Raw genomic sequence first — 57,671 nt, 5'->3', positions numbered from 1 at the left:
AAATCCACCCGTAAGTGGTGGGCGTTGGCGTTGATCGCCGCCGCTCAGTTCATGGTCATCATGGACACCTCGATCATCGGTGTCGCTCTCCCCCAGATGCAGAGCGATCTCGGCTTTTCCCAGGAAGGCCTGACCTGGGTCTTCAATGCGTACGTCATCGCATTCGGCGGGCTACTCCTCCTCGGCGGCCGCCTGTCCGACCTGTTCGGCGCCCGCAGAGTGTTCTCCGCTGGTTGGCTGATCCTGCTGATCGGTTCCGTTGTCGCCGGTGCCGCCGGTAACGTTGCCGTCGAACTTGCGGGCCGCGCCGTTCAGGGTGCCGGTGCCGCACTCATCGCACCATCGGCGCTCACCTTGCTGATGATGCTGTTCGGCAGCACGCAGAAAGAGATGACCAAGGCGCTGTCCATCTACGGCGCTGCCGCCCCGGCAGGCGGTACGGCCGGAGTGTTCCTCGGCGGCGTCATCACCGAATACACCAGCTGGCCTTGGGTGTTTTACCTCAACATTCCCATCGCCGTCATCGCGCTGATCGCTACTCCCCTCCTGATGCCGAACGCACCGGCACGTACCGGGTCGATCGACTTCCTCGGCGCACTCGCTGTCACCGCAGGTCTTGCTGTCGGAGTCTTCGGCATCGTCAGAGCACCTGATGTCGGATGGGGATCCGGGCAGACGTGGCTGGCGCTCGCCGTGTCGGCCGCTCTGTTGGGTGCATTCGTATTGATCCAGTCCAAGCGTCGGGAGCCTCTCGTGCGTCTGGGAATCTTCAAGGCGCCCAACCTCGGTGCCGCGAACATCGCTCAGCTCGTGCTCGGCGCCGCCTGGATACCGATGTGGTTCTTCCTGAACCTGTATCTGCAGCAAGTGCTTGGATACAGCGCCTTCCCCGCCGGTGCGGCTCTGCTGCCGATGACGATCTTCGTCATGCTCGGCATGGTCGTCGTGGCACCACGGGCCATGGCGCGCTTCGGCGCAAAAGCGATGATCGTCGCCGGATTGCTGTTCCTGGGAATAGGTTTGGGTTGGATGTCGTTGATCCGGCCCACCGGCAACTTCTGGGTAGACGTGCTGCCGGCCTCGCTGGTAGCTGCGGCCGGTATGACGCTGGCGTTCATTCCTTCACTGGGTACGGCGATTTCGGCCGCACGCCCAGAGGAGGGTGGATTGGCTTCCGGCATCGTCAACGTCAGTTACCAGGTCGGCTCGGCTGTCGGTCTCGCGGTGATGACCGCGATCGCGGCGATGTTCGGCGCCGATCAACTCGGTGACCTGACGGAGTTGACGAACGGGTTCTCCGCAGTGTTCATCGGTGCAGCCGTCATCGCAGTGGTGGGCGCGGGAATCACCGCGGTAGTGATGCGCTCACCCAGAGTCGAAGAGTCTCGAACCGTTAAGTCCACCGTCAATTCTTGACCAACTCCGGTGGTGGGTTCGGCGGGCGATCGTCCACCGAACCCACCACCATCGGAACCACCTAGGACAACTCATGTCACGCCTTGCACCTCTCACACCGGCCACCGCTGTCGGCACATCCAAAGACCTGCTCGCCGAGCTCGTCAACCGTCACGGACAGGTCGGCGACATGGTTGCGGCGATGGCTCATTCACCCGCTGTGCTGGGTGGCTATCTGCAACTCAGCCGGGCAATGAAGCGAGCGAAGTTGAACCGCAAGATCAGCGAACGAATCTCGATCGCTGTGCAGGTCCAGCAAGGTTGCGCTGTTTGCCTCGAAGCCCACGTTGCCGCCGCGCACGCCAACGGCGTCGAGGCGGACGAGATCGAGCGTGCCCGCGCGGGCACGTCGGCCGATCCCGCCATCGCGGCAATGATCGACCTCGGACTGCGCGTCTACCGGGAACCTGCCTCGATTTCCGACGAACACATATCGGACCTTCGAGCGTACGGCTACGGTGATCGCGAGATCGCCGACGTAGTCGGAATCGTCGCTCTCAATGTCCTGACCGGAGCTTTCAATCTTGTCGCGGGAGTGAAACCAGATGAACCGGACCGCTAGGACCGTGCCAGAACGGAACAGCATGCGTCTGTTCTTGATTCGCGACTATCGCCTGCTCTTCAGCGCCCAGATCATCGCGCTGTTCGGCACTGGGTTGGCGACGGTTGCGTTGGGTCTACTCGCATACGAACTCGCCGGACCGAGCGCCGGAGCCGTGCTGGCCACCGCGCTGACTATCAAGATGTCCCTGTACGTCGTGATCGCTCCGCTCGCAGCGGCGTACGTAGATCGGTTGCCGAGACGAGCTTTCCTCGTCGCACTCGACGTCCTTCGCGCAGCGGTAGTGATCGCCTTGCCCTTCGTCAGCGAGATCTGGCACATCTACGTGCTGGTAGGCGTTCTCCAGGCTGCGTCGGCAGCGTTCACTCCCACGTTCCAAGCGGTCATCCCTGACATCGTGACCGACGAGGCCGATTTCACCCGCGCGCTGTCGGCATCGCAGGTCGCTTACACGATGGAAAGTCTGCTCAGCCCTGTTCTTGCCGCAGTCGCGTTGTCCTTCATGACGTTCAACCTGTTGTTCGTCGCCACCTCCGTGGGCTTTGCCGTCTCGGCGCTGCTCGTGCTGGCCACCCGAATCCCCAACGCTCGTCCCAGTACTCACCGCAAGGCGTGGGATCGGATCGCGTCGGGGGTGCGAATCTTCGTGACCACACCGCGACTGCGCGGCATCATGGCCCTCAATCTCGTGGTGGCAGCAGCCGGCTCGATCGTGGTGGTCAATACCGTCAACTACGTTCGCGACGAGCTCGGTGGAACCCAATCCGACGTGGCCTGGATGCTTGCCGCATCGGGCACCGGCACGCTGGTGACCGCTCTGCTTCTTCCACGCATTCTCGACAGAACCGCTGAACGCACCGTGATGACAGCAGGTTCCGTCGTTCTGGTCTTCAGCGCCGGCGCGGCAGCATCCCTCGCCGTGGCCGGCGTATTCACGTGGATACTCACAGCCTCAGTGTGGGCACTCATCGGCGCCGGGATGGCCATGATCGTCACACCGACCGGAAAGGTGCTTCGGCGCTCCGTGGACCCCACAGGTATACCGGAGGTGTTCGCAGCCCAGTTCTCGCTGTCGCACCTCGCCTGGCTTGTCACCTATCCGATCGCCGGATGGGTCGGCACGAGCGCGGGATTTGCGGTCACCTGGAGCATCCTCGCAGCGCTTGCCGCAGCGGGAGCCGTTGCAGGATTTGCACTTTGGCCTCGGGAGACCGGTGCTGAATTGCCCGCACCCCCGTCATACGAAACGACGCAAGGCGAATGCACCTTGGCGGCTACCCAGTGCGCTTGTGCTCGCGCTGTCTGATGATGACGGTCCGCCCGAACACCGACGGCGCTACAACAAAAGTGGTGGTGCAGACATCGCCTGCACCACCACTTTTCGCTCAGCTCACGTCGGCGTACTTCCTGGGATTTGCGTCGAATCGAGGACCACATCCCTTGCAGCAGAACCAGTACCGATTGCCTTCGAAGTCACGGAACAGGCCTTCCGCTTCGGCACGCGCCTTCTCGATCACACTGCCGGGCATGACCCGACATTCGACGAGTTCACCACTCCCAGAGTTGAGTAGGTCTTTCCCGCCGGTCGGCATCGCCGTACCGACAGTGCCTGCAACGCCATTGGCGTCAGTCTTCGGGGTATTGCCACAGCCACAGCTGCTCATTGGGATTCCTGTTCTCTCGGGGGGGGACGGCGGTGAGCCGAGAAGCCAGCCTCACACATCTATAAATATACCCCCTATAGGTATACTGGAGAATGTGCGAAGGCGCGTACGGTCATCACCTCGCCACATAAACCATTGTGGGAAAACGAATTAGCCGTCAAGCAATCCCCGACCACCTGCATCATCATGACACAATAGTCATGATACCTACTGGGGGTATAGGGTAGGTCGAGGCATTGACCATCCACGTCCGCAAGGTCTTTGACGAAGAGGCTCAATGAAGAATCGAAAGGCAATCGGCAGCAGCCGATTCGCCGTGGTTGGAGCTTTGCTGCTGGTCGGCGCACTCTGGGGAAGCTCGTTCCCACTGGTTGCCGTGGCTGCCCCAACCTTCGGCGCCGTCGGCACGACGCATGCCCGCTTCATAGTCGCAGCGCTGGTTCTCGCACTGATAACGGCCTCCAGCAGATCGACCTGGCACGCAGTCGGTCACCGGTTTCCCGCATTCCTACTGTTGGCGGCCCTCAACGTCGCTGGGCCTCTCACGCTTGTCGCAACTGCGATCGTCGGACTCAACTCGTCGACGGCGTCGATCCTGAATGCCACGACTCCGATGTTCACGGTATTCGTCGCCGCCTTCTGGCTTCGGCAAAAGATCACCTGGCGAAAAATCTCGGGTGTTGCGATCGGCATTGCCGGCGTCTCGGTGCTCGTCGGCGGGATTCCGTCAGCGCTCGACAGCCGCGCAATGCTGGCCGTCGGCGCGTCGTTGACTGCGGCGCTGCTGTATGCAGTCGGAGGTGTCTACGCACTAAAGTCATTCCAGGACACTCCACCAATGACACTGGCCCTCGGCCAACAACTTGCCGCGGTTGCCCTCTTGGTGCCCGTGTCCGCCGTCGCTCCCCCACCGGGGCCCATAACCGTCGGTCCACTCATCGCCGTGGCAGCCCTGGGGCTGGGGGCTACCGCCGGTGGCTACCTGGTCTATTTCTGGATCATTCGCCAGGCGGGCCCAGTCGCGGCATCGGCCGTCACTCTTTTGGTGCCGATTTCGGCATCAGCGATCGGAGTGCTGTGGTTGAACGAGCCTGTCACGTTCGCGCTCGTCAGTGGGCTCGCCATCATTCTTGCGGGAGTCGGGCTGCTCCTGGATCTTCCACCGGCACAAGATCCATTGCGCAGGGTTCCGCCGGAACGGGTGGACAGCGCAGATGAGCGGCCGGTCAGCGGCTGATCGGGGCAGTCCAAAGACCCACCAATGCGTCGACGAGGTCGGTCGTGAAGTCCTCCCACGACGTGACTTCATCCGGCCCCTCTTCGGCAAGCGCGCGCTCACGTTCGGCGAACATGTGCACGATCGCATTGCGTCCGATGTCCGCGCGAGCGCGTCGAACACTCATCGGCATGTCAGTGAGACAGGCTGATAGTCCGCGAAGCGTCTCCTGCAGGGTGGGCGAGGCCAGAACCTCGTCGTAGACGATTTTCCGCAGGACTGGATCGGTGAGAATCTGCGCACTGAACCGCGCGTACCAGGTCGGGCCGCCCATTTCAGCGTAGTGATCGGTCGACGCCCGAACCAGACACGTAATCCAATCTCGAACGTCCTTCGACCCTTCAACCTTCCGTAGCAGTTCGCCGCGCTTCTTCTCGATCTGCTGGGAGTGCTTGTTCACGATCGCGCGGACCAGATCGGTCTTGGTGCCGAAGTGATATCCGACGGCCGCATTGTTGCCCTGACCTGCCGCTTCGCTCACCTGACGGTTCGAGACCGCAAAAACTCCGTGTTCGGCGAACAGTTGCTCGGCGACGGCGAGGATGCGGTCTCGGGTTGCAGCAGAACGCGCGGAATTTGCCGCGACGCCGGCTTCGGCCGTCGCATCTTCAGCCCTCGTAGTCATGGTCACCATCATCCTCGACCGTCCGAAGCTGCTCGGCACCGGAGATGTTCGTCACGATCGGAGACACACCCTTCCCTTAAGTCAGTCACTTGATTTAAGTTTAGTTCAAGCAACTGACTTAAACCACTTTCGTACTTCCTCCGATGGAGTTACCGCAATGTCGTCAAACACTTCTCCACCACCGACTTCTCCACCACCAACAACGCCGCCACAAACCTCGAAGTCACCAGCCACCACCGCAGTGGTGGCTGTTCTGGCGTTTTCCGGCATCGTCGTCTCGCTCATGCAGACGCTGGTGATCCCGATCATCCCGCATCTGCCCGAGTACCTGAACGCGCCGGCGTCCGATACCGCGTGGGCGGTGACCGCCACCCTGCTCGCAGCTGCCGTCGCCGTCCCGACCATGGGCCGGTTGGGCGACATGTTCGGCAAACGCCGTCTGCTCCTGATCAGCATGGCGCTGTTGGTGACCGGTTCGGTGGTCGGAGCACTCAGTTCGAGCGTGATCCCCCTCGTTGCCGGCCGAATCCTCCAGGGTCTTGCGGCCGGCGTCATCCCGCTGGGTATCAGCGTGATGCGCGACGTACTTCCGCCCAAGAAACTCGCCGGCGCCGTTGCGATGATGAGCGCTTCGCTGGGAGTCGGTGGCGCGCTGGGTCTTCCGATCGCGGCCCTGATCGCGGAATACGCGGATTGGCACGTCCTGTTCTGGGCGTCAGCCGTGCTCGGCGCTCTTGCGGCTGGACTTGTTGTCGTCCTGGTCCCCGAATCGACGGTTCGCACGGGTGGCACGTTCGACTTCGGCGGGGCAATCTCGCTCTCAGCCGCCCTCATCGCTCTACTACTGGCCATTTCCAAGGGTGGCGACTGGGGTTGGACAAGCACCCTCACGCTTTCCCTGTTCGGCGCCGCGATCCTGATATTCGGATTCTGGGCATGGTGGGAACTACGCACCCCCAAGCCGCTGGTGGATCTACGCGTATCCATCCGCCGCCAGGTGCTCTTCACCAACCTCGCATCCATCGTGTTCGGATTCGCGATGTTCGCCGCCAGCATGGTCTTTCCCCAGGTAGTCCAGTTGCCTGAGGTCACCGGTTACGGTCTCGGCGGTTCGATGCTCACCGCAGGTCTGGTCATGGCTCCCTCCGGCATCATCATGATGCTCATCTCTCCACTGTCCTCACGCATCACCAATTCGCACGGCCCCAAGGTGACGCTCATGCTCGGCGCCGTTGTCGTCGCAATCGGTTACGGCATCGGCATTTTCGCCATGCACTCCATCTGGGAACTGATCGTGATCGCAGTGATCATCGGCGCCGGTACCGGTATGGCCTACGGTGCGATGCCCGCCCTCATCATGGGGGCAGTTCCTCCGTCCGAGACCGGTGCAGCCAACAGCTTCAACACCCTGATGCGCTCCCTCGGTACATCATTCGCCAGCGCTATCGCCGGTGTCGTCATCGCCCAGATGACCATGTCCATCGGTGGGGCAACGCTACCGTCGGAGAACGCTTTCCGCGTAGTCATGGCTCTCGCTGCCGGATCCGCCGTCATCGCACTCGTCCTGGCCGGCTTCCTTCCGCGGTTCAACAGCACCAACTCCCGCAAGAAGATTGGTAGCCCGCACACCGATACGTCCCTTACTTCCTCGAAGGAATCCGTCCCGACACACTGAACCAGCGCCCAATACACACTGCGCAATACACACAGCCCGGCCCCGGCGGAGTCCAACTCCGTCGGGGCCGACGCGTTTCACACGTTTTGCAGTTGATACACCTGCGGACGACAGTTTCGTGACATGCTCCGTTGAGATGGGTGCTCGTTCGATACTCGGGGAAAGGATGCCGCGATCGCCGCTCCTCGTGCTGACGTCGCCCTTGCCGTCGCCGCTGCTGCCGTCCTGGGCATAGGCGTCGGTGTCCTTCTTGCCGATGTCGTCGCCGGTCTGGCTGCAGGTGCGGGTGCCGCAGTGGTATTTCGGTTCGCACTTCGGATGATCAATACCCGAAGGTGAGCCTGGTCTAGATACCGAATATTGATGTCAACACTCGACAATGTTCACCGGCACGTTGACAGCAAGGCCACCCATCGACGTTTCCTTGTACTTCGAGTTCATGTCGACACCTGTCATCCGCATCGTCTCGATTACCTGGTCCAGGCTGACGCGGTGTGTTCCATTTCCGCGCAATGCCATTCGAGCCGCATTGATCGCTCTTCCCGCCGAAATTGCGTTACGTTCGATGCACGGTATCTGCACCAAACCGCCTATCGGGTCACACGTCAGCCCGAGGCTGTGTTCCATCGCGATCTCTGCCGCATTCTCCACATGTTTCGGACTGCCGCCGAGTATTTCGGCCAGACCGGCGGCAGCCATCGACGCAGCGGAACCCACCTCACCTTGGCAACCCACTTCTGCACCGGAAATCGAAGCTCGTTCTTTGTAGAGCGAACCGATGGCGCCGGCCACTAGTAGGAATCGGATAGTCGCATTGTCCCGGTCCGCTTGACCTGCCCGGGTGTAATGCAAGGCGTAATGCAGGACGGCTGGGATGATCCCCGCGGCGCCGTTGGTGGGAGCCGTGACGATTCTTCCTCCGGAAGCGTTCTCCTCGTTTACTGCCAGAGCAACCAGATTGACCCAGTCCTCAGCGAAGGCCAGGTCACGCGCGCGGTCTTCCGCGTGAAGACGTTGGTACCAGTCACGAGCGCGGCGACGCACGCCGAGATCGCCGGGAAGGTAGCCGTCTCGGCCGATTCCGCGGTGCCAGCATTCGACCATGACGTCGCGTATGTGCAAGAGCCGATCTCGAACCTCCATATCCGAGCGCAGTGTTCGTTCGTGCCCGAGCATCACCTCGCTGATCGAGAGTGAATAGCGTTCGGTCAGCTCGAGAAGTTCTTGCGCGGAACCAAACGACAAGGAATGTCCATCACGACGCGTAGACGGCTCCGAATCATTTTCTGCGACAACGAAACCACCACCGACCGAGTAGTAGGTCCGACTATGGACCACTTGGCCGCCTGCGGCGGTTGCCGCGAATGCCAACGCATTGGGATGAACATCCAGAATAGTCAACGGGCGCAACACCATATCGTCTTCCGACAGCGATATGTCTATAGTCCCCCCGAGTCGGATTCTGCCAGTGGAGCGAGCTCGGGTGAGTCGCGCTTCCATCTCCTTGGGCTCAATACTCTCGGGGCGACATCCCTCGAGTCCGAGGAGGATGGCAGACAGCGTTCCGTGCCCGGCGCCCGTAGCCGCAAGCGATCCATACAGATCTACCCGTATTTCAGCGACATCGCCGAGGACGGCGAGTGCGTTCAAATCGTCGACAAACATACTCGCCGCTCGCATAGGTCCGACGGTATGCGAACTCGACGGCCCGATACCGATCGAAAAGAGCTCGAACACACTGATAGTCATTCGCCTGTGAACCTGTCCAAGGCAAAGATATGCCTGGCATTGTCGCTCGTGGTCCGACTTCGATGTCGCCGCGAACTGCGCCCAACCATGGGCTGTGATATTTGGCCGGCACGTGACGTCAGGTCATACATGATGGTTGTCATACGTCCTCATCTCGCGTGTATCGACTCTCGGGTAAAACCCCGTCCGACAGCTGATTTAGAGCCGACTGGTCTTCGAGAGGATTGTCCGACACCCCTCATAGCGTCGGACAATCCTCCATCGGCAATCGGTTCAGGCGGCCAACCGCTCACCACTGCTCGGATGGAACAGGTGCACTTCGGCGTTGTTTCGCACGCCCACCCGCACTGTTTGCCCCAGTTTCGGCGGAGTGCGCCCGTCCACTCGCACGTTCACCCGTTGTGTCCCTGTCGAACCGGAAACGGTGCCGTAGACGTATGCGTCCGCACCCAGTTCCTCAACCAGCTCGACCGTGAGTTCGAACCCCTCGTCGGCAACGCCGACGAGGTGCAGTGTTTCCGGACGAATTCCGAATGTCACTTCGCTGAGCCCCGACGACGCTGAACGGACGATCGGCACGACGAGATCACCCAGCTGAACGCCACCCCCGGCTACGGCCAGGGTCGCGAGATTCATGCCGGGCGAGCCTATGAATGCGGCAACGAAGGCGTTGGACGGACGTTCGTAGAGCTCTCGCGGGCTGGCAACCTGTTGCAGGATACCGTCTTTGAGTACCGCGACCCGATGTCCCATGGTCATTGCCTCGACCTGATCGTGAGTGACGTAGACGGTGGTGGTGCCGAGTCGCTGTTGCAGCGCAGCGATGTTCGCGCGGGTCTCGACGCGAAGTTTCGCATCGAGGTTGGACAGGGGCTCGTCCATCAGAAACACAGAAGGATCTCGAACGATAGCTCGCCCCATGGCAACTCGTTGACGTTGACCACCTGAAAGAGCTTTCGGCTTCCGATCGAGGTACGCGCTCAGGTCGAGCAGGCGCGCAGCTTCGGCAACCTTTTCCTTCACCACGTCCTTGGGCTCGCCGCGCAATTTGAGCGCGAATCCCATGTTGTCAGCGACCGTCATGTGTGGGTACAGCGCGTACGACTGAAACACCATGGCGATATCACGGTCCTTCGGTGCAACCATGGTCACATCACGATCCCCGATGGAAATTCCGCCTTCGTCGATGTCCTCCAGGCCCGCCAACATTCTCAGTGCCGTGGTCTTGCCCGATCCGGACGGGCCTACCAGCACCAGAAATTCGCCGTCCGCAATCTCGAGGTTCAGCTGATCCACTGCGGCGATCTCGGTACCCGGGTATCGACGAGTGGCGCTGTCGTAGCTCACTGTGGCCATGTCATGCCCTTTCTGAAATGACGGCCGGCTCGTCGCCGCGCGCATGGACGATCTGGGTCAGAGTCGAGAGTTCGTCGTAGATACGCCATTCCGTCGTAATCTTGCCGTCGCGGAAGAGGAACTGGGACGATCCCAGTACCTGCACTGGCGAGCCAGTCGGCCGTCCGTACGCAGGCACCCCTGTGTACGTTCCCGTGAGCCACCACACAACCGCAACGCGGAGACCACCATGGTGCTCGGAGTAGTTAGCGGCGATGTCCCGAACGTGAATGCGCGCATCCGGGAACGGAGCGAGCATGTCGATGATCGACGACTGGAAGTTGCCTTGTCTACTGAGTGTGCGGTTGCGGGTGGTGTGGCACAGCACGTCTCGCGGGACGTATTGCCCGATCCGATCGAAGTTGCGCTGATTCCATACCTCCTCGATCATTTCGAGGACGAAATCGCATTCGCCCCGGAACAGATCCGGGCGTGGGCCGGAGTCTCCGCCGGCGAGGACGTCCACTGAGTCGGAAAGCGTCGCCGACCCGGTGAATTCACTGAACGCGAGGCCCCGGGCTACCGCCTCCGGATCGAGACCCAGATCGCTGATTACTGCAAATTCGTCGCGCACCACCCATTCTTCTTCCATCACACCGCGCCGGTACAGACAGTTGGCGATCGTCTTGGCGGAGTACCGTCGGCCTGAGGGCGGACCATAGGTGGACAACGAGGTATCCGTGCCACTGCTGAAGATCCGATGAGAACTCAAAAACGCATCGTCACCACGCGCTTCCCACACGACATCTTCTGCCTGCCCCACCCGATCTGGAAAGCCGCTGATCTTGGTCAGCGTGCTCCGAACGACAGGTTCGACACCGATTCCGGTGCCGTAGGCGCCGTGCACTATCGAATCCGGTGCGTAATTTTCCCGAATCAGCCCAACTCCGCGCTCTACCCAAATCCGGTCCGTCCACTCGACGATGAACTCTTCCGGGTCTGCGTATGGCTGGTAGGCAATTTCGTTCAGCACTGCTTTGGCCTGTTCGGTCTGATCGGCATTCATCAATTCGCTTCCTTGGTAGTGATTTTCGCTGTCCATCAGTCGAGCTTCTTGATCTCGTCTGCCGCAGATTCGAGAGTGCTCTGCACATCCGCACCGTTCGCCATTTCATTGACGGCGACTGCCAGAATGTCCATGATTCGAGGCCAATCCAGATTCATCGGGATCGCGCGAGCAGACTGGAGAACTTCGTACTGGATCTCCGGCAAATCCTTGTTGGCCGCGTTGACTTCCGGATCGAGCATGTTCGAATTGTGAACTGTGATTCCGGTCGTGGTGGCGGGGTTATCTTTATCCAGGGCCACGGCGCGCTCTGTAGATGCACTGGTCATCCACTTGACGTATTCCCAAGCAGCACCCTGATTCTTCGACGTGTTGAGCACTCCAGCCAACCAGGTGTAGGCGTAACTAGACGGAGTCTTGCCAGCGAAAGCCGGCAGCGCCGCTACGCCTACATTGCCGTCGAGTTCCGGTGCAGCCTTGCCCGTGTTCGTGAAGTCATCGAGGTGCCACGACCAAGTCATGACGGTGGCAGCGTTTCCTTTGAGGAACGCCGTTGTCGCATCGGTCTCACCCCAGTTCGTGGACGCCGGTGGCGTGTATCCCTGACGGACCGATTCGATGTACTTCTCAGTGGTGGCCACTGCTTCCGGTGAGGTGAAGGTCGGATTGCCGTCCCCGTCGAACAGTTCGGCCCCGTTGCTCCACAGCATTGTCAGCCACGTGTAGAGATTCTGTCCACTGTTACGGCTGAACTGCCCGGCCAACGGATACTTGTCGGTCTTGCTCTTGATGAGCGCGAGCTGCTGGTAATACTCGTCCCAGGTTTTCGGCGCTTCGAGACCAAGCTGATCGTAGATGTCTTTGCGGTAAAACAAGTTATAGGAGAAACCGCGCAGGGGAAGACCCATCGTCTGCCCGTCGGTTCCTGCAGCGGCGGCCTCCCTGAAGGGACCCGAGAAGTCGTCGAGTGTGATTCCGTCCTTCGCCATTACCTCGTCCAGCGGCTGCACACCTACCTTTAGTGACGGCCCCCAGGCGTCCGGCCAGATCAACATGTCGTACGTGCCCCCGCCGATTGCGCTTTCGGCGACGATCTTCTGCAGGAATGTTGCGTAAGGAACATTCGACGATTCCACCGTGATTCCCGTGCGTTCGGTGAATTCAGCGGTGCGCGCCTTCAGCGAGGCGAATTGGGGGGAAGAAGCACAGCATGTCAGGAATCGAATGGTGGTGCCGTCGTATGGTTTTCCCTCCAACAGTCCGAGCTCATCGACCGAGCCATCTTTCACCTGAGACATGAAATCCTCGGTGGTCGGGCCGGAGCCACAGGATGAGACGACCACCGCAAGTGCCACGGCGATAGCGGCCGGAATCAGCCGTCGACCACGTCGTCTGAACATTGATCTCATTTCACTGCTCCTAGCGTCATACCCTGCGCAAAGTGCTTCCGAACCAAAGTTGCGAGAACAATCATCGGGACCATGACGAGCAAGCCGGCAGCGGCCATCGGGCCCCACTGGATCCCTTCTGGTCGTTCGAGCGAGATCAATGACACCGGCAGAGTGATCGCGTCGGCGCGCGCCAAGAACGTAGGAAAGAGAAATTCGTTCCAGGACAACAGAAAAGCGAAGACGACACCAACGAATATTCCCGGCGCGGCGAGCGGCGTGATCACGCGCCACAAGAGTCTGAGCTGACCGCAACCATCCAAACGTGCTGCCTCTTCCACCTCGATAGGAAGCCCGTCGACGAAACCTTTCAACAACCAGGTGTTGTAAGGAACGACAATGGCGAGGTTGGCGACGATCAAGGCCAGTTTCGTATCGAGCAACCCCAAGTCTCGGAACATGGTGAGAAAGGGAAGTGCGATCGCGACGCCGGGAATGAATTGGGTGATGACAATGGCCAACAGAATCGGCTTGTTACCGGGGAAACGATAGCGAGAGAACCCGTATGCGGCCAACAACGCAAGCGGAACCGAGAGCACCGTCGTCACGACTGCAATGACAATGCTGTTGTACATCGGATGGACGAGATTGTTTGCCCCGAATAGAATCTCGCGGAAACTCGCAAGAGAGGGGCGGAAGATGATCGAGGTGCTGAAGACCTCGCGCTCCGGCTTGAACGCGGTCAACGCCAGCCAGAGGATAGGAAACATCACGAAAAAGAGAATTGCCAACGTCGTCAATGTTCGCAGGACGTCGAATACACGTTGAGTCGTGCTCTTCGGCCGACGACGTCGCTTGGTCGTCGACGATCGAGAGAGCGTGTTCGCGCGTTCGAGAATGTCGGTCATTTCGAATCCTGCCTTCCCATGAGCATCAGGTACACAGCGGCAAGTGCGCCGAGAACTACGACGAGGATCCAGGACACTGCCGATGCGTAGCCGATGTCCAGAAAGGTGAAACCTTGTGAATAGGCGAAGAAATTGAGCGTCTCGGTAGCCCTACCTGGACCGCCGCCCGTGGTGGTCACCACCTGATCGAACATCTTGACCGAGAACACCGCCTTGAGAAACACCACGATCAAAATCAGAGGCCGAAGAAGTGGGAAACTGATCTTCCAGAACTCTTGCCAGGCGTTAGTTCCGTCAACTCGCGCGGCATCGCGAATCTCGGGTGAAATCGAACCCAGTCCGCCGAGGAACATCAGAGCAATCAGCGGCGCCCATCCCCAGATCTCACTGCCGGCGATCACCATCAGCGCCCAGAATGGATCACCCAACCAGTTGATCGAATCTGTGAACGGGGCAACGGCTTTGATCATTTTGTCGTATACGCCATAGTCGGGGTTGAACATAAAGCGCCACGAGTACCCCTTCAAAGCCGGGGCGACAGCGAACGGGAGGATGAGCAATGCCTTGGTCATTCCCGACAGCCACGTCGTGCGGTTGAGCACCAGCGCGATGGCAAGACCCAAACCTACCGAGGCGACCACCGATACGATCGTGAATATCAGCGTCACCCAGACGGAATTGTGAAAATTACTGTCAGACAGTGCCTTCGCGTACTGATCCAGGCCAACGAACTGTTGCGGTTCACGGGTCTCGTTGACCCGCCAGTGCCGAAAACTGTTGATCAGCGCTACCGCAAGGGGATAAAACGTCGTCAGGGCCACTGCAATCAAGGCCGGAGCGAGATGCGCGTACGGGACACCGAGTCGCCGCCACGCCGAGTGGCGATTCACCGGCCTTCCCGTTTTGCGGTCGATCGTCACTGTGCTCATTTCTGCGCTCGAATTCCGAGGGGACAGGATCGGTCACTGTCCCCTGATTCGGAGTGGGCCGGGGGGACTCGGGTGGTCACTCGGAACTCCTTCTTAGAAGGTCTGGGCTGGGGCGAGAGGCGATCACCGAATGTAACGCAGCTCTCAATGAATTCAGAGTGTATGCGTATGTACAGTCCTAGAACAAGAGCCGGCGCGATGAAATTTCGCGCGGTGACATAGCCCTGACCCACTCAGGACAGAACCCACATGGCGTTCTTACTGCAGGTACAGGTAATTCTCCAGCGTTGCGCGGTCGATACTCCAGCCACGGCTAGATGGCGCAAATCAACCGACGAACAGCATTGAAATATACGTATGCAAGATCGTTTCAGAGAGCCGGTGCCCCGAGAGTCGAACGTTCGATCAATTGCGGTTCGAGCACGACCCTCCGCGGCGAGCTGTCGACGCCACCACGAAGCCGCTCAACCAACAACTGAGCGGCGGCAGCAGCCATCTTTTCGAGGTCGTGGCCGATCGTCGTAAGCCGAAATACTTCCCAGGCCGCCATGGGAATGTCATCGAAACCAATCAGGCTCACTTCGTCGGGAATCCGAACGCCCTTGGACAGCGCCGCGTTGACAGCCCCGATGGCCACCACATCATTTCCGCAGAACACGGCCGTGGGCGGCTCCGGCAGAGCCAAGAGTTCTGTCATCGCCTGATAGCCCGTTTTGAATTCGAAAGGGCCATGCCGTGTGAGATCGGGGACAAGCCCGATTCCGGCATCCGCGAGCTCCAACCGGAAGCCCATTTCACGATCACGACCAGTGCTGGTTTCGAGAGGACCGAAGATGCCGGCTATCCGCCGGTGCCCTAGGGCAGTGAGCCTGGCTGCCGCCATGCGCCCGCCCAACTGATTGTCAACCACAGCGGCATCGCCCAACCCCTGGCCACTCTCCCGATTGAGGAACACGAATGGAATCCGACGCCGATTGAGTTCGGTAGGCAGTTCGGAGCCCACATTGCTGGTCAGCAACACCAGTCCGTCCACTGAACCATCCACTAGCTGCTCGATGGAAATCTGACTGTCCGAGCGTTCGGTGAAGACCATCATCCGATAGCCATGCTTCTCGAGGGTGTCATGCAATGGTCCGATCAAATGCGGATAGAACGGATTGGTCAGATCACTGACCACGATCCCCACACGCTTGGTCGTGCGCGTCACGAGACTGCGTCCTGCCTCACTTGGTACGTAGCCGAGCGCCGCGACCGCACTTTCCACCCGCATCCGAGTTTCTGTTGCAACCCGCGGGTCTCCACGAAGAGCTCGGGAGACCGTCGGCTGCGACACCCCGGCCAGTCGTGCAACATCGCGACTGGTGATCGCCATTGCTTCCTCATTCCTCAACCACCCGGCAGAGCCGAGAATCCGCACTATGTATACGGATCATAGGCGGTCGACTGACGCACGCGGACCCGACAGCGAGCTGTATGCGAGTCAATCGAAAAGAAGTTCTCCGAACAGGGACGATGCTGAGAAATCGCCGCCATTTTCCAGAAAAGGGACCCAGGGCATTGACACAACAACCCTCTGTCGGCCTACTATGCATACGTATAAATGCGTAGCTTCCAATCGCGCCGAATCATCAGCACGACGACTGGAAGCCTCCTATGCACGACAGTCCCACGAAGCCAATTGAGAGGTCCCATGTCGTCCGACGTAACTGTCACCATCGAGGAACTGGCCCGGCGCACCATCCGCCAGAATGACTTCGTCTCCTGCAACCAAGCGTTCATCGATTGCCGCACTCCGGGTTCGGACCAGAAGAAGAACTACTCCATGATCGGCCGAGGGGTCACCCAGAGTTCCGGCCAGGTTGTGAATCTCCGTGAACCTCACGGCTTTCAAATCGGTGGCGCGGCCATGCCCAACGGCGTAACCAACAATCTGCACCTGCATTTCACCGCCGAAGTGTTTCTCTGCTTCCGCGGAGAGTACCTACTCCGATGGGGCGCCGACGGCACAGAGGGCGAAACGCTGCTTCGCGAAGGCGAAATTGCATCGATCCCGACCTGGATATTCCGCGGTTTCACCAATGTCGGACCCGATGACGGAATCCTCTTCACGGCCCTCGGCATGGACAACACAGGCGGTATCATCTGGGGCCCAACTGTTCTCGAAGAGGCAAAGGGACACGGACTGTATCTCAGTGCCGAAAATACTTTGATCGACACCATCGCCGGTGACCAGCTCCGTGAGGACACACCACTGATGGAGCCGATCAGCGCCGAGCAGATCGCCGGGCTGCGCAGATTCAGTGTCGAGAAAATGGCTTCTCGGATCGCAACCGCAGAAAACATAGACTGGTCCGATCGAGCACTGTTGGACTCTCGGATCGCCGGTGGCGGTGCGGAACTCGGACTTGTGATCGGCTTCGGGATGACCGAGGATCTTGATCAGGAACCTCGCATCTACAACCCGCACGGCCACAACATCGCTTGGTTGAGAGCACGACCGCAACAAGGTGTTTCACTGCATCGCCACAATGAGAGCCAGGTGCTGATGGTCAAAGACGGTCGATGGGAAGTGACTGTCAATCGTGGCCCGGACTCGCGCACCGTGACCCTCGAATCCTGGGACATACTCTCCATCCCCCGGGGCGCGTTCCGATCCATCCGTAACGTCGGAGAATCGACGGGGTTGATGTTAGTGGTCAACAGCGGCGACGGTCGCGTACGTCTGGAATGGGACGAGGAAGTGGTCAAGGCCGCGGCAGATGCCGGCGACGCCCTGGACCACAACGGCTACGTGGCACCATACGCATTGGTCCCACGTAAACTAGGAACCTGAGTTGAGCACTCTGCCAGTCGTTCTCGTCCCTGGAATGCTCTGTGACGCCGACCTCTGGACAGAGATCAGGTCTGGACTGGACGCGGACACCGTCATCGCGTCGATCGACGCCACGACAATCGGCGCAATGGCTGAGCAGGTCCTCGCCTCAGTCGAAGGACCGTTTGTCCTCGCCGGGTTGAGCCTTGGAGCGATCGTCGGGTTCGAGGTACTTCGAACGGCACCCGAACGGGTGACAGGGTTTTGCGCCTTGTCGACCAATGCCGGAGCACCGACAATCATTCAGCATCGAACCTGGTACCGCATGGCAGCTCAATGCACCAGCGGCGACTTCGAGCAGATCGTGCGAGACATCCTGCCGACGATGTTCGCCGACGAAACTCCCCCACCGAGTTTGGCCAACAGATTCACCGCCATGGCTGCACGGGTCGGCCCGGTCGTTCTGCGGCGGCAACTTGCCGCTCAATGCACGCGTGTTGGCGCAATACCCGAATTGCGAAATGTCACTTGCCCCACTCTGGTTGTCTCGGCAACGCGAGACCAACTGTGTCCCGACTATTTTCACCGAGACATTGCCGACGCTGTCCCCCGGTCTCGCCTCGAACACCTACACGGAGCCGGCCATCTCAGTGTCTGGGAACAGCCGGTAGAAATCGCTCGAATGATCAATGGCTGGCTTCCTGCCATCTCTGAATCCATCACCCAGGAGTAGACATGCCCCAAGTTTTGAAGAACCCCGTTCCCGCCGAGTCCGTACGACGCGATCGAACAGAAGTAGGCGAGCGAGTGTCGTCGATCCTCGACGATATCCGGGCCAATGGCGATGCAGCCGTGCGCAAATGGTCGACAGAGTTCGACAAGTGGAGCCCAGAGTCTTTCCGCCTATCGGCAGCGCGGATCGAGGAGATCATCGCGGGTGTTCCTGACCAGGTAATCGAGGACATCAAGTTCGTTCAGCACCAAGTGCGTACATTTGCACAGCATCAGCGAGACTCATTGACTGATTTCGAGATCGAGACTCTTCCCGGAGTTCATCTCGGCCAGAGGCACATTCCGATCAACCGGATCGGCGCATACGTCCCGGGCGGACGCTACCCATTGACTGCTTCCGCGCATATGACCATTGTGACGGCGAAGGTCGCGGGTGTACCCAGCGTCGCCGCCTGCACACCACCTATCCGCGGCGAGATACCCGCCGCTACTGTCGCAGCGATGCACCTCGCCGGAGCCGACGAAATCTATTTACTCGGCGGCGTCCAGGCGATCGGAGCGCTTGCCTGTGGAACCGAAACCGTCAACCGCGTCGATCTTCTGGCAGGTCCGGGCAATGCATATGTAGCTGAAGCCAAACGTCAACTCTTCGGCGAGGTCGGAATCGACCTCTTTGCAGGGCCAACCGAGATCCTGATCATTGCGGACGAACACGCCGATCCGTTCGTCGTTGCGGTCGATCTGCTCTCACAAGCGGAACACGGCCCGGACTCCCCCGCAGTCTTGATTACCACCTCGGAAGAACTGGGGCGCAAAGTCACGAAGCACATCGACGACATTCTTCCGGACCTGCCTACCAAAGACTTCGCCGAACCTGCATGGCGCAACCACGGTGAAGTCATCGTCGTCGATTCACTCGTCGACGCCTACGCACTCGCGGATTCCTACGCGAGCGAACACGTAGAGGTCCTCACCGAGAATCCTCGCGAAGCCCTGGCGACGATGAGCAATTACGGTGGTCTCTTCCTCGGCGAAGGTACCTGCGTCTCCTACGGCGACAAAGTGATCGGCACGAACCATGTTCTCCCTACGCGTGGTTCAGCGCGATACACAGGTGGCCTCTGGGTTGGAAAGTACCTCAAGACGGTCACGTACTCCGAGGTGACCGACAAGGCGTCCAGCGCACAGTTGGGTGAGGTTTGCGGGCGGGCATCGCGCGTAGAACTGTTCGAGGGTCACGCGCGCTCAGGTGACGTTCGCGCCGCCAAATACGGTACCGCAGAGCTTAACTGGAGCGATCACTACAACGCGAGCGTATCACTGTGAGCGAGTACATCAGAGGTCGTACGGCGTTGGTCACAGGAGGCGGTAGTGGCCTCGGAGCGGCCATTACGGCGGAACTGGTGAAGAACGGTGCACGAGTGGTCGTCGTAGGTCGCAGCCGCCACAAACTCGACTTGGTCGCCGCAGCCAACGGAAAAGCAGTTCGTGCCGAGACATGCGATGTTGCACAGGCGTTTTCTGCCGACGAACTCGCGGAAAAGATCGCCGATGAGGACGTATCGATCCTGATCAACAACGCCGGCGTACCGGGTCCCGTTGCCCCGTTGACGGGAATTGCCACCTACGATTGGGACGACGTATTCGCCGTCAACGTGCGCGGCGTATTTCTCATGTGCCGTGCTTTCCTGCCTGGAATGATCGAAGCCGGGCGGGGGGACATCATCAACATCGCCTCTGTCTCCGGGAAACGTCCACTCACAGGTAGAACTCCATACTGCGCGTCGAAAATGGCAGTAATCGGTTTGACCACCACCCTCGCAACCGAAGTCGGCCCCTTGGGCGTAAATGTCAACTCACTCTCTCCGGGGCCGGTGGACAGTGCGAGGATGCACCGCAACTTCACCCTGGAAGCCGACCGGACAGGCGGAACCTACGAGGAAGCAGAACGCGCGTTCGTATCTCGGTCAGCTCTCGGCCGAATGGTCAGCGAGGAGGAGGTGGCGACGGCCGTCACTGCGATGCTCTCAATGCCGGGCCTATGCGCAGCCGATATAGATCTCTCCGCCGGAATGGTGGCCCGATGAGGGCGAAGTTGCGCTCTGGTGAGCACCTTCTCGGCGTCCTGGTCAGGATGCCCTCGGAGGAACTGGTCGAAATGGCCGGGGTCGCCGGCATGGACTACGTGTTCATCGACTGTGAACACGGCCCCGCAGATCTGATTGCCTTGAGACAGCACATCACTGCGGCAGAACTGCACGGCATGGATGTTCTGGTGCGCGTCGGGCAAAACGAGCCAGCGCTGATCCAGCGGGTTCTCGACCACGGTGCAGCGGGAATTGTCGTGCCGCACGTCGACAGCGCGGAACAGGCTCGCACGGTGGTTCAGCAAGCCCGGTACGCCCCGGTCGGCGACCGAGGCTTCGCCACGTACGGGCGGGCCGGGCGTTTCGGCCAGGTACCAGCTCGCGAACACTTGCAGGCAGATGTCGACCGAACCGTGGTAATCGTGATGATCGAGTCCCACACCGGCTGCGCGAACGCCGAAGAGATAATGGCAGTTCCTGGGATCGACGGCGTTATGGGCGGCCCCGCCGATCTCGCATTGTCGTTCGGTGTCGACGGTCCGCACGACATCCGCGTATTGCAAGCACTATCCACATTGCACAATCAAGCCGCGGCCGCAGACCAGAAGCGAATGGAGATCGTTTCAAGTGCGGAACAGGCACGGCACTCATTCGCAGCGGGGGCACATCTCGTTGTCGTCAACCTGACTCATGTGCTGATGAAGACTCTCGACGGGCTGGTCAGTGTAGGCAGAGGCTCGCCTTAGCTTCGCGCCGATCCGCGAAACTATCGAAAAATTCTCCTTCGACGCACGTGGCGATCCCGTTCGGACAGCGGATATGGGCACCAACTGACGAGATCGGTCGGTGCCCATATATCAGGCCCGATCTACTTCAGGACACGGATCGCCGAGCCCGGAAGGATTCCGCTCGACGGCGGGTAGATCGACGTCGCGCCGTTGAAGAACATGTGTGCGGGAGTCGTCGACACCGGAAGCAGGTCGATGTCGTTGAACAATGCCCGCTCACTTTCCTCCCACACCTTGCAGGACTCATCGCCCGGAAGAAGCGAAGCCTGAGTGGACAATTCGATGTACTTCTTGTTGTCGAGCGAAGCGAAGTTCACTCCTTCGGGCTTCGGCGGACCGGTGAAATACTTGGCAAAGATACTGGGTGTGTCACTGCCCAGCGTCAAACCGATGGAGACGTCCCACGACGAGAGGTCAGTGGTGCTGAACGTGTTGGCAATGACGAAGCTGTAGTCACCGCCGGTCAGTTTGACCTTGGCCCCCAGTCCTTCCCATTGTGTCGCTACGTATTCCGCGGCGGCAGAGTTCGTATCGCGGGCATTGTTGAAAATCACGTTGAGGGTAAGCGGTCGACCGTCCTTTGTCAGGACGCCGTCGGGACCCGCCTTCCAGCCGGCGTCGGACAAGGTCTTCTTGGCTGCGTCGACGTCGAACTCGGGAATCGTTCCTTCGACACTGTTGTAATCGCAGGCGAGGGGTTCCGACACCGCGAGTGCGCGTGCGCGGGTTCCCTTACCTCCGGTGGTGATCTCGGTGTAGTCGTCCAGATCGACGGCTTGCACAAGAGCCTGTCGCACAGCGCGGTCCGCCGTGGGCAGAGACGCGAAATGATTGAAGATGAACTCACCGGACAACGTGGTGTACGTCTTCGAATCAAGACCAGCTGCCAGCACTCGCTCCTCGTCCGAACCGGTCACCGCTGCGGCATTGACCCCGCCGGTGAGAACAAGATTCGCCGTCGTACTCGGATCGGTGACAATCTTGATCGTCACGGTCTTCGGCACCCCGAGAGTGTCAGACGTGGTCTCCCCGTTCGGGCTCCAGGTGTATCCGTCGCGGCGTTCCATCGTGATGTGATCGTTGGGAACAACCTCGGTGACCTTGAACAGACCCGTGCCGTTGCTACTCGAACGGATGCTGGCCGGATCTTCGAGCGTCGCGGCACACGGAAGCCGCAACGCGCCGATTCGAGAGAGCAGGAAGGGCGCGGGTTCGGCGGTGGTTACCGTCAGTTCGTCACCGTCCGCTGAGGCCGAAGTCGACATCGGCACAGTGGATCCGCGTAGCGGTGAAGCATTTTCAGGATCCATGACCCAATTGATGTCATCGGCCGCGGTTTGTGCGGTGAAGGAAGTGCCGTCGGCACAGGTGATGCCCTTCTTGAGCACGAACTTCAGCGTGTTTCCTTCTTCCGTCCAGCTCTCCGCCAGGTACGGACGCACAGTGCGTGTTTGCGCATCGACGTCGATCAACGAATCGTACGAGTACGCGTTGACGATCTGCGTCGACGTGAGATTGGTGATCAGAGGATGCAGATTTCCAGGATCGGCGTTGATGACAGTCGTGAAACTGCCGTCCTTTGCATACTCACCGACCGAGCCTTCGGGGCTGGACGCACCGCCACACCCAGCCAGGGTGAACACGCCAACGCTGATAACTGCTGTCGCGGAGACAGAACGAGCTTTCATACGAGCCGCCATCTACTAGAAGTTGCCATGGCGACAATGGTGCGGGACTGACGTGGTCTGGATCTCGTTGAAGTGACCCATACACTCGGCCGTACTCTGTTCGATTGTCACTATCGACCGGGCAAGCACAGCGACTATGTATCACGCTGCCGTTGACGGTGATTCGCGACGTTGATTCGGTTGCCGCACAACGCCGGCATGCAGTAGCGGCGCCGCCCTCCCCGGCTTGTATCGACAAACACCCCGTTGCACGTCGGCGATGCACATGGGCGGAATCGTTCGTACCCCAATGTGCGCAGAGTCCCCAGTAGCGAGTAACCGATCAACAACATGAGTTCACCCGCGAGATCGATTGTGCTGTCCGGTACTGCATTCCACCGGTAGTCGTTCTGGGAATCCGGCGTGAGTCGAACATGATGTGGGACGGTCTGCAGGAATCGATGAGTGCGATCAACGAGCTCATCAGAAGTCGGAGCATCGAGAATCGAACGAATCCCCTCTCTGAGTTCCTTGACGTCGGCAAGTTCACCGCTGGTAAGCCGATGCCCGTTGCGGAGCGCGTCCGGCGAGAGTCCGTGTTCATCCAGTAGATCGTGAAGCGTCTGGGGGGCAGCCAACGCGTCACCGGCCTCCACCCACACGCGGGGTGAGGTGTTGACCAGGTCCGTCGCAAACGACGCACCGGATACGTAATCGTCTAAAACTACTTGCATCCCTTACCTCCCTGCCTTACCGTAATTGAATAACCTAACTTTACACCTTACGGAGGCGGCGGGATGGAACACTGCGCAGACCACGGACTGCCCGAGATACTGCTCGACACCCACAATCGATTACGCCGCGCCGGCACCGTGGCGTCGGGGACACCCGTCGTTGCCGCCGATCTCTACTGGTCCATCGGCGCGCTCGCCCAGTGTCTGACCGCCATGGACGAGGTCATTTCACAACTGGGAATCAACGCCCGAAAGCAGTTGCGGGCCGGAAAGTTCGATGTCGAGGGCGGACCGTTCGAAGGACAACCCGACGCTGCCCTGCTCACCGCAGTTCTTGCGCTCGCCCGAGCATCGAGCAGTTGTGAACCAGTTCAGACGGCAATCGGCAATGCCCAGATCGCGGTGAGCGATCTCGTCGTCTCAAGGCCCACCAGCACTTGACGCCCGCGCTCGCAGCCTGTCCTAATAGAGACTGTATGGTTGGTTTTCAGGCAGCCACCGAGAGCATCGACCAGCAGGAACCGGGTTATCACTGTGAGTGCAGGAACATCGACAATCTACGAGGACCGAACCGTCCGGATCGACAATCAGGGCGTGACGATCCGCCACTACTACTTCCCGTTTGTCAGCAAGTTCGTCCCGTACTCGCAGATCGAATCCGTCGACCTCGGAGTCATGTCGTGGCTGAGCGGACGCCTACGAATCTGGGGAACAACAGATTTCAGCTCGTGGTACAGCCTGGATCTTTCACGTCCGTGGAAGGAGACTGCGGTGGTACTCACCCTCACCGGCCGTGGAGCACCCTCGTTCAGCCCCAAAGACGCAGACCGAGTCGACGCCGAAATCCGCAGTCGCATCGGATCGCACGCCGCGAACTGACTAGCGGAACTCGGATTCGACGGTAACGATCTCCCTCCAATCGGTTCGATCGAACAATCGCGCCAGCGCTGTGAACAGAACTTCCGGATCGATGACACTCTCCGGTGAGCGCACACCGACCCGATCCGAAATCGTTCCGTCGGCCAGCCGGGATACAACCTGAGCAAGGCCCAGCACCAAAGGGATTCCAGTCGCACGGGCCATGTCCGACAGCAACTCCGATACCGGCGAATCGTCGGCAATACGTGCCACGACGCGCATCTCTCGACCTTCGAGCGCCCCTGTGGCCGAGGCGAAGAACAACGGCAAGGATCCGTGGCCGGCGCGCGTGAGCATTCGAGGCGCAGCACGGATCATCCGTCCGAGCGAAGGCTTGCCCAATTCTTCAGCGGCCGAGTCGAGATCGATTCTCCCCTTGTCGATGTCGGCGCGGAGAACGTCGAGAAACGCCACGGTTTCCGGAGTGATGACCATCAGATTTGCCGAATGCCCCGCAGGCTTGATGGTCCGATGAAACATCACCGGCTCCGGATGCCCGACCACGTAAGCGTTCCCCCGACGTCCGCCGGGCAGTTCGAGTGCGATGGAACGCAATGGTTCTTCGTTGACGATTCGCCCCGCACGAACCACCGGAACCTGGCCGCTGATCTGCTGCATCCAGTGAACGGCGGCTGCACTCAATGTGTCCACCGACTCGTCCTCGCCCTCGACATCAACCGGCCAGGCTGTATACAGATCGTCGACCACGTCCAATCGCGAGACTGCCATCGCGGCCAGGAGGTTACTCATCCCGGGACTTGCGCCCATGCCGACTACCGCACAGATTCCGGCTCCCCTCGCGGCACAGTCCAATTCCAGCATGTCGACGGCCGGCTCCCAGTCGTCGCAGATGTCGAGATAGTGAGTCCCGGTCTCGATCGCTGCCTGGAGAATGCCGACGCCGAAACGGAAGAACGGTCCGACCGTATTGACGACCACGTCTGCGCCGTCAAGCAATTCACGTAGCATGCGACCGTCCGTGACGTCGATGCTGCGCGCCTCGACTTCCGCTGACGCCTGCGCCAGTTCAACTGAAAGACGCTTCGCAGCATCGATATCGCGATCCGCGACTACTACCTTGCCGATTCCCGGCAATGTTGCGGCCAGACGAACTGCTGCCGAGCCCATGGCACCGGCACCGCCCAGAGCGACAACCGTGATTCCGTCAGCCATGAATTCCCTCCAAGAATGCAGTCTGTTCTGCTAGATACCCGGGGGTGAAGATCGAACGGGGAGCAAGGACGGCCACTAGAGCGGACCTCACTTCCGAGTCTTCGAGATCCTTGTCCACGATCGAATGCGTAGCGTCGGGGTACTTCTTGACCACCAATTGCCCTGGAGCGTCGAGCAATTCGCGATACACCCTTTCGGTGTCTGCCACGTCGACGTTGACGTCTTGTCCGCCGACAATCAAGAGCACCGGAACCTTCACGGTTTCGAGATCGGCTCGCGCATCCGAGAGGTAGTTCTTTCGGATGAAGTTCCACCGGTCTTCGGTGAGACCGTCAGCCTCGCCGGAGGCCACGAGATCGCCGAACGATGCATCGCGTGCCAACTGATCCAAGTTCTTCGAACGGTCGACCCGCGCTTTCTCGAACTCTTCGGCCGGCGCATTCCTCTCGGAAAGCTCTGCACGGGTATTGAATTCACCTTGTTGGAGCCAGTTGATCGCCGGGCCCACGGCAATGACGAATGCGACGTCCGGGTCGAGGTTCACCACCTTGGGCATCACCCACCCCGCCTGGCTGGCACCCCACAGACCGATCCGAGAGCGATCGATATCCGAACGCCCCCGCGCCCACGCGATTGCCGCTTCCGTTTCCGCCGCCCGATCGTCCATGCTCTGATCGAGCCAGTTGCCCGGCGCCCCGTTCACCCCCGGCTTGTCCCAGGAGAGTGACGCGTACCCCGCCTTTGCGAATGCCTCCCAGAGCGGCCGATAGAAGGTGTCGTGTGTTGCATCGATCGGTCCGTCTCCGTGGACGAAAACCACGAGCCCGAAGGGGCCGTCACCATGCTCGGGCAATGCAAGGACTCCCTGGAGTGGCATCGATCCCCCAGTGATCGTCACTTTTTCCTCGCGGATGTCGTAGCTGTTCTGGTACAGCGTCCAGCCCACAAGTCCAACGATCAGGACAACGACCACTGCCAGGGAAGTAACCACCCACCTGCGCAAACGAGGGCTACTCTTCCTCTCACTCTTCGATTGCACTGCCATCTTCCCGCCTTAACGTACGAAGTGAAAACGATCGTTTTGACTTCGATAGTACAGTTATGGGCGAAGATGTCGAGACGCGAGGAAAGGGCAGGGCGATGACCGACAGAGACGTCGATGTACCCACGAGGATTTTGATCGAGGGGCTACTGCGCACGGACGGAACTGTCGACGGGCACACCCTCTATGCCACCGCCGACGCCCTCGGCAAAACAGATCAACAGGTTCGGCTGTGCATCAAACGGTTGGTCACCGAGGGAAAGTTCACTCAGGAAGGTCGCGGGCGGCAGTCCACGCTACGAGCAACACCGAAAGCCGTGCGCGAGATGGAACCCGACGTCGATTTCGTTCGGCTGGCCTATCAACAAGATCGCACCACTGCGACACCGTGGGACGGATATTGGCATCTGGTCGGATTCGCAATTCCGGAGTCGTCACGGAAAGCACGAGATGCGCTGCGCACCAGGGTCGTTTACCTCGGCGGCGCGCTCGTCCAGGGCGGTCTGTACGTCTCGCCGCACGCCTGGGAACCGTACGTTCTCGATGCGGCCGCCGAACTCGACGTCGAACAGCACCTGTCTTCTCTCACCACTCGAGATCTGAAAGTGGGCATGCACGAAGACCCGGTGAAGATTGCCGCGCAGTTGTGGCCATTGGGCGAGATCGCTGACGGATATGAACGGCTGCTCGACGTAGCGACCGCACGCCTGCACAAACTGCAGAACACTCCGGGCACCGATGCTGTCACGATGACCATCGAGCTCGCGGCGGAGTTCACGCGAGCCATGGAACCGGATCCGCTACTGCCACCGGAATTACTGCCCACCAACTGGATCGGCAAGCGGGCGCGCTCCGTCACGGCACAGTGCTGGACGCTGCTGGCACAGGTGGACGGCGTCGACAAACTACCGTCGCTGTTCCACCTGTACGCAGATGCAATCGGTGAGGATCAGGACGCGAGAGTGCGCTGACGGGGCGGCAGCCCGAAACGACTGAGCACTTCGTCGACCGCGGTGGACGGTGTGACAAGTCCCCGATCCTGAAGCCACGGAATGGTGCTGTCCACCAGGTGCTCGAGAGTGCGGGGCAATGCGAGAGGCAACAACGTAACGCCGTCGGCGACATCGGCAGCTCGGATATCGGCGATCAAACTGCCGAGACCGGAAGGCGTTCCGACGTAGTGAAGCGAAACGGGAACCCGCGGCGAGGTCAACGCGCTGTCCAACTGTGCAAGCTCTTTCCGGGCGGAGCGAGCCTCCGGCGCGACCAGAATCTCGAGATCGACCAGCACTGCGACGCCGTCGGGATCGCGTCCTTCTTCGGCGACGGCAGCGCGTATCCGTGCACGTTCGAGCTGTGCCTCACGCAGATCCGCAGCGCGAATCCGAACCACATTGGTAGGGAATGAAGCTAAATCGAGAGCCTTTTCGCCCTCGGTGAGGTCCACCCAGTAGTCGCCGCCGATGATGGGCAGGTTGCCGGGTGCGCCCTCAGCGGCCGGATGGTGACCGGATCCGGTCAACTCGACCGCTACGTGCAGAGAATGCGAAGCGAGTGAAGACATGTGAGACCTCCGAAAATCAGAAAAGTGTGGGATGAGCGAGACGAATCGTCAGCTCGAACACATTCCTGACGAGGTGCGGCACAGATCTACATGGCGACGGCACCACTGACCGAGAGTGATGCTCACTCTCGAAGGGGTGGCGGGAAAGTCCGCTGGTGCCATGGCTGCCATGCTAGTTGTCCGTTCGAGTTTTCGGGGACCGAGCTCAGCTCAGACGCACTCGGCTGCGCCGGCATTGTCGTCTGCGGCTCCGAGGAAGGGGCGGGTCTCGGGCACAGGGTTCCACGCACCTGCCGTCTTCGCGTACTTCCAATCACGCTGATTCGAAACCAGGATGTTCACGGCGTCGACCAACCGCGTGACGTCATCCGAGCTGCTACCGAGGCCGAGGCTGGCGCGAACTGCACCGCCGGAGAGGCCGAGGCGTGCGAGAACTGGATGTGCGCAGAAGCGACCGTCGCGAACTCCGATGCCGTGCTCGGCGGAGAGGAATGCGGCGATCTCGCCCGCTTCGAATCCGTCGACGGTGAAGGTGACGATTCCGACGGCGTCAGGAGCGTCGTTCCACAGCCGTACGAGTGAGACGCCTTCGATGGCGGACAAGCCGTCAGTGAGCTGGGCGGTGAGCGCCTTCTCATGCTCGGCGATGACGTCGAAGTCCAGAGCGTGCAGGGTTTCGCAGGCGGTCGCGATAGCTGCCGCACCGAGCACGTTGGGCGAACCGGCCTCGTGGCGTGCGGGCGCGCAAGCCCACTCGGTGGATCCGATGGTCACCTCACGCACGGCGCCGCCGCCGGCGAGGTACGGCTGAGCTTCGTCGAGCCAGTCACGGCGGCCGACGAGAACGCCGGCGCCGAAGGGCGCGTACAGCTTGTGGCCCGAGAACGCTACGTAGTCGACGCCGCATTCCTGCAGGTCGATGCGACGGTGGGGAGCCAACTGAGCAGCGTCGACGAGGATACGTGCGCCGCAACGGTGAGCGATGTCAGCCAAGCGTGCAATCGGCAGGATCTCACCGGTCACGTTGGAGGCGCCGGTGATTGCGAGCAGTGCGGCAGGCTTGGTGCACAGTTCACCGATCAGACGCTCGATGGTCTCTTCGATGGTGTCTGCGGCGGTGACGATACGAGCGTCGTTCCACGGCAACAGGTTTGCGTGATGCTCGACGTCGAGGACAACGGTGCTGCCGGGGACACACTGGGCCAGCAGGTTCAGCGAATCGGTGGTGTTTCGGGTGAAGACGACAACCTGATCGTCGGCACAGTTCACGAAACGAGCAACGGATTCACGAGCGTTCTCGTAGGTGAGGGTGGAGATCCGGGACGCGTAGCCGGCACCGCGGTGGACGCTGGCGTACGTGGGCAACAACTCGGCGATACGGTCGGTGACCTGGGCCAATGCCGGCGCACTCGCGGCGTAGTCGAAGTTGGCGTAGGAGCATTCGCCGCCCTGAACCAGCGGAACCTGCAGGTCAGCACCCGAAACCTTGGCGATCGGAGCGGTGCAGCAGGTGTCGGCACTCAATACAGCAGTCATCGAAGACAATCCTCACGTTCAAGGACTCATTCGTTCGGGTGATGGCCCCGGAAGAGTCCGCGCTTGCCGCATTCGTTTTCGAACGCAGCCGGGTCGTCACCCGGAGCACCCCACCGCGGAGGAGGGTTGCCGACCAGCAAGCCGGGGCTGAACACTGGTACTCGTGACCTGGCAACGAGGATGGCAGGAACTTCCCGTGCTTGTCAAGACGAAGCTGCGAAGCCCGTCGTCACGGCGCGATCGTTCGGCAGGCGAGGTGGAGTGCAAGCCTGGTTTCCGGATCGGCCAGATCCACCGAGAGAAGGCGCTGAATTCGATCGATCCGACTCGATACGGTGTTGCGGTGCAAGCCCATTCGAGTTGCGGTGTGAGCCAGAGACGATTCTTCGTCGAGGTACGTCGAGAGAGTCTCGAGCAACTCTCCACTCGAATCTCGTAGCGGCGCGAGCAGTGCCGCGGCGGCGGGCTGAAACGTGTCGGTTCGCGTCCACGCCAGCAGCAACTGCGCCAGCCCGAGGCGGTCCACGTGCAGGAACCGGCCGGTGTGCGACCGGGAACCGGCGAGACGAGCGGCATCCCCCGCCTCCGACAGAGACGCTCCGATACCGGCAGGGCCATCGTGCGCGCGTCCCACTCCCACCCACGTCTCCATTGTGGGCTCCAACCGCGCTTGAGCTGTGCGAATACGTTCGGCAATCCTGGTGATCGCCTCCGGTCGCGGCTCACCTGGCAGAGTCGTCCACGCTGCCCAGCCGTCAGCCTGTTCCACAACGTTGGCGTCGATTCCCTCCGCTGCGAGGGCGTCTGCAACCTCAGTGCGCCTGGCCACCAGGTCAACCTCGCCGATGGCCAGGACTTTGATGCCGATGTGCCAGCCGTCCAGCGCCCAACCGGCGTCGAGTGCGCGCCTGAGCAGTCCGGGTGTGGCGTCTGCGGACGTGTCGACGAGTTCACCCAGCAACGCGCTACGCCGACGCGCTTCGCGCTCATCGACCATACGCGCAACGGCCAGCCGGTGACCGACAGCCAACGAGGCCACATCGAGAACGACTGAGAGAGAAGCCTCTTCGACGCTCTGACGCACCGGGAGCAGCACCGCCAGCCAGGGCTCTCGGGCTGCGCCGGACATCACCGGGCATGCGATCAGAACCCCGCCGGAGTCCAATTCGACAGTGGTGGGCGCCCCGCGGCCCGACAACGTACCTGCGGCCGCTCGATCGTCGTCCGACAACAGGTCAGCACCGGTCAGCGGACGTCCGGACGAGTCCAGGAGAATGAACGAACGCTGAAAGGTGTTCAGTAACACCGACAGAAGATTCTCGACGCTTCCACCGGCACGCTGGCCCGCGTGTGTCGCCCGCAGTACCGCGTCGGCCATCACCGCCCGCGAATTCGAGAGAAGATCACGAAGATCCACGCTGAACTGCCACGGGTCGGATACTCCGAGCACCACCAGTCCGAGCCGATCGGCGAGCAACGTGAGACTGGCATCCTCTGCCGCAGTGCTGTGCACAGCGACCACCTGGCATCCGGTCGCCGCCGTTCTGCGAAGGAGAGCATCGAATCTCCACTCTCCGATGTCGATTAGATCGAGAATCACCAGAACTGATCCTGAACTCGCCGCACCCGACACGGCCTCGGCCGACTGTGTCGATTCCCCGGTGAGTGCTCCCACTGTCGTGACGACGGGATCACCGTTGCCGGCAAGTCGATACAACCCGACAAAAATCGGGTTGTTCAGCAACGCCGAAACACTCGCGCTCATCGCGCCTCCATCAGCACTGCGTCGTGGTCGATCCCGAATGCACGCGGGCCGACAACTTTCAATCTGCTTACATCTTCAGCCCACCACTGAGGGCAGGGCAGAACCAACACGGCCACGTCCTGCCCCTGGTGCACGGATTCGCACGAGACGAAGGCGCCGGTCCGGACGTCGAGCAACGTCACGATGTCGGGGCACGTCGAGATCATCTCGCCGTCCAGCGCGACGGTCAGGAACTCACTTTCGAATTCGACTCGAATCACCGCAGAACCGTGTTCGAGAATCACGTTGCCCCGACGATCGCCGGCGTCCGGGTGACCACGACGCACCGCACGCACTCGGCCTGTCCCCCGTACCCGTGCTCCGATGGCCTCGGCGATCTCCTGCCAACTGCCGAGGGTCCCGATGTGCTGACCGAGTTCGTGTGCCCGGGAGAGAGTTCCCGGAACGCACGCCTCCTGCACAGTCCGCGCATCGATCGACGCGATGGCCAGAGCGCCCCACCCGCTGGTTCTCCCGATCAACGACCGCACCGCTACCTCGGCGCCCAGCACATCTACTCCGTCGACGACGGTAATGAGGCCGCCGGGCTGGGCGAGGGTGACCGGGCACAATTCCAACCCGGCTGCGGCGAGAGAGAAGTGATCGAGCCGCGGCATCGCTCGACCGAGCAGGTCCGCGTCGACCACTGGAATTCCCAACGCCAACGCCGCCGCAATGCCGGAGAGAGCGTTGAGTCCACCGCCTTCGAAGGTCATCACTGCGCTCGGACTTTTCCCGGTCCACCGCGTCAAAGCTGCTGCGGTGTCCGCAAACTCATGTCCGGAGGGCAGTTGTTCCTCCAAAGCCAGGGCCGATCCGACTATTCCCACCGGCATCACCAACGCCCCGTCCGGTAACTGGTCCGGCGCGATGACCTCCACCGAAGTAGACGCCATCAGTGGACGCAACAGTTCCACGAACAGGCGTGGATCGCCGCCCCCGCCGCAGCCCAAGACCACCGCCCCCGCTGCGATCGCGTCGAGGTCGGCCTCCCGGACCGCGTGCAGCCTGCTCACGGCTCGCTATTCTGCCAGTACAGGTTGCTCGAGTGTCTCCACCGGCAGGAACGGGCGATCGAGTCCGAAACTTGCCGGACCGAACACCGCCAGTGCCTCCGGGGTTCTCATGATGGGTGGGGTCGCGATCCCGATGACCGCAACGCGCTGCCCGTACCGCAGGCCCTCGGTGGTGATGGGTTCGGCGGTATCGGCCTCGACGATGCAGATAAGGTCTGGCACGATCGCCACCATCACTCCGGATTGCACGGCGATCAGATTCTCGTTCTGGAACTGAACTTCCAGCTCTTCGTCTCCGACGCCGGCGATCCGCACCGAACCCCGAGCGAACCCCTCATCGGTTCGCCGGTCGACATCGATCACCTTGCCGTGAAAGAGAACTCGCCCGTATCCGTAGAGCGTGTCGGCGAGACTGTCGACAAGCGCCTGCACCGGGTCCACCCGCTGCTCACGTGAAAGTCTGATGGACCGGCCGATGGTCAAGGCCAACGACAGAGTCCGTGGGATCGCCGTCCGCTTCACATCTGCACCCGTCATCGAATACTGCGCGATGTGCGCCATCCCACCGAACCTCGACGTCACCCCGCGGGCGAGGCCTTCCAATCTGCTGTTGTCACTTCCGGTGTCGAAGATCGCCACCTCGTCGTGCTCGTTCGCCATGGCGAGCGGACTCGCCGAAATCCCGTACACCGAGAAGGTTTCCATCTCGAGCTGAGGAAAGGCTCGTCCCATCCCGTCGGCGTCGACAACCGGCAGGCCGCGCCGTGCGGCGACCAGCAACGGAATCATCGAATTGATCCCGCCGCACTCCATCGGCATCGTGGCATCTGCAGTTCGACCCGTGTGCTTCTCCAACGTGATCAGCGCCAGCTCGGGTTCGGTTCCGCGCGGCATCTTTTCGACCACAACGGTCGGTGCACCCATCTGCGCGACGGGGATCACCCACGCGTCGTCGTCGAGCTCCTCCGGATGGAGAATCGTGATTTCACCGGCTTCCCCGAGCGCCTGCGTGACCAACATCTTGCCGACGAACGGATCTCCCCCGCCGCCGGTGCCCAACAAGGCAGCGCCCCTGGCGAGGTCGTCGAGGTCCGCCGTGCGTAGTGTCCAACTCATCGTGAGCCCTCCTGACCGGTGGAGACCAGACCACTGTGCAGCGCCAAGTCGCCACTGTGCAGTGCCAGATCCCCGACTGCCTTCACTCGAATACGTGTTGCGTTGCCCGGCAGATACGGAATCGGGACCTCGTCAAACTCCACGATCTGCACCGACTCGGGCCGTGCGCCTGCGGCGACTGCCCGGTCGATCGCCTCCTGGCGAGCGTCGTCGGCAAAGACCTGCCGGTGCCCGTCTCGCACCGCTTCGACACGGTCGACTTCACCACTGACCTGCGCGATCGCGGCGCCGATGGCATTGGCAACGTCGAAACGCTCAGGGCGAATCACTGCGCCAAGGCCGGGAAGTTCGCGTTCCAGCAATACCGATCCCCCGCCTACCGCCACCACCGGTAACGGGTCCGACGTGGTCCGCATTTGCTCCACGGCGTCGGCGACTCTCCTCGAGATCCGTTCGAGAGCCGTCGACACCAACCCGCGGTCGAGGTGTGCCACCGCACTGTGGTCGCCGACGTCGGCCAAACCCGCAGCGACCGCGATATCTGTAGCCGTCAACGTGTCTCCTCCGAAGACGAGTGCTCGTGAGCCCAATTCGTACCCCACCGATTCCGGCCCCACCGTGAGCCCGTCCGCATCCACCAACGAACCACCACCGATACCGATCGAGAAGACATCCGGCATGCGGAAGTTGGTCCGTACTCCGGCGACCGTCACCTCGGTGGTTGCTTCCCGCGGAAAGCCATTGGTCAGTACGCCGACGTCCGTGGTGGTACCTCCGATGTCGATCACCGCACAGCTCGCCAGACCGGAAAGCACAGCGGCGCCGCGCATGGAGTTGGTCGGTCCTGACGCGAAAGTTGCCACCGGATAACGTCTTGCGTACTCGATGTCCATCAAGGTGCCGTCGTTCTGACTCAGATAGAGCGGTGCGACGATGCCGTGCTCGACCAACGAACGGGCAAGACCGTCGACGATGTGATCGGCAAGCTCGCGCAGTGCTGCGTTGATGATGGTCGCGTTCTCACGCTGGAGTAGACCCACTCGCCCGATCTCGTGCGAGAGCGAAATTGCGACGTCCGGTCCGAGTTCCTCGCGCACGATCTCCGCGGCAACCGCTTCGCATTCGAGATTGACTGGAGAAAACACCGAAGATATTGCGACCGAACGTGTACCGCTACGAGCCATGTCCGCGGCGTGGCGGCGGATCTCGTCGGGATCCAACGGTGAGATGCGACGACCGTCGAACTCGTGCCCACCGTGAGCGAGGTAGCGCCTTCCCTGCAAGGCGGAGACCAGGTCTCGTGGCCACCCCACCATCGGGGGCAGAGCCGCAGTCGCCGGAAGCCCCAATCGCAGAGCCGCAGTGGGAGCAAGCCCGCGCTGCTCGATGAGAGCATTGAGAAAGTGCGTCGTCCCGATCATCACAGCTTGAACAGCATTGGGAGAGAACGAGTACTGCTGCTGCAGCGCCGTCAGAGCTCCGCCGATTCCGCCGGTGATGTCTTTGCTGGTCGAGTGTTTGACATGCCCGATGACGGTGGTCCCGTCCATCAGGACCGCGTCGGTGTTTGTACCACCGACGTCGATTCCGATTCGCATCGTGAACTCCTGTCTACAGTTTATGGTCTCTAGTGAGTGAGAGCGGACGAGCCCGAAGGTTCCTGCGGCGCTTCGGTTGCGGTGCGTCCGACTCCGCGAATCAGGCCGAGTCGACCCGCGACGACGTAGAGAACGAATGCCGAGGCCACCGCGTTGATCGACGGCAGTCCGAAGGTGCTGTAGTGGCCGATCAGCGCCGAGACGATCCAGATCACCAACGTGGCCGGTACCCAGGTGGGCGCCGAACTCGGAAGGGTACCGGCGGCGCGGCTCTCCTCCAGATCCTTGCGCCAGGTCTTGACGATGAAGTATTCCGCCACCATGATCCCGGCGATCGGCGGGAATCCGACGCCCAACAGGATCAGGAAGTCGGTGAACGAGTTCAGGATTCCGGCAGCGGCAAGGATCGAACCGGTAACGCCCACAACCGCTGTGACAATAGCGCGGTTGATCCGTCGACCGAACACGACGTCGATGAAATTCACGATGCCGAGGCCGGAACTGTAGAGGTTCCAGTCGTTGATCTTGAAGGTGCCGAGAACGATGATGAGAACGCCGACCCAACCGACCGATGAGAGAATGATCGTGGCGATGTCGGAACTGCGAACGGCGTGGGCAAGAAGAACACCGGTCAGCCCGATCACGTATTCACCCAACGTGATTCCGACGAGCGTCTGCTTCACGACATCGCCCGCCGTGCGGTTGAAACGCGTCATGTCGGGTGTGATCACAGCTCCGGCAATGAAACCGCCTGCGACGATGGTGGTTCCGGCGAGGAAGCTGAGTTCCGGCCCGGCTGGAGCAGATGTCATCAAATCGGACAGCGAGTGATTGTGCAGTTCGGAGATGACGGCCCAACCGACCAGGATCAGGAACAGCGGAACGGTGATGTTGGCGATCAGTTGCATGGATCCGAACCCGCGAAGGACTATCGCGGTGATCAGGAGACCGAAGGCCAGAGCCCACGCCCACTGCGGCAGAAACGGCATGATTCCGTGCAAACCTGATGCAGAGACAGCAGATTGAATGCCGAACCAGCCGATCAGGCTGACCCCGATCACCAGGCCGATCACCGCGGAACCTGCGTGCCCGAATCCACACCAGCGTGCGACCACCGATGTGTTGAGCCCTTCACGAACCCCGATGATGCCGATGAAAATACAGACGACCTCGAGAATCACCGCCCCGACTGTCAATGCCCAGAAGGCATTCCAGAACGTCATACCGTAGCCGAGCGTCGCACCGAGCAAAAACTGTGCGAGTGCCGATACCTGACCGAATCGCTGTACTGCCACCGAGAACCACGAATACCGTGCTTCGTCGGGAACGCGGGTGAGCGCGTAGTCGTCACCGTCGGACACCTCGCCGCCTGCGGCGGTTGTTGATGCTTTGTTCATGACGGACTCCTCGAATAGTTGGGAAGTGTTCTCGGAGAAGACGGTACGAATGTGGCCGGGGTCACGCCTATGGGCGAATCGGCGTTTCTTCGTGTTACGACAATGCATTTCGCACAGTCGTCATTTCACACAGTCGCCACATGGCAAGCGTCTAGCGCAACGCGTACCCGCCGTCGGGGTACAGCGTGGAACCCGTTGTGTACGTGTTGGTGAAGAGATAGAACACCGCTTGCGCGATCTCGTCTTCGTTCCCGACGCGCCCGAGCACGTTGTTCTCGGCGCTCCAGGTGAACGCCGCCTCGCGAACCTCTGCCGGGCGCTGAGCCCAGAGATGCCCGTCGATGGTTCCGGGAGCGACGGTGTTGACGCGAATGGGAGACAGTTCAACCGCCAGCCCCCGCCCGAGCCCCTCGATTGCCGCATTGGCCGCAACGTATGCCGCGGCAGCCGCGGGTGGTCGCACACTGGCGGCGCCGGACATGAGGACCACCGATGCGGTGGGTGTCAGCTTGTCGAGCGCAGCGTGCACTACGCGGTACTGTCCCCAGAACTTGGATGTGAACGGCGACGCCGCTTCCTCGACGCTCTGCTCACGGAACGAGCCGACCTGGTAGTCGGCGGCCGTGGTGAAGAGCGCGTCGACGCTGGGGATGTTTGCGAAGAACGCTTTCACCGAGTCGTCGTCGGAGGTGTCGACGGTGAACCAGTGCGCCGATTCACCCAGCTGCGCGACTGCTGCTTCGAGTGTGGATACCGTTCGGCCGCCGAGAACCACCTGCGCGCCTGCGTCGACGGCAAGCTGCGCCACTCGCAGCCCGATGCCAGTGCCGCCGCCGATCAGTACGACGGTCTTGCCTGAGAGAGAAGAAGGTGTCGTTGTCATGCAGCGACTGTAAGGCTCACCGAATTGTCCCGACATGTGCAGAATGCACAGATTTCACTACAACACGGTGCTAAGTATCCAGACATAGTTGGTAGAGGCTGCCGCCAACGAAGATCCCGCTTGACGACGTTTGCTGCTTCGAAACTGCCATCACATCTATTCCTCCTTCGAGTTCGCTTGTAACAAAACAACTCCCGCGACCGAAGATGTCGGTGAACCACAACAGCGAAGGGAAGTAACGACTATGGGATCAGCAGACGTCATGGCCTGGCTCGCCGAGGGTTACCTCGCCGGCGATCCGATTCGCTATCCGCTCTACGTCGGATCGATGTTCCTGGCAATGCCGTTCCAGTTGATCGGCGTAATTCTGGGTCACCCCTTCTGAATCCTGACATCGGGCCAGGGCGGTCGACGTAGAACGGCCAGAGTTGCGATCACCGCGGCAGCCAGCCCGATGAACTCCCCCATCAAAGCCGCCCTGGTGTGATCGACAGCCGGTGACCACGACGGCTCGCCCTCGTGGATCGAGAACACTCCAACTGGCACCGGAATCGGGTCGCCGCGCCACCGCCGATGCAGACGCGAAACCGTGATGATCGTCGATCCGTCGCTGGTCTGGTGAGGTTCACCGAAGATCGTCGAGGTCCCTGATTCCGCTCGTGCTCGCTCCACCGCATCACGAATCTCCATGGTCCCCATCGTCGCATCGAAACAGCAGGGTCGCATCGGAACAGCAGCACTGTGCGAGTATCGATCGATGGCCGAATGGTGGAATCCGAGCAGGCGCGTCGAGCGATGGTGGCAGACGATCGTGCTGGCCTGGCTTCTCGTTTTCTTCGGCCCAAGCACCGTCGACAAGGTCATCACAGAACCCACAGCCTGGAATTGGGCATGGCTCGCAATCTGGCTTTTCGCGACGGTCGGATCTGCTTACTTCGCCGTCGAAGCCTGGCGCACCAGGAACAATCCTCAGCCGGCGCCGGGGGAAGGGACAACTGCACCCTCCGAGATACCCGCCGACGACGTCTGCAGCGCACTCGCGTCGACTAACGGCCGCATCCCGGCAATCAGAGCACTACGCGAACAACATCCGGGCTTGGGCCTGAAGGACGCGATGGATTTGATCGACGCCCAGCGGGGAGAACGGGGCCCGCAGGGCCAATAGTTGCGACCATCACAATCACAGTTAGGTATCGGAAACACACTGCCGCGATCGAGCGAGCACTCCAGGAGTTAACCGCCTGACAGACAGGCTGATTCGCCGAGTTTGACAAAAGTGATCGACCGATGAGAGTCAACCCGACCGATTCAACTCACCGTACCAATCGAATTCGCCTCTCATGAATTCCGAAAGAGCCCAATCTCGCTATCGTTCAACGGTTTACAACCGAAGAAGCGCCTGTAAGCGGTATTTTTCGCGACAGTGCAGCATCTTTCGTCCAGTTGAGTTGACCGAAACTTGACGTTACGTTGAATTTCAAAGCAATAGCCCGGTCTTGACCTGCGATGGTGTGAGCGAAACGCCCACCTACGCGTGACACGTGGCCGCCCGAATGGGCGCTGTGAATGCCTGAACGTTCGAGGAGTGGAATGACTGCGGTCAAAACTGCGTGGCGTGAACTACGGAAACCCGTGTTCATCCCCGCGTCGATAGTGATCTTTGCCCTGATCGCCTTTGCCGTGATCTATGCGGGAACCGCTGCGGATGCATTCGAAACGCTCAACGACGTGATCAGCGACGGCGTCGGCTGGTGGTACATCCTCTCTGCTACCGGTTTCGTGATCTTTGCGCTGTACTGCGGAATCAGCCGCATCGGCAACATCCGATTGGGGCGCGACGACGAGCAACCCGAGTTCGGCATGCTCTCGTGGTTCGCGATGCTCTTCAGTGCCGGGATGGGCATCGGCCTCGTGTTCTACGGAGTGGCAGAACCCCTTTCGCACTATGTGAACCCTCCCGTCGCCGGGCAGATCGCGGGATCCACGGACGCCGCAGCCAATCAAGCGATGGAACTGACTCTGTTCCACTGGGGCCTGCATGCATGGGCGATCTACGTCGTCGTCGGTCTGGGTCTGGCATACATGACTTATCGCAAGGGTCGCCCGCTGTCGATCCGTTGGCTGCTCGAGCCACTGCTCGGACGCGCTCGTATCGAGGGAAAGATCGGCCATGCCATCGACGTCGTCGCCATCGTCGGCACGTTGTTCGGCGTCGCGACGTCACTGGGCTTCGGTGTCCAGCAGATCTCAGCCGGCCTCGACTACCTCGGCTGGGTGGAGACCGACAACTGGTTGGTCATCACCATCATCGTCATCGTGACGGGTATGGCCACCTTCTCGGTCGTCTCCGGCGTCACCAAGGGCCTCAAGTGGCTCTCCAACATCAACATGATGCTCGCCGCAGCGCTGGCCCTGTTCGTCCTGATTCTGGGACCGACACTGTTCCTGATGCAGTCGTGGGTGCAGAACCTCGGCGGATACGTCCAGGCCTTGCCCGAACTGATGCTGCGCACGTCCCCGTTCGCCGAAGACGGCTGGCAGGGCGCCTGGACCATCTTCTACTGGGGTTGGTGGATGAGCTGGGCACCGTTCGTCGGCATGTTCATCGCGCGCATCTCACGTGGCCGCACCATCCGCGAATTCGTCTTCGGTGTGCTGCTGGCCCCGACGCTGGTCGGGTCGCTGTGGTTCACGATCTTCGGTAATTCCGGCATTCTTCGTCAGCGCAACGAGGGCACGATGCTCGACGCATCCGGCGCAGTGGACACCAACACGTCACTGTTCACGCTTCTCGACGGACTTCCGCTCGGAACGATTTCGAGTGTCCTCGCGATCGTCGTGATCGTGTTCTTCTTCGTCACGTCCGCGGATTCCGGCTCGATAGTCATCGACATCCTCGCGACGGGTGGCAGCCTGGAGACCTCCAAGATCACCCGCGTCTACTGGACGTTCCTCTCCGGCGCCGCCGCCGCGGTTCTCCTCATCGTGGGTGGCAGTGGATCGCTCACGGCGCTGCAGACCGTTGCCATCGCCACCGCCGTGCCGTTCTCGGTCATCATGGTGCTTGCATGTCTGTCGATGCTGAAGGCCTTCCGGTACGAGGTCGCTTCGGCACCGCGCTACCTGCGGGTTTCGACAAATACCTCGGCGTCGACCGACGTTCCGCAACCCACCGAGAAACGGCTCCGCGATCTGAGAATCTCGTCCACCTTCGCCGGGCTCACCCCGTCGCAAATCGGGATCACTACGGAACCCTCCGACGCCCACATGCTCGTCGCGGTGCACGAAGTTCCCGCCCATGCGGTCAACATCGACCCGGATACCGGCGCTGTCGATTTCTCCGAGGATTCGAGGGTCGTCGATCCGCTGGGCGGAGAGGTGTTCGACACACCCGAGTTCGCCGACTCGGCAGAAGGCCACGCCCAAGCTGCCAGTACGGACTGACCGGCACGTTCGGCATGTTGCATTAGGCATATCTGTTCACCAACTCGCAAACTTGTCATGAGACTTTCAACTCGACAGTTCGCAGGACTCTAAGTTTCGTGAGTAGAACAGGACCAACGGGTTTGCCACTCCAGTCGCAGTCGGAGACGGAACAATCTTTCGGGATACCGTCCGTATTCCTACGGTCGGCGCATGCACCTGCGCCGCGCACGCTCATCGACATCGTGCGGGCCTCAGCCGAGGCCAACCCGGAAGCACCTGCCATCGACGACGGCGACACCACACTGTCGTACTCGGAGTTGCTCGACGAGATCGAGCTCGGTGCGCGCTGGCTCGGTGATGCCGGCGTCGGCGCAGGTGACCGCGTCGGAATCAGGATGCCGTCTGGTTCACGTTCGCTGTACGTGGCGATCCTGTCGATCCTCGCGGCGGGCGCAGCCTATGTGCCCGTCGACGCCGACGATCCGGAAGAGCGCGCCGAGTTGGTCTTCGGCGAGGCGCAGGTAGCGGCGATCATCACCGGCGACGGTATCCAGCCAGGGACGGCGCCGAAGCGACTCGAACATCCTCCGGTTCGCGAGCCCGAACCCGACGACGACGCCTGGATCATCTTCACCTCCGGATCCACCGGGACCCCCAAGGGCGTCGCGGTCACCCATCTCAACGCCGCGGCGTTCGTCGACGCCGAGGCGCGCATGTTCCTCCAGGACGAGCCCATCGGGCCGGGCGACCGCGTCCTCGCGGGACTCTCCGTGGCATTCGACGCGTCCTGCGAGGAGATGTGGCTTGCATGGCGTCACGGCGCCTGCCTCGTCCCGGCACCTCGTTCGCTGGTCCGCAGCGGTATGGACCTCGGCCCGTGGCTGGTCTCGCGAGACGTCAGCATCGTCTCCACCGTGCCGACGCTTGCGTCTCTGTGGCCGGCCGAAGCTCTCGAAGCCGTTCGACTCCTGATCTTCGGCGGCGAAGCCTGCCCACCCGAACTGGCCGAGCGCCTCGCCGTCGAGGGCCGTGAGGTCTGGAACACGTACGGCCCCACCGAGGCAACCGTCGTGGCCTGCGGCGCGCTGATGGACGGCAAGAGCCCCGTCAGTATCGGCCTCCCCCTCGACGGCTGGGACCTTGCCGTCGTCGACGCCCAGAGCAATCCCGTCGCGGTCGGTGAGGTCGGCGAGCTGGTGATCGGCGGAGTCGGCCTGGCCCGCTACCTCGATCCCGCGAAGGACGCCGAGAAGTACGCGTCGATGCCCTCGCTCGGGTGGAAACGCGCGTATCGGAGCGGCGACCTGGTCCGGCTCGAGACCACCGGCCTGATGTTCCAGGGCCGCGCGGACGATCAGGTCAAGCTCGGCGGCAGGCGCATCGAACTCGGTGAAGTCGACAATGCTTTGCAGAACCTGCCGGGCGTCAGCGGCGCTGCCGCAGCCGTGAAGAAAACGGCCGCCGGCAATCAAATCCTCGTCGGATACATCGCGAGCACGGATCCCGACTTCGATCTCAAAGCCGCTCACGCTTTGCTCAGCGAACAGCTGCCGGCAGCCCTCGTGCCGCGTCTGGCATTGATGGACGACCTTCCGACGCGCACGTCAGGCAAGGTCGACCGCAATGCCCTGCCGTGGCCGTTGCCAGGCGCCGGCGAGGACGCCGGGGCCGCATTGGGACTCGACGGCACCGCTGCGTGGGTTGCCGGCCTGTGGGGATCGATCCTGGGCGCCCAGATCACCGGACTCGACGACGACTTCTTCGAAGTGGGCGGTGGATCCCTCTCCGCTGCTCAGCTGGTGACCGCCCTGCGCGAGCGGTTCCCCGAAGTGACCGTCGCACAGCTCTACGATCATCCACGGTTGGGCTCACTCGCCGAATATCTCGACGAATTGGCGCCCACCGAAACTGTCGAGCCGCGCATCGTCGCTCCGACTCCGTTGAAAACGCAGCTGGCGCAGATCGCCGTCACCGTTCCGCTCACGACGCTCACCGGACTGCAATGGGTGACCTGGCTGGCGATCGCGAACAACGTCCTCGGCTGGTTCGTCGACGCGAAATGGGCTCCCAGCATCTCGTGGTGGTGGATCCTGTTGGCGTTCATCGTGTTCATCACGCCGATCGGGCGCATGACGATCGCCGTCGTCGGAGCGCGACTGCTCCTCCGCAAGCTGGAACCAGGCACATATCCGCGAGGAGGTAGTGAGCATCTGCGTCTGTGGATAGCGCTGCGACTCACCGAAGCCAGTGGCGCAGCCAATCTTTCGGGTGCACCGTGGATGCTGTACTACGCACGCGCCCTCGGTGCCGACATCGGCAGCGGCGTCGATCTCCACACACTTCCCCCCATCACCGGCATGCTCGAACTCGGTGACGGTTGCTCCGTCGAACCCGAAGTCGACCTCTCCGGTCATTGGATCGACGGCGACGTCATTCACATCGGCGAGATCAAGATCGGTGACGGCGCCTCCGTCGGTTCACGCTCGACGCTTCTGCCCGGCGCACGTATCGGTCGCGACGCCGTCGTCGAACCCGGATCGGCGGTGTTCGGCCGCGTCAAAGCGAACCAGCAGTGGGCCGGATCCCCGGCGGTCAAGATCGGCAAAGCAAATCACCCGTGGCCGTCCGAACATCCCAAGCGCGCGCCTGGCTGGGTTCCGGTGTACGGCGTCACCTCGATCTTCCTGGCCGGCATGCCTATCTTTGCGCTGATGACCGGGATCGCTTTGATCGGTTGGTGGGTTCGGGACACCGAGACTCTCGGGAACGCAGTACTTCAGTCGATGATCATTCTCCCTTTGGCGACTGTCTTGTCCCTGCTCGTCTTTGCTCTCGTGACGCTGGTTGCCGTTCGTCTTCTCTCGATCGGGATGACCCCCGGCTACCACCCGGTCCGCAGCCGCGTCGGCTGGCAGGTGTGGGCGACCGAACGACTGCTCGACTCCGCCAGGACCTTCCTCTTCCCCCTCTACGCCAGCCTGCTGACGCCGGGTTGGCTCCGTCTCCTGGGTGCCAAGATCGGCAAGAACGTCGAAGCATCCACGGTGCTCCTGCTTCCCAAGTTCACGACGGTCGCCGACGGTGCATTCCTCGCCGACGACACCATGGTCGCGAGCTACGGCCTCGGCGGCGGCTGGATGCACATCGAACAGGCAAAGATCGGCAAGCGTGCGTTCCTCGGAAACTCCGGCATGACCGCACCCGGTCGACGCGTCCCGAAGAACGGTCTGGTGGCCGTCCTGTCCGCTACCCCATCCAAGGCGAAGTCCGGATCATCCTGGCTCGGCAGTCCGCCGGTACGTCTGCGGAGGGCTGCCGGGGACACCGACGCTGCCCGTACGTTCAATCCGCCGACGCGCCTCAAGATCGCCCGTGGAGTGGTCGAAACCTGCCGTCTGATCCCGGTCATGGTGACGTTCGGTATCGGCCTCGGTGTTCTGTTTGCACTCGAAGCGATGGTCGTCGCCGTCGGATACTGGTTCGCGGCGCTGCTGAGCGGCGTAGTTCTGCTCGTCGCCGGAGCAGTTGCAGGCGCGATCACCATCGCTGCCAAGTGGATCGTCGTGGGACGCATCACCAAGGTCGAGCATCCGTTGTGGAGTTCGTTCGTCTGGCGCAATGAAGTGGCCGATGCGTTCGTCGAGACCGTCGCCGCACCGTGGTTCGCCCGCGCGGCGACTGGTACTGCCGTACTGAACATCTTCCTGCGCGGGCTCGGGGCGAAAATCGGCAAGGGCGTTTGGTGTGAGTCCTACTGGCTACCCGAGGCAGATCTTGTGACTTTGGGCGACGGGGCGACGGTGGAACGGGGGTGCGTCGTGCAAACTCATCTCTTCCATGATCGGATCATGTCCATGGATACCGTCACTCTGGGAGCAGGAGCAACACTGGGACCGCATTGTGTCGCGCTACCCGCAGCCGGCATCGGCGCGGGAGCGACAGTCGGGCCTGCATCTCTGGTGATGCGAGGTGACACCGTTCCGCCTTCCACGCGCTGGCAGGGCAACCCGATTGCACCGTGGGCGGCCTCGTGAAGCCGAACCGCATGCTCGAGGAGCCGCTCGATCCGTACCTGCCGCACAACGGCAACCGCGGTTACCGCGTGTCTCGGTACGAACTGGAACTGACGTACAAGGTCTTCAGTAACCGTCTCGCGGGCAAAGCCGTCATCACCGCAGTCACCACCGAGAGCCGATCCAAGTTCAGCTTCGACCTCGCACAGAACTTGCAGGTGTCCAAGGTGTCCGTCAACGGTGCGCGCGGCACCAAGTACGCGCACCAGAACAACAAGCTGGTCGTCACACCGTCCACCAAGATTCCCGCTGGCGGTGCGCTGTCGGTCACCATCGCGTACAACGGCAATCCCGAGCCGATCAAAAGCCTGTGGGGCGAGGTCGGCTGGGAGGAACTCGACGAAGGAATACTGGTCGCAAGTCAGCCCAACGGCGCTGCATCCTGGTTCCCCTGCGACGACCATCCGATTTCCAAAGCGTCGTACCGCATTTCGATCACCACCGATTCGCCGTTCTACGCCCTCGCCAACGGCAAGCTGATCCGCAAGCAGACCCGCGCGAGTCAGACCACGTGGGTCTACGAGCAGACCGAACCGATGGCAACCTATCTGGCCACCATTCAGATCGGCCAGTATGAGCACCGGCAGGTGAGCGCCGGTCCGGTGCCGGTCTTCGCCGTTCACCCCCCGCGACTGCGCGCAGCGTTCGACATCGATTTCGGTCGTCAGCCCCAGATGTTGGAAGTCTTCGGAAAACTGTTCGGGCCGTACCCTTTTGCCGACTACACGGCTGTGGTCACCGACGACGAACTCGAAATCCCCATCGAAGCGCAGGGTCTCTCGATCTTCGGAGCCAACCACTGCACCGGCAGGCGCGGTTCCGAACGTCTTGTCGCGCACGAGCTTGCCCACCAGTGGTTCGGCAACAGTCTCACTCTCGGACAATGGTGCGACATCTGGCTGCACGAAGGCTTTGCCTGTTATGCGGAGTGGATCTGGTCCGAGAATTCCGGCGGCCCGTCCTCCGACCAATTGGCCGCCAACGCCTATCAGGGGCTCCGGCGCAAACCTCAGTTCTTGATCATCGGAAATCCTGGGCCTGCCCACATGTTCGACGATCGAATCTACAAGCGGGGCGCGTTGACTCTGCACGCCCTGCGCGGCGTCCTCGGAGACGAGAAGTTCTTCGAACTGATCCGTCAGTGGACCACGAAGCATCGGCACAGCACGGTCAGCACCGAGCAATTCACCGATCTTGCTTCACGTTTCACCGACACTCCACTGCGGCCTCTCTGGGATGCATGGTTGAATCAACGCTTCCTACCTCGACTCTGACGCTTACCCGCCGTACCACCACACAGCCGTACCACCACGCCGAAACATTCCGAATGCGCCGATTAGCTTTGTCTTACCTTTACTATAGAGGTGGGCCGAGGGACGACCCCGACAACACAAATTTCAGGGCACGCTTCCTCGACAGGTAGATCGGGGGATCGATGTTCGTTGTATTCACAATATGTTTCGTGATCGGAGTTGTCGCTCTGATCGGAGCCTTTGCCGTCGGCGAGGTTGCGGATCTGGGCGGCGGCCACGCAGACGGGCTGCCGTTTCTGAGCCTGACAACTTTGGCCACAGCACTTTTCGGCTTCGGCGCCGGCGGCGTAGCTGCCACTCTCGCGGACGCTCCGACGTTGGTTGCGGTGATTGCGGCAGTCGCACTCGCCGCCGTTCTCGTTGTCGTCACGCGCGGACTTCTCCTCCCTTATCTCCTGAAGCAACAAGATAATTCGCACATCGGGCGAGATTCATACTCCGGACTACTGGGCACAGTCACCCTCACGATCGCCGCCGAAGGCTGGGGAGAAGTCTCGTTTGTCGATGCCGACGGCAATCGCGTGCAGGCGAAGGCAATCAGTTCACAGCCGGTGGCGCTCACCACCGGCACCACCGTCTACATCGCCGATGTGGACGATCAATACCTTCACGTCGTCACGGTTGACGACGCGATCTAAGGACTCGATACATGCTGGCAATCATCATCATTGCAGTTGTAGTCGCGGTAATCATCTTCATCGTTCTACCCGCGATCTACGTGAAGAACTACGTCAAGGTCCCACCGAACGAAGTGGCGGTCTTCACCGGTCGCGGCAAGCCGAAAGTGGTACGCGGCGGTGCCCGATTCAAGATTCCCGGCATCGAACGTGTCGACATCATGTCTCTCGAACCGTTCAACGTCAGCATCAACCTCAAGAACGCACTCTCCAACGACGGCGTTCCGGTCAATGTCGAGGCAGTCGGACTGGTACGGATCGGTTCCGCCGACGAAGCGGTTCAGACAGCGGTGCAACGATTCCTGACCTCCGATCTCGACGAGCTGCAGCAGCAGATCAACGAAATCCTCGCGGGCAGTCTGCGCGGAATCACCGCAACCATGACCGTCGAGGACTTGAACTCCAACCGCGACTCCCTCGCCCGCAGCGTGGTCGAGGAGGCAGGCGGCGACCTTGCCCGCATCGGCATGGAAGTCGATGTCATCAAGATCGCGGGAATCTCCGACTTCAACGGCTATCTCGAGTCGCTGGGTCAGCGCCGTATCGCCGAGGTCAAACGCGATGCTGCGATCGGAACTGCTGAAGCAGAGCGTGATTCGCAGATTCAGTCGGCAAAAGCGCGCCAGGCAGGATCCGTCGCACAGGCAGAAGCCGACACCGCGATCGCCAGTGCGAATCAGAAGCGCGACGTCGAACTCGCTCGCCTGCGAGCTCAGACCGAAGCCGAGAACGCCGAAGCCGACCAGGCTGGACCACTCGCGCAGGCAACGGCCGAGAAGGCCGTCGGCATCGCACGTGAGCAGGCCGAGGCGGCCCGCGTCGAGGCTCGCACCGAGGTCGAGCGTCGTCGCGCCCAGCAATCGGAAGCGGCGTTGCAGGCAGATGTCATTGCACCGGCCGAGGCCGAACGCCAAGCCTCCATCGCACGCGCAGAAGGTGAACGGCAGGCTGCGATCCTCCGCGCGCAGGCACAGGCCGAGTCCGCAAGGCAGGCCGGTGGCGCTCAGGCCGATGCACGAAAGCTCGTCGCCGACGCCGTTCGCGCTGAGCAGCAGGCTGACGCCGACGGCCTGCGAGCACGTCTGGAAGCCGAAGCTGACGGACGCAAGGTAGCGGCCGACGCCGTTCGCGCCGAGCAGCAAGCCGAGGCGGATGGTTTGCGCGCCAAGCTCGAAGCGGAGGCGGCCGGTAAGCGTCAGATCGCCGAGGCGCTCAATTCCTACACCCCGCAGGCGGCACAGTTGCTCACTCTGCCAGACGTTCTGGCGGCACTGGTGGACGCCACCGCAGCGGCAGCGAAGCCGGTCGGAGACATCGATCGCATCTCGATCGTCGGAGGCAGCGACGGGGCGCAGGGCTCGATCGGTTCGATCCTGGGCATCAGTCCCCAGGTGATTGCCGGCGTCATCGAAACTCTCGAGAGCTCAGGCGTCGATATCACCGGCTTGCTCAACGGCCTGAACAAGGCGGCACCGACGCCTTCAGTACACAGTTCGGTTCACAGCTCCGAGAACGGGTCCGCAACTGTAGATGCATGATTCACCCGGTCCGCCGACTCTCGCGGGAGTCGGCGGACCCGGCGGCGTCATGCAGTCGGAAGATGTGAACGCGACTTGAAAAGGATCAGCACCAGGCAAGCAGCTGCGGCAACTGATCCGAACAGAAGAGTCACCGTATAACTCAGCGCCGGAATGCTTTCCGAGAGCATTGCCAGCAGAGCCGGCACGGCAAACCCGATGTAGGTGATCGAGTAGAACACTGCCGTCAGCCCTGCCAGATCATCTGGCCCCGCGATTCGCTGGATCTCCAGCAATCCGGACACCAATGCCATGCCGTACCCGCAGCCGAGGATCGCTGCGGCGACGATCGCGACTGCCACGGTCAGCGTCGACGCAACCAGAGCAGCGGCCGCCATGCCGACCACCAGAAACACCAGCGCAACCACAGCGCCCCGCGCACTACGGTCGGTATCGATCTTGCGCCCCAACGACTGAATCGCGAAACCGCATGTCAGCGCAACCATGCACAGCAAAGCCGAAAAGGCCACGGGCGCATCACCGCTGTGCCCGGTCATCAGCGACGGAATGACTGCATACGCGACACTGGCAGCACCGAACACCCACGGAGCCAAGGGAACAACGACGTAGAGAAATCTGCGATGGCCCACCGAAGGGATCTTGAGGTCGTCGATCAACCTGCGTCGATCGGATTTCTCCTGTGCCGGTCGGGTTTCAGGCGCACGCCACAGCGCCACGCCCGCAATTACGGTGATCACGATGTGCAGCACGTACGCCAACGCGCTCGGCATGGGCGCCCACTGCGCCAAGATTCCCGCAGCACCTGCCCCCAACGCGAAGCCGGCGGTCAGACTCATCGCTGCTCGCCGGGCTCCCGCACCTTCCGATGCCGCCGAATCCCAAGGCTGCGTGGACAACTCCTTTACCCACGAACCGCCGACGGCCATGCCGATCCCCAAGGCGATGCCGCAGAGGATTCTTCCCAAGATCAGGACAGCGGCGGAGTCGGCACCGAAAGCGAGAAGCGTCGAACCGGCGATCGCGATGATCGGTGCCGGAAGCATGATCGGGCGTCGGCCCAATCGATCTGACAGCGGTCCGCCGAGCAGAAGGGCAGGCACGATCCCGACCACGTAGGCGAAGAGGAAGAAGTCGACCATCACGGGCGAATAGCCGTGGTCGAGTCGGTACATCACCAGCAGCGGAGTGAATTCGTTACCGCCCCAGGCCGCGGCGAACATACTGGCGGCGACGGTCAGCCACAGCCAGTTCCCACCGCTGCCACGTTCGCTGCCGGGACGACGATCGACCGCGGTCCCTGCGCCCATAGTTTGGGTACTCATCACAGAGTTCCTTCGAAGCCGAGGCCGTGCACCTGGCGCATGTGTGTGAGGACGGCAGTGTTGTAACCGTCAGCATCGCCGGATTCGACGAGATCGGTCAGCGCGGTGTGGTCCGCGAGTATCCGAGGTAGCTGGCCAGGGTCGCGCGAGATCGACCGTGCAGTCATCCGTCGTTGCCTGTCGCGCAGACTCGCGTAGAACGAGTCGAGCAAAGGGTTCCCACCGGCGGCAACGATCATCTTGTGAAAGTCGGCGTCGATTGCGCTGAATGCGGCCACGTCCCCGCGGTCAGCAATCTCACGTTGCTCGATCAGATTCGCGCGCAACGCTGCGACAAGCACTTCGCGTGCGTGCGGTCGGACCGACACCACTCGAACGCTCTGAGTCTCGACGAGTTGTCTGGCACTGACTACGTGTTCCGCTTCCCCGTCCGCGACCGGGACGATCAGCGCCCCCTTCTTCGGGTAGAGGCGCATCCAACCTTCCGATTCGAGACGCAGAAACGCCTCACGCACCGGCGTGCGGCTCACATTGGTCCGTGCGGCGATGTCACCCTCACTGATCAACTCCCCTCCGGCAAGCTCGCCGGAAAGGATCAGTTCCTTGACTTCGCGGAAGACGGTTTCGGAAGCGGAATACAACATAGACACAAGATGTATTTATACTCCATGCTGGCCCAACCCCGTCTCTCGGGTCATCGATCCGAACATCTCAGTCCAATGCGGCATCGGCCCAGTTAGCATTGCAAGGTGCAGGACAGAAGAGGAGTCGGTTCACGATGCGCGGTACACACCCCCGCCATCGCACACTGAAGCGCCCATGACGTCGCAGATGAAGTCCATGAGGACGCTGACCCGCGAGTGGTTGGTTCTTCCCGATCAATACGACCGCTTCACTCGCTACCTTCGCGATAACGGCCTGACTGCCGTCACCCGGCTACTTCTTGGCATCATCGTCATCGGGCTCGGCGTGTGCTCACTGCTCAATCGGTTCAGCCCGTCCGGTCCGACAAGCCCTGTTGCTCTGTTCTTCAACACCGTCGTCACGCTCGCATGTTTCGCGGTCGGAATCGCCTGGTGGACATTCGGCCCGACCAAGCGTAGATCGTTCGGCTTCGTGGTCTTCTGCGACGTTGCGGTCTCGATCGCCATACTCGGCGACTCGGCACCGCTCGCACGTCTGCTCACTTGCGTCATCTACGCACTGATCGGCATCTACATCGCCTATTTTCACAATCCGAAGTTGCAGGTCGCACACCTGACCTTCTCGGTTGTGATGATCGTGGTGGCTGCGGAGCCGATCCTCTTCGGACCGGATCGCGATCCTGCGCTGGGCGTTTCGAAAATGTTGGTTGTCGTCACTGCGCTCATGATCTGCGCGTTCATCTCGCAGATCGTGCTGACGATGCTCAGTATGGACGCATCCAGCTCCGACCTGGATCCACTCACCGGTCTCCTGAACCGTCGTGGTCTCGACCGCCACGTCGAGAAGGTACTCGAGGGGTTCCAGCGTCAGGAATCTGCGGCACTACTCGTGATCGCGATCGACATCGACCGGTTCAAGACGATCAACGACGTCCACGGTCACGACGTCGGCGATCGCATCATTCTTCGAGTGGCACAGCGCTTGTCGTCCTGGGCGCATGCCGATGCTGTCGTCGCGCGAGTCGGTGGCGACGAATTCGTCCTCGTACAACGACTTCCTGTCCCGGCAATCGGCCCGATGCTCGACTCGATCGGGCCGGCAATGCACTCGAACGCCGACGAGATCCCGTCGACGTCGAGCATCGGAATCGCCGTGCGTTCCCACAAATTCGTCGCCGGAGAAGAGCGCGCAGCAGCGTTCACGGACATGCAGAAAGTCGCTGATTCGGCGATGTACGAAAGCAAGAGACTCGGTGGCGGACGCGTTCACACGATCGTCACCACCGCGACCAGGTAGCCGTACGCGAGGTATCAGTAGTAGACCGGCCCCGGCACTCCCCCACCGACAGCCACTGCGTCCCCCGTGATTGCGATGCTCCGCGGCGATGCCAGGAAAGTCACGACGTCCGCTACTTCTTCGGCGTCGATGATCCGGTGAATCGAGTTCGTCGCGATGCCCTCTTCCACCTGCGCAGGCGAACGGCCGGATTCTTCCGACTCGCGCGCGATCCGTGCGGTCAACCTTTCGGTTCGCGTAACCCCCGGATGGACGACGGTGACGTTGATTCCCTTGGGGCCCAGCTCGTCTGCAAGATTCTTGGTCAGCGCCGACACACTGACGTTGCGGATCGTGTGGGCGATCGAAGTGGCCTGTCTGGCCCCCAAGCCGCTGATGTTGATGATCCGGCCCCAGCCTTGATCGATCAGATATGGCGCTACTGCGCGTGCAGTGCGCAGGTACCCCAGCACTTTGACGTCGAGCTCACCACGCACGACATCATCGGAGGTCGCCTCCAAGTCGAACGATGGCCCCGCACTGAACGGCGTCGCAGCCGAGTTGACCAGAATGTCGACGCCGCCGAACTCCTCGACCACCCGCCGCACCGACGCCTGGACCGAATCGTCGTCACGCGTGTCGGTCGCGATGCCGACAGCTCGAACTCCGAACTCCGAAGCCAAATCTCGGGCAACGTCCACGACAGTCGATTCCGTCCGCGCAAGTATCGCGACATCAACCCCTTCAGCTGCGAGACCTCTGGCAATGGCCAGGCCGATCCCCTTGCTCCCGCCGGCGACAATGGCACGTTTCCCAGAAAGGTGAAGATCCATGCCTGCGACACTATCCAACAGGTAGTCCCCGATCTCTACGACGAGAGATCGGGGACCGTGGGCGCAATTTCCAGTGAGTCAGACCATCAGGTCCGCGTACAGGTAGACGTTGTCGGCGTAGTTCCCCACACCGTCCTCGAATTGGAGTTCACCGCCGCAGGTGACAACAGCCAACTTGCGGGCGCCCTCCGGGCCGGCCAACACGCTTTCCTCGACGCCGTCGGCCTTCGGACGCGTCGTCACGGCAGTCACCTTCCACGACGTGCTCTTGCCGGTCGCGTCGGATGTACGGATCACTTCACCTGGTTCGATCGTGCCCAGGTCGAACAGTGCGCCGTTACCCTGGCCGGTCAAATTGACGTGTCCGGCAATCAAAGTCGTGCCGGTGACCGAGTCGAGGGCGGCACCGTCGAGCCAGATTCCGACGTTCTTGACGTTCTCCGGCGGAGTGAGGACGCCGTCAGGGACTGTGGCGTCCACGATCGGCGCCTGAACACCCACCGGATCGAGCGAAAGGGTGTTGGGAGTCATCAACGCATCCGCCGGCGCTGCCGGATTCGCGGAGTGCGACATGACAACTCCCGGACTCGGCGGAATCGCAGCATTGTCATCGGAGGATCGTAGGCCGACGAAGGCCATGGAAGCACCAGCGACAAGCACCGCGATGACAGCCAGGATGAACGCGACACGACGCCCCTTAGCGGGACTCGCGGGCTGGTCGTGGTTGGGATCGTCGTATGGATTGGGATCCGACTCGTACATTGTCATCGAACTGTCTCCTGCGGGATGAGGCACCCCCGGCACCTCTTGCGAATTGACGCCCCCTGCGTCTGATCAGTGTCGGCACCGATCACACAGCCTGTGATCGGTGCCGACGTCTACTGCTTGTGCCTGGCGTCAGGAACGCTTGCGGCGGAGAGCAACTGCTCCGGCAGCAGCCATTCCGACCATGCCGAGACCTGTCACTGCGACGGCGACGTTACGGCCTGAATTCTGTTCAGCAGCACCACCGTCGATGGCAACCGGCCGAGGTCCTGTGGCCGGCTTCGGAGTCGCCGGTGCCGGAGTCGCAGGCGTGGCAACCGGCTGCGACGGAACAGGAACACCGGGAACTACGGGCACGACCGGCACAATCGGAATGATGGGCACGATCGGAACTATGGGCACTATGGGCACGATCGGAACGACGGGAGTTGCGGGTGTCGTCGTTGCGGGCGTCGTTGTTGCCGGTGTTGTCGTTGCCGGTGTCGTCGTTGCGGGCGTCGTTGTTGCCGGTGTTGTCGTGGGCACTGCGGCATATCCGACGCTGGCGGATGCATTCATCGAAGCGGGCCGAACGGTGTCGAACGACGCGAAGATCTGGCATTCCGCCCCGGCAGTGTTCCAGTGCAGGTTCTCGACCGAATCCGGAATGACGCTTGCGGTCACGGAGTAGTCCCCGCTGTTCGCAGCGGTGAGGCAAAGATCAACGGCGGTCGGTGCATCTCCGCGACCGTCGACCGTCAATTGGTTTCCACTCAGCGTCGCCTTGCCGTTGTCGCCACAGACAGTGAGTTCGGTTCCCGCCGAAGACTGAACACTGATCGGCTTCCGGTACATATTCGTGTTCAGGGTGAAAACGGCGGTTTCTCCGGCTTTCAGGGTGCCGGTCGCCGGCGTCTTGCGAGCAAGGTCGAGCGTTTGCGTGACGTTCATGATCTCGACGATGCGAGCACGCTCGTCTGCGCCGAGATTCCTGTCGCACAAACCTTTGAAGTCGGCCATCAGCGGATTGTCGTAGTCCGAGACACACCACACCAGCGTCTGGCGCGCCGAGCGCGCATCTTCACTGCCATTGCCCGAGACGCTGCCGTCGAGCTTGGCAGGATTCTGCAGCAACCAACTGATGACAGCGAGATCGTCGGCCGACAGATCGGGATTGCCCGAAGACGGCACGGTCGGCCCCATCTCGTCGTTGTGCTTGTCGACGGGCAAGCCGTTCTCGTCGACGCCGGCACAGGGATCGAGATCGAAGTCCGTGCAGTACATCCATTCCGACTTCGCGATTCCGTCGACGTCGCGAACACCGCAGACCGGCGCGTCGACCGCGGTCGAGGTACCCCGATCAGTAGTGCCGTACAGCGGCACGATGTTGCCGTCGTTGTAATGTTCGAGTCGAACACCTGCGATGTCGAGCATCTGCTCCGAGGGTGTGTACTCGGTGCCCTCGCACAGCCCGGCAGTGAATGCCGGAGCCGCCGCGGCTCGCACCGGCAGCGGCGCGGAGACAGCCGGCGAAGCAAAAGCAACGCTACTGCCGGCTACCGTCACGGCAATAGCTGCAGTTAGCGAGAGCCGGAGAGCAAGCGGCCTCCGCCGTGAACCAGACACAGTCATCAAAGCTTCCCTTTCAAGACATTTCGGTAGCGGGGAGGTTGCCTGGATTCCCAAGGCCACGCTGTCCAGCACTCACTTCCGAGAGGATAGGCCAGTTACTTATGGCAACCAGCCAGTTACTAGAAGGCAATGTAGTGCATGTTTCAAGAAAGTACACATGCTCATCCAGCCTTTGAGCGCAGCGACGCCCCACGGGTAACGAGTTAGCCAAGCCGGTGACTGAAACCTTGTCCAACCGCACAACCGTCACGATCAACCCAAAAATGGCTCACCCAACCCAGACGATCCCGTCATTTCTCGGCCGCTAGCCAGTAGGTAACTCATGGATTCCAAGGAAACCCACAGGAAGGGACGCTTTCGGTCCGCGCGCAAAATGAAGGGGCCCGCGTGGCGGGCCCCTTCATGGGAGATTTCAACCGAGACTGCTTTGTCGGAATTCGGACAACCTGTCCGCGCTCGGCACGCTCGTCCGATGGTTCATAATGTGATTTGCATCACATTCAATGATTCAGTCGGTTTTGTTCACACTCGTAATCAATCTTTTGGTCGCCTTTGGGGCGATTACCTAAATCTTCGGCTGAGACAAAGGACCCCGGATCGAACGCAGAGGATGCGACTCGGGGTCAGCTTCGAACCGGAGGCGCCTTCCTCGTGGTCACCGCGATGCGATTCCACGCATTGATCGTCAAGATGACGCTGATGAGCTGGGCCAGTTCCACGTCCGAGAATTCGCCGGCCGTCTCGCTGTACACCCCGTCCGGAACGAAACCGTCGGTGAGGACTGTGACGGCCTCGGTCAAGGCGAGAGCGGCGCGTTCGCGATCGGAGTACATCCCTCGCGCTTCTTCCCACGCGCTCAGCAGATACAGCTTCTGCTCCGTCACACCGACCTTTCGAGCATCACGTGTGTGCATGTCCAAGCACCATGCGCAGTGATTCAGCTGCGACGCGCGGGTGAGGACCAATTCGACAAGCGTCGGCTCCAGCCCCTGACGCGCAGCGGCATCCAACGCAATCATCGCCTTGTAGACCTCGGGCGCCAGCTTCGCAATGTCGATTCGTTGGCCTGTTGTTGTAGTCATACCTAAACCGTAAGCCCGAAAAGACCCCGAAACGTGGTTCAATCCGGTGATGAATTCATGGGCCAATCTTGGGTTCGATCTGCATGTCGAACTACCGCACGGAATTGGAGTTCGAGCCGCGTTGCTACAGACGCTTCGCGACGCGATCGACAGTGGGCTGTTGAAACCTGGCACCAGGCTTCCACCCTCTCGCACCCTGGCACTCGACCTCGGCGTCGCACGAAACACCGTTGCGGACTGCTATGCCGAGCTTGCTGCAGCTGGATGGCTCGTCACACGGCAGGGTTCGGGGACCGTAGTCGCTTCGCTCGCCGACGCACACATTCGCGGGACCGATCCGTCGCCGACAAGACCGCGCTTCACCTACAGCCTTCTCCCCGGATCGCCGGACGCGTCGGCGTTTCCCCGCGCTGCATGGATTTCCTCCGCCAGGCGGGCGTTGACTGCCGCACCGAACGACGCATTCGCCGCCACTGACCCCAGAGGCCGAGTCGAGCTCCGAAACGCCCTCACCACCTATTTGAGCCGAGCCAGAGGAGTTCGCGTCGACCCGAACCGCATAGTGATCAGTGCCAGCTCGGGTCACGGGATCTCCCTCCTCGCCCGTGCGCTTGGCGGAGCGATTGCAGTCGATTCGTTCTGCCTTCACCTTCACCGGCAGCTACTTGTCGACGAAGGATTACGAACAGTTCCCATCTCCGTAGACGAATCCGGAACTTGCACAGAAGAATTGGCGTCAACATCCACTCGCAGCGCGCTTCTGACTCCGACGCATCAGTTCCCTCTCGGGGGACCACTGACGCCGGCAAGGCGAGCAACCGCTGTCGAATGGGCCTCGAGCACGGGCGGCGTCATCATCGAAGACGACTACGACGGCGAATTCCGTTATGACAGAAAGCCTGTCGGAGCACTCCAAGGCATCGCACCGCAGCAGGTTGCCTACCTGGGCACTGTCAGCAAGACACTGTCGCCGGCGATTCGAATTGGGTGGATGGTGTTGCCGGACAGGCTGATCGAACCCGTTCTCGCAACAAAGGGACCCTACGAACGCTGGGTCAGTTCAACGGATCAATTGACTTTGGCAGACTTCATCGAGTCCGGAAGATTCGACAGCCATATTCGGAAGATGCGCGCCACTTACCGACGACGACGCGATCAACTGGTTGCGACGCTCGCTCAGCAGGTACCTCAGGTCCGGATCGAGGGGATCTCCGCGGGACTTCACGCTGTGGTCCGGCTGCCTTCAGGAAGCGAACAGGCCGTGCTTGCTGCTGCTCAGACGTCCGATCTCGGCCTCGAAGGGCTCTCGACCTTCCGGCACCCCGACGTGTCGTCAGTCGGCGATGACGGCATCGTCGTCGGCTACAGCACGCCGACACAATTTCAGTATCCGAGGACGCTGGATGTGCTGTGCGAGGCGCTACAGGCGGCGCTGCGCTAAGTGCCCACGAGTTTTGCCGGTTCTCCCGGCCCACCCCGCCAGCCCTGCCCCAGCGAACGTACCGTTCATCTCGTTGAGGCGGGCTCAACCGGTGATTGCAACGGCCCTGATCTGGGGAGATGACAGATGGGTCGATCTGGGGTCGCCGCGAGCGAAGAACAGGTCGCTACA

General features: G+C 61.3%; 50 protein-coding genes and 1 riboswitch (1 of these 51 running past the window's edge). Of the genes, 22 read left to right on the top strand and 28 right to left on the bottom strand.

What is annotated here, in order from left to right; genetic code table 11:
• From ACFWAD_RS17835 to ACFWAD_RS17825, 3 genes are all read left to right on the top strand, one after another.
• Positions 1-1,416 carry the 3' portion of an MFS transporter gene (locus ACFWAD_RS17835; protein ID WP_378546117.1) on the top strand. Its footprint begins 15 nt before the window's first position, so the window shows 1,416 of its 1,431 coding nt (coding positions 16-1,431); the start codon falls outside the window, past its left edge; its stop codon occupies positions 1,414-1,416.
• A 73-nt stretch (positions 1,417-1,489) separates the two neighbouring features.
• On the top strand, positions 1,490-2,017 hold the full coding sequence (locus tag ACFWAD_RS17830; protein WP_378534693.1) for a carboxymuconolactone decarboxylase family protein: 528 nt from the start codon (positions 1,490-1,492) through the stop codon (positions 2,015-2,017).
• A complete protein-coding gene (locus ACFWAD_RS17825; RefSeq protein ID WP_378546114.1) occupies positions 2,001-3,323 on the top strand; it encodes an MFS transporter in 1,323 nt (440 codons plus the stop codon). The genes ACFWAD_RS17830 and ACFWAD_RS17825 overlap by 17 nt, the downstream gene beginning before the upstream one ends.
• Positions 3,324-3,402: 79 nt before the next feature.
• Here ACFWAD_RS17825 and ACFWAD_RS17820 read toward each other — a convergent pair whose 3' ends face one another.
• A complete protein-coding gene (locus tag ACFWAD_RS17820; RefSeq protein ID WP_378534689.1) occupies positions 3,403-3,681 on the bottom strand; it encodes a hypothetical protein in 279 nt (92 codons plus the stop codon).
• A gap of 277 nt (positions 3,682-3,958) precedes the next feature.
• Here ACFWAD_RS17820 and ACFWAD_RS17815 point away from each other — a divergent pair, with 277 nt between their 5' ends.
• Positions 3,959-4,918: a DMT family transporter gene (locus ACFWAD_RS17815; protein WP_378546111.1), complete on the top strand. Its 960-nt coding sequence runs from the start codon at positions 3,959-3,961 to the stop codon at positions 4,916-4,918.
• Here the strand turns inward: ACFWAD_RS17815 and ACFWAD_RS17810 are convergent.
• On the bottom strand, positions 4,908-5,582 hold the full coding sequence (locus tag ACFWAD_RS17810) for a TetR/AcrR family transcriptional regulator (protein WP_378534685.1): 675 nt from the start codon (positions 5,580-5,582) through the stop codon (positions 4,908-4,910). The two genes, ACFWAD_RS17815 and ACFWAD_RS17810, sit on opposite strands and share 11 nt — an antisense overlap.
• Positions 5,583-5,739: 157 nt before the next feature.
• Here ACFWAD_RS17810 and ACFWAD_RS17805 point away from each other — a divergent pair, with 157 nt between their 5' ends.
• Positions 5,740-7,257 (top strand): MFS transporter, encoded by a 1,518-nt coding sequence (locus tag ACFWAD_RS17805; protein ID WP_378546108.1) that lies wholly within the window; start codon positions 5,740-5,742, stop codon positions 7,255-7,257.
• Between the two features lie 366 nt (positions 7,258-7,623).
• Here the strand turns inward: ACFWAD_RS17805 and ACFWAD_RS17800 are convergent, their stop codons facing one another.
• The 7 genes from ACFWAD_RS17800 to ACFWAD_RS17770 all read right to left on the bottom strand — a co-directional run bounded on the left by ACFWAD_RS17800 (position 7,624) and on the right by ACFWAD_RS17770 (position 16,004).
• Positions 7,624-9,006: an L-serine ammonia-lyase gene (locus ACFWAD_RS17800; protein ID WP_378546105.1), complete on the bottom strand. Its 1,383-nt coding sequence runs from the start codon at positions 9,004-9,006 to the stop codon at positions 7,624-7,626.
• A gap of 273 nt (positions 9,007-9,279) precedes the next feature.
• The gene (locus tag ACFWAD_RS17795; RefSeq protein WP_378546102.1) at positions 9,280-10,362 is read right to left on the bottom strand and encodes an ABC transporter ATP-binding protein; all 1,083 of its coding nucleotides are present in this window, start codon (positions 10,360-10,362) and stop codon (positions 9,280-9,282) included.
• A gap of 1 nt (position 10,363) precedes the next feature.
• Entirely contained in the window at positions 10,364-11,443 is a 1,080-nt protein-coding gene (locus ACFWAD_RS17790; protein ID WP_378546099.1) for an ester cyclase, read from the bottom strand.
• Positions 11,443-12,816, bottom strand: coding sequence for an ABC transporter substrate-binding protein (locus tag ACFWAD_RS17785; RefSeq protein WP_378546096.1), 1,374 nt, complete (start codon positions 12,814-12,816; stop codon positions 11,443-11,445). The genes ACFWAD_RS17790 and ACFWAD_RS17785 overlap by 1 nt, the downstream gene beginning before the upstream one ends.
• A complete protein-coding gene (locus ACFWAD_RS17780) occupies positions 12,813-13,703 on the bottom strand; it encodes a carbohydrate ABC transporter permease (RefSeq protein WP_378546093.1) in 891 nt (296 codons plus the stop codon). Before ACFWAD_RS17780 ends, ACFWAD_RS17785 begins: the two co-directional genes overlap by 4 nt.
• The gene (locus tag ACFWAD_RS17775; RefSeq protein ID WP_378448076.1) at positions 13,700-14,632 is read right to left on the bottom strand and encodes a carbohydrate ABC transporter permease; all 933 of its coding nucleotides are present in this window, start codon (positions 14,630-14,632) and stop codon (positions 13,700-13,702) included. Before ACFWAD_RS17775 ends, ACFWAD_RS17780 begins: the two co-directional genes overlap by 4 nt.
• Positions 14,633-15,002: 370 nt before the next feature.
• Entirely contained in the window at positions 15,003-16,004 is a 1,002-nt protein-coding gene (locus ACFWAD_RS17770; protein WP_378546089.1) for a LacI family DNA-binding transcriptional regulator, read from the bottom strand.
• A 318-nt stretch (positions 16,005-16,322) separates the two neighbouring features.
• Between ACFWAD_RS17770 and ACFWAD_RS17765 the strand changes: the two genes are divergently transcribed.
• Genes ACFWAD_RS17765 through ACFWAD_RS17745 form a run of 5 tightly spaced genes read left to right on the top strand, consistent with a single transcriptional unit; the run spans position 16,323 to position 21,009 of the window.
• Positions 16,323-17,465, top strand: coding sequence for a hypothetical protein (locus tag ACFWAD_RS17765; RefSeq protein WP_378546086.1), 1,143 nt, complete (start codon positions 16,323-16,325; stop codon positions 17,463-17,465).
• Position 17,466: 1 nt separating this feature from the next.
• Positions 17,467-18,177 carry an alpha/beta fold hydrolase gene (locus ACFWAD_RS17760; RefSeq protein ID WP_378546083.1) on the top strand — a complete coding sequence of 237 codons (711 nt, stop codon included), beginning with the start codon at positions 17,467-17,469 and terminating at the stop codon, positions 18,175-18,177.
• Positions 18,178-18,179: 2 nt separating this feature from the next.
• The gene (gene hisD, locus ACFWAD_RS17755) at positions 18,180-19,502 is read left to right on the top strand and encodes a histidinol dehydrogenase (protein ID WP_378546080.1); all 1,323 of its coding nucleotides are present in this window, start codon (positions 18,180-18,182) and stop codon (positions 19,500-19,502) included.
• Positions 19,499-20,263 (top strand): SDR family NAD(P)-dependent oxidoreductase, encoded by a 765-nt coding sequence (locus tag ACFWAD_RS17750; RefSeq protein ID WP_378546077.1) that lies wholly within the window; start codon positions 19,499-19,501, stop codon positions 20,261-20,263. The genes hisD and ACFWAD_RS17750 overlap by 4 nt, the downstream gene beginning before the upstream one ends.
• Positions 20,260-21,009, top strand: a complete 750-nt coding sequence (locus ACFWAD_RS17745) for an HpcH/HpaI aldolase/citrate lyase family protein (protein WP_378546074.1) — start codon at positions 20,260-20,262, stop codon at positions 21,007-21,009. Before ACFWAD_RS17750 ends, ACFWAD_RS17745 begins: the two co-directional genes overlap by 4 nt.
• A 122-nt stretch (positions 21,010-21,131) precedes the next feature.
• On the opposite strand, the gene ACFWAD_RS17740 is transcribed toward ACFWAD_RS17745, so the two are convergent.
• Positions 21,132-22,739: an ABC transporter substrate-binding protein gene (locus ACFWAD_RS17740; RefSeq protein WP_378534681.1), complete on the bottom strand. Its 1,608-nt coding sequence runs from the start codon at positions 22,737-22,739 to the stop codon at positions 21,132-21,134.
• Between the two features lie 134 nt (positions 22,740-22,873).
• Entirely contained in the window at positions 22,874-23,452 is a 579-nt protein-coding gene (locus ACFWAD_RS17735) for a CGNR zinc finger domain-containing protein (RefSeq protein WP_378546071.1), read from the bottom strand.
• Between the two features lie 63 nt (positions 23,453-23,515).
• Here ACFWAD_RS17735 and ACFWAD_RS17730 point away from each other — a divergent pair, with 63 nt between their 5' ends.
• Together ACFWAD_RS17730 and ACFWAD_RS17725 are read left to right on the top strand one after the other, a co-directional pair.
• Complete coding sequence (locus tag ACFWAD_RS17730; RefSeq protein WP_378546068.1) at positions 23,516-23,893, top strand: hypothetical protein; 378 nt, start codon at positions 23,516-23,518, stop codon at positions 23,891-23,893.
• A gap of 93 nt (positions 23,894-23,986) precedes the next feature.
• A complete protein-coding gene (locus ACFWAD_RS17725) occupies positions 23,987-24,331 on the top strand; it encodes a hypothetical protein (RefSeq protein ID WP_378546066.1) in 345 nt (114 codons plus the stop codon).
• On the opposite strand, the gene ACFWAD_RS17720 is transcribed toward ACFWAD_RS17725, so the two are convergent.
• A complete protein-coding gene (locus ACFWAD_RS17720) occupies positions 24,332-25,543 on the bottom strand; it encodes a saccharopine dehydrogenase family protein (RefSeq protein ID WP_378546063.1) in 1,212 nt (403 codons plus the stop codon).
• Positions 25,536-26,534, bottom strand: coding sequence for an alpha/beta hydrolase family protein (locus ACFWAD_RS17715; protein ID WP_378546060.1), 999 nt, complete (start codon positions 26,532-26,534; stop codon positions 25,536-25,538). The genes ACFWAD_RS17720 and ACFWAD_RS17715 overlap by 8 nt, the downstream gene beginning before the upstream one ends.
• A gap of 110 nt (positions 26,535-26,644) precedes the next feature.
• On the opposite strand from ACFWAD_RS17715, the gene ACFWAD_RS17710 reads away from it, so the two are divergent.
• Positions 26,645-27,556 (top strand): PaaX family transcriptional regulator C-terminal domain-containing protein, encoded by a 912-nt coding sequence (locus ACFWAD_RS17710; protein ID WP_378546057.1) that lies wholly within the window; start codon positions 26,645-26,647, stop codon positions 27,554-27,556.
• On the opposite strand, the gene ACFWAD_RS17705 is transcribed toward ACFWAD_RS17710, so the two are convergent.
• The 8 genes from ACFWAD_RS17705 to ACFWAD_RS17670 form a co-directional block, all read right to left on the bottom strand.
• Positions 27,535-28,149, bottom strand: a complete 615-nt coding sequence (locus ACFWAD_RS17705) for a hypothetical protein (RefSeq protein ID WP_378546054.1) — start codon at positions 28,147-28,149, stop codon at positions 27,535-27,537. The two genes, ACFWAD_RS17710 and ACFWAD_RS17705, sit on opposite strands and share 22 nt — an antisense overlap.
• A 210-nt stretch (positions 28,150-28,359) precedes the next feature.
• Positions 28,360-29,685, bottom strand: a complete 1,326-nt coding sequence (locus tag ACFWAD_RS17700; protein ID WP_378534667.1) for an aminotransferase class V-fold PLP-dependent enzyme — start codon at positions 29,683-29,685, stop codon at positions 28,360-28,362.
• A 54-nt stretch (positions 29,686-29,739) separates the two neighbouring features.
• A riboswitch (SAM riboswitch) is annotated at positions 29,740-29,854 on the bottom strand.
• Positions 29,855-29,914: 60 nt separating this feature from the next.
• The gene (locus ACFWAD_RS17695) at positions 29,915-31,450 is read right to left on the bottom strand and encodes a PucR family transcriptional regulator (RefSeq protein WP_378546051.1); all 1,536 of its coding nucleotides are present in this window, start codon (positions 31,448-31,450) and stop codon (positions 29,915-29,917) included.
• Positions 31,447-32,505 carry a DUF917 domain-containing protein gene (locus ACFWAD_RS17690; RefSeq protein ID WP_378546048.1) on the bottom strand — a complete coding sequence of 353 codons (1,059 nt, stop codon included), beginning with the start codon at positions 32,503-32,505 and terminating at the stop codon, positions 31,447-31,449. Before ACFWAD_RS17690 ends, ACFWAD_RS17695 begins: the two co-directional genes overlap by 4 nt.
• 6 nt (positions 32,506-32,511) lie before the next feature.
• Positions 32,512-33,621 carry a DUF917 domain-containing protein gene (locus ACFWAD_RS17685; protein WP_378546045.1) on the bottom strand — a complete coding sequence of 370 codons (1,110 nt, stop codon included), beginning with the start codon at positions 33,619-33,621 and terminating at the stop codon, positions 32,512-32,514.
• Positions 33,618-35,219 carry a hydantoinase/oxoprolinase N-terminal domain-containing protein gene (locus tag ACFWAD_RS17680; RefSeq protein WP_378546042.1) on the bottom strand — a complete coding sequence of 534 codons (1,602 nt, stop codon included), beginning with the start codon at positions 35,217-35,219 and terminating at the stop codon, positions 33,618-33,620. The genes ACFWAD_RS17685 and ACFWAD_RS17680 overlap by 4 nt, the downstream gene beginning before the upstream one ends.
• Before the next feature lie 29 nt (positions 35,220-35,248).
• The gene (locus ACFWAD_RS17675; protein WP_378546039.1) at positions 35,249-36,616 is read right to left on the bottom strand and encodes a purine-cytosine permease family protein; all 1,368 of its coding nucleotides are present in this window, start codon (positions 36,614-36,616) and stop codon (positions 35,249-35,251) included.
• A gap of 151 nt (positions 36,617-36,767) precedes the next feature.
• Positions 36,768-37,499, bottom strand: coding sequence for an SDR family oxidoreductase (locus tag ACFWAD_RS17670; protein ID WP_378546036.1), 732 nt, complete (start codon positions 37,497-37,499; stop codon positions 36,768-36,770).
• Between the two features lie 244 nt (positions 37,500-37,743).
• Between ACFWAD_RS17670 and ACFWAD_RS17665 the strand changes: the two genes are divergently transcribed.
• Positions 37,744-37,884: a hypothetical protein gene (locus ACFWAD_RS17665; protein ID WP_003941170.1), complete on the top strand. Its 141-nt coding sequence runs from the start codon at positions 37,744-37,746 to the stop codon at positions 37,882-37,884.
• On the opposite strand, the gene ACFWAD_RS17660 is transcribed toward ACFWAD_RS17665, so the two are convergent.
• Positions 37,872-38,198, bottom strand: a complete 327-nt coding sequence (locus ACFWAD_RS17660; RefSeq protein ID WP_378546033.1) for a hypothetical protein — start codon at positions 38,196-38,198, stop codon at positions 37,872-37,874. The two genes, ACFWAD_RS17665 and ACFWAD_RS17660, sit on opposite strands and share 13 nt — an antisense overlap.
• On the opposite strand from ACFWAD_RS17660, the gene ACFWAD_RS17655 reads away from it, so the two are divergent.
• The 6 genes from ACFWAD_RS17655 (at position 38,188) to ACFWAD_RS17630 (ending at position 48,526) form a co-directional block, all read left to right on the top strand.
• A complete protein-coding gene (locus ACFWAD_RS17655; protein WP_378546030.1) occupies positions 38,188-38,664 on the top strand; it encodes a hypothetical protein in 477 nt (158 codons plus the stop codon). The genes ACFWAD_RS17660 and ACFWAD_RS17655 overlap by 11 nt on opposite strands.
• Positions 38,665-39,089: 425 nt before the next feature.
• Entirely contained in the window at positions 39,090-40,943 is a 1,854-nt protein-coding gene (locus ACFWAD_RS17650) for a BCCT family transporter (protein WP_378546027.1), read from the top strand.
• A gap of 122 nt (positions 40,944-41,065) precedes the next feature.
• On the top strand, positions 41,066-44,959 hold the full coding sequence (locus ACFWAD_RS17645; RefSeq protein WP_378546673.1) for a Pls/PosA family non-ribosomal peptide synthetase: 3,894 nt from the start codon (positions 41,066-41,068) through the stop codon (positions 44,957-44,959).
• Positions 44,960-44,970: 11 nt separating this feature from the next.
• The gene (locus ACFWAD_RS17640; RefSeq protein WP_378546670.1) at positions 44,971-46,272 is read left to right on the top strand and encodes a M1 family metallopeptidase; all 1,302 of its coding nucleotides are present in this window, start codon (positions 44,971-44,973) and stop codon (positions 46,270-46,272) included.
• Between the two features lie 161 nt (positions 46,273-46,433).
• On the top strand, positions 46,434-46,949 hold the full coding sequence (locus tag ACFWAD_RS17635) for a hypothetical protein (protein WP_378546024.1): 516 nt from the start codon (positions 46,434-46,436) through the stop codon (positions 46,947-46,949).
• An 11-nt stretch (positions 46,950-46,960) separates the two neighbouring features.
• Positions 46,961-48,526: an SPFH domain-containing protein gene (locus ACFWAD_RS17630; RefSeq protein ID WP_378546021.1), complete on the top strand. Its 1,566-nt coding sequence runs from the start codon at positions 46,961-46,963 to the stop codon at positions 48,524-48,526.
• Positions 48,527-48,573: 47 nt separating this feature from the next.
• Here the strand turns inward: ACFWAD_RS17630 and ACFWAD_RS17625 are convergent, their stop codons facing one another.
• Positions 48,574-49,848, bottom strand: a complete 1,275-nt coding sequence (locus ACFWAD_RS17625) for an MFS transporter (RefSeq protein WP_378546018.1) — start codon at positions 49,846-49,848, stop codon at positions 48,574-48,576.
• Positions 49,848-50,492 carry a GntR family transcriptional regulator gene (locus ACFWAD_RS17620; protein ID WP_378546015.1) on the bottom strand — a complete coding sequence of 215 codons (645 nt, stop codon included), beginning with the start codon at positions 50,490-50,492 and terminating at the stop codon, positions 49,848-49,850. The genes ACFWAD_RS17625 and ACFWAD_RS17620 overlap by 1 nt, the downstream gene beginning before the upstream one ends.
• A 175-nt stretch (positions 50,493-50,667) precedes the next feature.
• Here ACFWAD_RS17620 and ACFWAD_RS17615 point away from each other — a divergent pair, with 175 nt between their 5' ends.
• Positions 50,668-51,789 (top strand): GGDEF domain-containing protein, encoded by a 1,122-nt coding sequence (locus ACFWAD_RS17615; protein WP_378546012.1) that lies wholly within the window; start codon positions 50,668-50,670, stop codon positions 51,787-51,789.
• A gap of 14 nt (positions 51,790-51,803) precedes the next feature.
• Here the strand turns inward: ACFWAD_RS17615 and ACFWAD_RS17610 are convergent, their stop codons facing one another.
• The 4 genes from ACFWAD_RS17610 to ACFWAD_RS17595 form a co-directional block, all read right to left on the bottom strand.
• On the bottom strand, positions 51,804-52,601 hold the full coding sequence (locus ACFWAD_RS17610) for an SDR family NAD(P)-dependent oxidoreductase (protein ID WP_378546009.1): 798 nt from the start codon (positions 52,599-52,601) through the stop codon (positions 51,804-51,806).
• Positions 52,602-52,679: 78 nt separating this feature from the next.
• A complete protein-coding gene (locus ACFWAD_RS17605) occupies positions 52,680-53,369 on the bottom strand; it encodes a class F sortase (protein WP_378546007.1) in 690 nt (229 codons plus the stop codon).
• Between the two features lie 129 nt (positions 53,370-53,498).
• Positions 53,499-54,977: a hypothetical protein gene (locus ACFWAD_RS17600; RefSeq protein ID WP_378546004.1), complete on the bottom strand. Its 1,479-nt coding sequence runs from the start codon at positions 54,975-54,977 to the stop codon at positions 53,499-53,501.
• A 623-nt stretch (positions 54,978-55,600) separates the two neighbouring features.
• A complete protein-coding gene (locus ACFWAD_RS17595; RefSeq protein WP_378546001.1) occupies positions 55,601-56,059 on the bottom strand; it encodes a carboxymuconolactone decarboxylase family protein in 459 nt (152 codons plus the stop codon).
• A gap of 49 nt (positions 56,060-56,108) precedes the next feature.
• On the opposite strand from ACFWAD_RS17595, the gene ACFWAD_RS17590 reads away from it, so the two are divergent.
• Positions 56,109-57,500 carry a PLP-dependent aminotransferase family protein gene (locus ACFWAD_RS17590; protein WP_378545998.1) on the top strand — a complete coding sequence of 464 codons (1,392 nt, stop codon included), beginning with the start codon at positions 56,109-56,111 and terminating at the stop codon, positions 57,498-57,500.
• Positions 57,501-57,671 lie beyond the last annotated feature (171 nt).

It is taken from the genome of Rhodococcus sp. NPDC059969, assembly GCF_042738325.1.
Lineage (GTDB): Bacteria > Actinomycetota > Actinomycetes > Mycobacteriales > Mycobacteriaceae > Rhodococcus_F.
The sequence above is the reverse complement of the archived record's forward strand: the minus strand, read 5'-3'. Positions and strand labels throughout refer to the sequence as shown.

Excerpts from the sequence above, each read along its gene's own strand:
- ACFWAD_RS17830 (WP_378534693.1), top strand. The coding sequence starts at position 1,490 with ATGTCACGCCTTGCACCTCTCACACCGGCCACCGCTGTCGGCACATCC.
- ACFWAD_RS17825 (WP_378546114.1), top strand. The coding sequence starts at position 2,001 with ATGAACCGGACCGCTAGGACCGTGCCAGAACGGAACAGCATGCGTCTG.
- ACFWAD_RS17820 (WP_378534689.1), bottom strand. The coding sequence starts at position 3,681 with ATGAGCAGCTGTGGCTGTGGCAATACCCCGAAGACTGACGCCAATGGC.
- ACFWAD_RS17815 (WP_378546111.1), top strand. The coding sequence starts at position 3,959 with ATGAAGAATCGAAAGGCAATCGGCAGCAGCCGATTCGCCGTGGTTGGA.
- ACFWAD_RS17810 (WP_378534685.1), bottom strand. The coding sequence starts at position 5,582 with ATGACTACGAGGGCTGAAGATGCGACGGCCGAAGCCGGCGTCGCGGCA.
- ACFWAD_RS17805 (WP_378546108.1), top strand. The coding sequence starts at position 5,740 with ATGTCGTCAAACACTTCTCCACCACCGACTTCTCCACCACCAACAACG.
- ACFWAD_RS17800 (WP_378546105.1), bottom strand. The coding sequence starts at position 9,006 with ATGACTATCAGTGTGTTCGAGCTCTTTTCGATCGGTATCGGGCCGTCG.
- ACFWAD_RS17795 (WP_378546102.1), bottom strand. The coding sequence starts at position 10,362 with ATGGCCACAGTGAGCTACGACAGCGCCACTCGTCGATACCCGGGTACC.
- ACFWAD_RS17790 (WP_378546099.1), bottom strand. The coding sequence starts at position 11,443 with ATGGACAGCGAAAATCACTACCAAGGAAGCGAATTGATGAATGCCGAT.
- ACFWAD_RS17785 (WP_378546096.1), bottom strand. The coding sequence starts at position 12,816 with ATGAGATCAATGTTCAGACGACGTGGTCGACGGCTGATTCCGGCCGCT.
- ACFWAD_RS17780 (WP_378546093.1), bottom strand. The coding sequence starts at position 13,703 with ATGACCGACATTCTCGAACGCGCGAACACGCTCTCTCGATCGTCGACG.
- ACFWAD_RS17775 (WP_378448076.1), bottom strand. The coding sequence starts at position 14,632 with ATGAGCACAGTGACGATCGACCGCAAAACGGGAAGGCCGGTGAATCGC.
- ACFWAD_RS17770 (WP_378546089.1), bottom strand. The coding sequence starts at position 16,004 with ATGGCGATCACCAGTCGCGATGTTGCACGACTGGCCGGGGTGTCGCAG.
- ACFWAD_RS17765 (WP_378546086.1), top strand. The coding sequence starts at position 16,323 with ATGTCGTCCGACGTAACTGTCACCATCGAGGAACTGGCCCGGCGCACC.
- hisD (WP_378546080.1), top strand. The coding sequence starts at position 18,180 with ATGCCCCAAGTTTTGAAGAACCCCGTTCCCGCCGAGTCCGTACGACGC.
- ACFWAD_RS17745 (WP_378546074.1), top strand. The coding sequence starts at position 20,260 with ATGAGGGCGAAGTTGCGCTCTGGTGAGCACCTTCTCGGCGTCCTGGTC.
- ACFWAD_RS17740 (WP_378534681.1), bottom strand. The coding sequence starts at position 22,739 with ATGAAAGCTCGTTCTGTCTCCGCGACAGCAGTTATCAGCGTTGGCGTG.
- ACFWAD_RS17735 (WP_378546071.1), bottom strand. The coding sequence starts at position 23,452 with ATGCAAGTAGTTTTAGACGATTACGTATCCGGTGCGTCGTTTGCGACG.
- ACFWAD_RS17730 (WP_378546068.1), top strand. The coding sequence starts at position 23,516 with ATGGAACACTGCGCAGACCACGGACTGCCCGAGATACTGCTCGACACC.
- ACFWAD_RS17720 (WP_378546063.1), bottom strand. The coding sequence starts at position 25,543 with ATGGCTGACGGAATCACGGTTGTCGCTCTGGGCGGTGCCGGTGCCATG.
- ACFWAD_RS17710 (WP_378546057.1), top strand. The coding sequence starts at position 26,645 with ATGGGCGAAGATGTCGAGACGCGAGGAAAGGGCAGGGCGATGACCGAC.
- ACFWAD_RS17705 (WP_378546054.1), bottom strand. The coding sequence starts at position 28,149 with ATGTCTTCACTCGCTTCGCATTCTCTGCACGTAGCGGTCGAGTTGACC.
- ACFWAD_RS17700 (WP_378534667.1), bottom strand. The coding sequence starts at position 29,685 with ATGACTGCTGTATTGAGTGCCGACACCTGCTGCACCGCTCCGATCGCC.
- ACFWAD_RS17695 (WP_378546051.1), bottom strand. The coding sequence starts at position 31,450 with ATGAGCGCGAGTGTTTCGGCGTTGCTGAACAACCCGATTTTTGTCGGG.
- ACFWAD_RS17685 (WP_378546045.1), bottom strand. The coding sequence starts at position 33,621 with ATGAGTTGGACACTACGCACGGCGGACCTCGACGACCTCGCCAGGGGC.
- ACFWAD_RS17680 (WP_378546042.1), bottom strand. The coding sequence starts at position 35,219 with ATGCGAATCGGAATCGACGTCGGTGGTACAAACACCGACGCGGTCCTG.
- ACFWAD_RS17675 (WP_378546039.1), bottom strand. The coding sequence starts at position 36,616 with ATGAACAAAGCATCAACAACCGCCGCAGGCGGCGAGGTGTCCGACGGT.
- ACFWAD_RS17670 (WP_378546036.1), bottom strand. The coding sequence starts at position 37,499 with ATGACAACGACACCTTCTTCTCTCTCAGGCAAGACCGTCGTACTGATC.
- ACFWAD_RS17665 (WP_003941170.1), top strand. The coding sequence starts at position 37,744 with ATGGGATCAGCAGACGTCATGGCCTGGCTCGCCGAGGGTTACCTCGCC.
- ACFWAD_RS17655 (WP_378546030.1), top strand. The coding sequence starts at position 38,188 with ATGGTCCCCATCGTCGCATCGAAACAGCAGGGTCGCATCGGAACAGCA.
- ACFWAD_RS17660 (WP_378546033.1), bottom strand. The coding sequence starts at position 38,198 with ATGGGGACCATGGAGATTCGTGATGCGGTGGAGCGAGCACGAGCGGAA.
- ACFWAD_RS17650 (WP_378546027.1), top strand. The coding sequence starts at position 39,090 with ATGACTGCGGTCAAAACTGCGTGGCGTGAACTACGGAAACCCGTGTTC.
- ACFWAD_RS17640 (WP_378546670.1), top strand. The coding sequence starts at position 44,971 with ATGCTCGAGGAGCCGCTCGATCCGTACCTGCCGCACAACGGCAACCGC.
- ACFWAD_RS17635 (WP_378546024.1), top strand. The coding sequence starts at position 46,434 with ATGTTCGTTGTATTCACAATATGTTTCGTGATCGGAGTTGTCGCTCTG.
- ACFWAD_RS17630 (WP_378546021.1), top strand. The coding sequence starts at position 46,961 with ATGCTGGCAATCATCATCATTGCAGTTGTAGTCGCGGTAATCATCTTC.
- ACFWAD_RS17625 (WP_378546018.1), bottom strand. The coding sequence starts at position 49,848 with ATGAGTACCCAAACTATGGGCGCAGGGACCGCGGTCGATCGTCGTCCC.
- ACFWAD_RS17620 (WP_378546015.1), bottom strand. The coding sequence starts at position 50,492 with ATGTTGTATTCCGCTTCCGAAACCGTCTTCCGCGAAGTCAAGGAACTG.
- ACFWAD_RS17615 (WP_378546012.1), top strand. The coding sequence starts at position 50,668 with ATGACGTCGCAGATGAAGTCCATGAGGACGCTGACCCGCGAGTGGTTG.
- ACFWAD_RS17610 (WP_378546009.1), bottom strand. The coding sequence starts at position 52,601 with ATGGATCTTCACCTTTCTGGGAAACGTGCCATTGTCGCCGGCGGGAGC.
- ACFWAD_RS17605 (WP_378546007.1), bottom strand. The coding sequence starts at position 53,369 with ATGACAATGTACGAGTCGGATCCCAATCCATACGACGATCCCAACCAC.
- ACFWAD_RS17600 (WP_378546004.1), bottom strand. The coding sequence starts at position 54,977 with ATGACTGTGTCTGGTTCACGGCGGAGGCCGCTTGCTCTCCGGCTCTCG.
- ACFWAD_RS17595 (WP_378546001.1), bottom strand. The coding sequence starts at position 56,059 with ATGACTACAACAACAGGCCAACGAATCGACATTGCGAAGCTGGCGCCC.
- ACFWAD_RS17590 (WP_378545998.1), top strand. The coding sequence starts at position 56,109 with ATGAATTCATGGGCCAATCTTGGGTTCGATCTGCATGTCGAACTACCG.